Origin of the sequence: Facivitalis istanbulensis, assembly GCF_040560405.1 — a bacterium.
Classification (GTDB): Bacteria; Pseudomonadota; Alphaproteobacteria; order Sphingomonadales; family Sphingomonadaceae; genus Sphingomonas; species Sphingomonas istanbulensis.
Genome location: NZ_JAVSCQ010000012.1, coordinates 1 through 55,212 on the forward strand (window position 1 = coordinate 1; position 55,212 = coordinate 55,212).

Consider the following 55,212-nt stretch of genomic DNA (forward strand, 5'->3'; position numbering starts at 1 on the left):
CAGCGACATCGCTGCGCGACAACGCCTCTTGATCCAGGCCAACCTCGTGTGACACTATCCCCAACGTCACCGCTGACACATCACCATCAATGTCGCTGACCAGTCACCGACGATGTCGCGCTACAGCTGGTCGCCGATGGGGGAGGCCGGGATGGCCATGTGGCGGCGGATGTTCGAGGGGCAGAAGGGCTGACCCTGATGACCGACACGATCTTCGCGGTGTCGAGCGGCCAGCCACCGGCCGCGATCGCGGTGATCCGCGTCAGCGGCCGTGCAGCCTTTGCGGTCGCCGAGCGGCTGGCCGGGAACCTGCCGTCGATGCGCGAGGCGCGGGTTCGGCGGCTGCGCGCGGCGGATGGCGCGCTGCTCGATTCCGCCCTGGTCCTGCGCTTTCCCGGTCCTGCTACCGCGACGGGGGAGGATCTGGTCGAATTGCATTGTCATGGCGGGCGAGCGGTGGTGGCCGCCGTCGAGGCCGCGCTGGCGCAACAGCCCGGTGTCCGCCGTGCCGAACCGGGGGAGTTTACCCGCCGCGCGTTGCTCCATGGCCGGATCGATCTGGCCGAGGCAGAGGGGCTGGCCGATCTGCTCGAGGCGCAGACCGAGCGGCAGCGGCGGGCGGCGATCGGCGCGGTCGAAGGGCGGGTCAGCCAGGCGTTGCGGGGCTGGATGGAGCGCAGCGCGACCCTGTCCGCAGCGATCGAGGCGATGCTCGATTTCGCCGAAGAGGATGATGTGCCGTTGGATGAGGGCGCGGTGGCGCATGTCCGCGACGGGATTGATGCGCTGGCGCAGGAGATCCGTGCGGCGGTCGCACAGCCGCCGGTCGATCGCCTGCATGACGGCATCCGCGTCGTGCTGGCCGGACCGCCCAATAGCGGCAAGTCGACGCTGCTCAACCTGCTGGTCGAGCGGGAGGCGGCGATCGTCTCGCCCATTGCGGGGACGACGCGCGACCGGATCGAAGCGAGCGTGGTGCGGGCCGGCATCGCCTATATCCTGACCGACACTGCGGGCCTGGCCGAGGATACCGATGATGTGATCGAGGCGATCGGCATCACCCGCGCCCAGGAGGCGATGGCGCAAGCGGACATCCTGTTGTGGATGGCGGATGCGCCGCCGCCGCGTGCCGATGCGCTCTGGCTGCATGGTCGTGCCGATCTACCGGGGCGGGGGGCGATTCCGGCGGGGCGCAGGCTTGCGGTGCGACGGGATGATCCCGCGTCCGTCGAAGCGGTGTGGCGGCTGATCGCGGAGACCGCTGCGCGATTATTGCCGCGTGACGATGCCATCGGGTTTAAACGGCACCAGCAGGCGCGATGTCTGCGCGCGGCCGATGCGCTGGCCGCCGCGCCGAGGAGCGACCCGTTACTGATGGCGGAGGAGCTTCGCGTGGCGCGGTCGGCGCTGGCCGATCTTCTGGGCGTCAGTGCGACGGAAACCATGCTCGATGCGCTGTTCGGCCGCTTCTGTCTCGGCAAGTGATGTTCCACGTGGAACGTCGGGTTGGCGCGCTTCATCCTTGTTCCACGTGAAACATATCAGCGGCTTTGACCGCGCGAGGCCCTTCCGATAGGGGGAAGCCATGTTTGATGTCGTGGTGATCGGCGGTGGTCACGCGGGGACCGAAGCCGCAGCGGCGGCGGCGCGCCGGGGCGCGCGGACGGCCCTCCTTTCTTTTGACCGGCAGGGTCTGGGCGCCATGTCCTGCAATCCGGCGATTGGCGGATTGGGCAAAGGCCATATCGTGCGCGAGGTCGACGCCTTTGACGGGCTGATGGCGCGCGCGGCGGACGCGGCGGCGATTCACTATCGGATGCTCAACCGCAGCAAGGGCACGGCGGTGCAGGGGCCGCGCGTCCAGGCCGATCGGCGTCGCTATGCCGCCGCGATCCAGGCGATGCTGGCGGCGCAACCGAATCTGTCGATCGTTGAGGGCGAGGCGGAGTCGCTGATCCTCAATGGCGAGCGGGTCGCGGGAGTCCGGCTGGCCGATGGTCGGGCCCTGGCCTGCCGCGCGGTGGTATTGGCGACCGGCACATTTCTGGGTGGGCGCCTGTTCCGCGGGGAGGAGCGGCTTCTGGGTGGGCGAATCGGCGAGCGCGCCGCGACCCGGATGGCCGAGCAGTTGCGCGCGTTGAACCTCCCCATGGCGCGGATGAAGACCGGGACACCGCCCCGGATCGATGGTCGAACGATCGACTGGGCGATGCTGGACGAACAGGTTTCGGACCGTGATCCCTGGACCATGTCGCCGATGACGACCGTTCGGCCGCTGCCGCAGATCGCCTGCGCGATCACCCGGACGACCGATCAGACCCATGCGATCATTGCCGCGGCCTTTCACCGTTCGCCGCTGTTCACCGGCGCGATCGAGGCCAATGGCCCGCGCTACTGCCCGTCGATCGAGGACAAGATCAAGCGCTTCGCCGATCGCGACAGCCATCAGATATTTCTGGAGCCCGAGGGACTGGACGATCCCATCGTCTATCCCAATGGCCTGTCCACCTCGCTGCCGACTGATGTGCAGACCGCGATGATCGCCTCCATGCCGGGGCTGGAGCGGGCGGTCATCACCATGCCCGGCTATGCGGTCGAATATGACCATATCGATCCGCGCGCGCTCGACGCCCGGCTGGCGCTGGGCGCGATCGAGGGCGTGTTCTGTGCGGGGCAGATCAACGGCACGACGGGCTATGAGGAAGCGGGCGGGCAGGGCCTCATCGCCGGTCTCAATGCCGCAGCCCTCGCCTGCAATCTGTCGCCGGTCATCCTCGATCGCGCGTCCAGCTATCTGGGCGTGATGATCGACGATCTGGTGTTGCAGGGCGTGACCGAACCCTATCGGATGCTTACCGCGCGCGCCGAATATCGGCTGTCGCTGCGCGCCGACAATGCCGAGACGCGGCTGGGCGCGATTGCCGAGGCGGCGCAATGCCTGTCATCCGAGCGGATGGCGCATCGGGCGCGTCGACTGTCACAGCGCGCGACCTTGCACGAGCGCCTGACCGAGCAGCGAACCGCCACCGACCTTGCCAGGGCGGGTGCGGCGATCGCGCAGGATGGCGCGCGGCGTTCGGCGTATGAGTGGCTGCGCTTCGATGGGGTGGGCCTGATCCATGTCGCACCGGATGCGGCCCAGGGACTCGACCCTGCGATCGTCGCCGAGACGCTGGAGGATGCGCGTTACGCCCCCTATGTCGAGCGGCAGGCGGAGGAGGTGGCGCGGTTGCGTGCCGATGAGCAAATTCTGCTTCCCGCCGCGATCGACTATGCCGCCATTCCCGGCCTGTCGCAGGAGATGATCGACCGGCTGAGTCTTGCCCGCCCCGCGACGCTGGCGGCGGCCTCGCGCATTCGCGGCATCACCCCGGCCGCGCTGTCGGCGGTTCTCCTCCACGCACGAAAGATGGCTGCATGACCGAAGACCATGCCCGCGATTGGGTCGTCCAGCGCTATGGCGCGGAGGCAGCAGACCGGATCGACTGGTTCCTCAACCTGGTCGTGGTGGAGAATGACCAGCAGAATTTGATCGCACCGTCGACCATCCAGACAATCTGGGCGCGGCATGCGCTGGACTCGGCGCAGTTGATTCCGCTGGCGGACCGCAGCGACGGGCAATGGGTCGATATCGGCACCGGCGGTGGCTTTCCCGGCATGATCGTCGCGCTCGCCTGGCCGGGACAGGTGGCGTTGGTCGAACCGCGCAAGCGTCGCGCCGATTTCCTGCGCGATTGTGCCGAGACGTTGGGCATCGCCGATCGCGTCACCGTCCATGCCTCCAAGATCGAGAGCGTGGCGGTGAAGGCCGATATTATTTCGGCCCGTGCGGTGGCGAGCGTCGAAAATCTTTTGCGCGCGGCGGCCCACTGCGGCAAACAGGATACGCGGTGGCTGCTGCCGCGCGGCCGCCTCGACGAGCGCGAGATCAAGACCCTAAGCCGGCATTGGCGCTTCGTGTTTCACGTGGAACATAGCATCACCTCGGCGGATTCGTCGATCGTGATCCTCGACCGAGTAGGGGCCCGATGATCTGCGTTGCGATTGCGAACCAGAAGGGTGGGGTGGGCAAGACCACCAGCGCCATCAATATCGCCACCGCATTGGCGGCGACGGGGCTGAACGTCCTGCTGATCGATCTCGATCCGCAGGGTAACGCTTCGACCGGTCTGGGCATCGCCAACAGCCAGCGGGTTTTCTCCAGCTATCATGTGCTGCTGGGCGAAGCGGGGGTCGATGATGCCGTGCTGCATACCCAGGTCCCGCGCCTCGACATCGTGCCCGCGACGGTCGATCTGTCCGGGGCCGAGCTGGAACTCGTCGATTACGAGAACCGCACCCATCGGCTGGACCATGCATTGCGACGGTCGCGCGGGACCTGGGATATCGTCCTGATCGATTGTCCGCCGTCGCTGGGGCTGTTGACCATCAATGCGATGGTGGCGTCCGATTCGCTTTTCGTGCCGCTTCAGTGCGAGTTTTTCGCGCTGGAGGGCCTTTCGCAGCTTTTGACCACGGTCGAACGGATTCGGGCCCGGTTCAATCCGGGGCTGGCGATCCTGGGCGTGGCGTTGACGATGTATGACCGGCGCAACCGGCTGACCGATCAGGTGTCGGCCGATGTTCGCGCGGTTTTGGGAGGGGTTGTGTTCGATACGGTGATTCCGCGCAATGTCCGGCTGTCGGAGGCGCCGAGCCATGGCCTGCCCGCGCTGATCTATGATCATCGCTGCGTGGGGAGCCAGGCCTATATCGCGTTGGCGCGCGAGCTGATCGCGCGTCTGCCGCTCAATACCCAGCCAGGAGCGGCGGCAGCGTGAGCATGGAACCGGCCAAGCGTCCGCGTCCGGGTCTGGGACGCGGGTTGAATGCCCTGTTGGGCGACATGGCGCGGGAGGCGCCGATCGGTCAGGGTGAGCAATCCCCGTCCGGTGGCGTCAGGTTGCTGCCGGTGGGCGCGATGTCGCCGCACCCCGATCAGCCGCGCCGTCATTTCGATGAAGCCGCGCTGGACGAACTGGCCGCGTCGATCGCGGCACGCGGGCTGATCCAGCCGATCGTCGTGCGGCCGCATGGCAAGGATTATCAGATCGTCGCGGGTGAGCGGCGCTGGCGCGCGGCACAGCGCGCAAGGCTGCACGAAGTGCCGGTCGTCGTGCGCGAGTTCGACGATGCGCAGACGCTCGAAATCGCGCTGATCGAGAATATCCAGCGCCAGGATCTGAACGCGATCGAAGAGGCGCAGGCCTATCAGCGCCTGGCGGGCGAGTTCGGCCATACGCAGGAAGCGTTGGCCAAGATCGTCCACAAGTCGCGAAGCCATGTCGCCAATCTGCTGCGCCTGCTCGAATTGCCCGACACCGTGCAGCATCAGGTCGTTACCGGCGCATTGTCGATGGGTCATGCGCGCGCGCTGCTCGGCGCGGAGGAGGTCGAAGCGCTGGCGGATCAGGTGATCGCGCGCGGCCTGAGCGTCCGTGAGACGGAAAAACTGACGCGCGAGGCGAAGGGCGGCGGGCGCAAGCCGGGATCGGGCGATGGTGGCGGCGAAAAGGGCATGGGGCCGGGCGCGGGGGCCGATCCGGCCGATGCGGATATCGCGGCGCTCGAAAATCAGCTCGCCGACCTGCTCGGCCTGTCGGTGAAGATCGTTCACGGCGAAAAGGGCGGGACGCTGACCCTGAGCTACTCGACGCTCGATCAGCTCGACATGGTGTGCCAGCGCCTGACCGGTGAGGGCATTTGAAGGGGTAACGACCGCCCTAACGACAGGGGTACCCCGGCCCGCTTCGATGATGAGATCGATGCGGCGCAGTTTCTATTCGATTTCTGATGGACAAGGGCGTGGAGCGCGGTGCGTTTCAGGCCCTATTCCTCTCCTCGTCCAGGCTCGAAGGGCCGCGGGGGATCAGCTCCGCCGGGCAATGCCTTGCGCGATGACCGTCACCTCCGATTCGGCCAGCACCGCGCCCGCATTGCCCGGCGCCATCACCGCACGTTCCGCGGCACGGATTCGCGCCAGCGCCCGGGCCAGCATCGCCGGGGTCCAGCGGCGCAGCGCCCTGGCGGTCCGGGCCTCGTCGCGGAAAAAGACGCGGTGGCGTTTCATGACCGCATCGACGGGCTCGCCCTTGTCGATATCGGCGCGCATCTCGGCCAGCGCGATCAGCCGCCGGGCGAGCGCGCGCAACCAGGGAATGGGGGAGGCCCCGCCCTCGTCGAGCAGCGCCAGTTCGCCGCCCAGATCACCGACGCGCCCCTCGACCACGGCTTCCACCGCATCGCCCATCTCGGCCTCGCCCAGATCGGCACCGACAGCGTCCATTGCGGCGTGATCCAGCTCGCGCGGGCGATCGGGCGCGGAGTCGAGATAGAGGGACAGTTTTTCCAGTTCGCGGATCATCACCGCCCGGTCCGCGCCGGTCGCCTCGACCAGCCGTGTCGCGAGGCCGGGGCCCAGTCCCAATCCCATCTCACCGGCGATCGTCGCGGCCAGTCGTTCGGCATCCGCCGCGGTGGGCGCATAGCAGCCAAAGGCCATGGCCCGCGGCGAATCGATCGCCAGTTTGACGATCTTGGCGGTCGTCTTGACCGACGGGGCGATGGCGACGACGGGATTGCCCGCCGATTCGGCCTCCAGCAGCGCGGTGAAGGCCGCCAGACCTTCCTCGCCGACGCTGCCGATGCGGATATGGCGCGCACCGCCGAACAGCGAAAGCGAGGCGGCTTCGTCGGTCAGGCGCGCAGGATCGGTCTTCAGCGTCGCGGAATCGAGGTCGATCCGCTCGGCATCCGACCCCATGGCCTGGGCGAGGATCCGCGCCAGATCGGCTGCCCCGGCTTCATCGGGGCCGTGGAGCAGATAGAGGCGGATATCGGCCGAGGGACGCCCCAGCGCCTGGCGAATCTGATTGGCGCTGGCCTTCACGGCTGACGCCCGGTCACGGTCGGGCGGGGGCCATCGTCTCACCGGAGCGCGACCGCGCATAGGTGGCCAGCCGCGCGACGATCTCATCGGCGACGATCACCGACAGCCGCTCCAGCGCCGTGTTTTCCGCCGCGATGGTGGCATATTCGGAGCGGACGACGTCGATGCCGGCATCCGATCCGGCGGTCGAGTCGACCAGCACCGCGTTGCTCGTCTGGTCGACCAGTTGATAGCGCGCGCGGAGGATCCGCCGTTCGCGCACCACCGAATCGTCACGCCGGACGCCAAGGCCGCGAATCTGATCGTCCAGCTTCACGTCGAGGCGATAGCGCGCCCCGCTGGTCTGGCCATTGCCCAGCCGGTCCCGCAGCGCATTGGCCATCAGCCACCCGGCCTTCCCCTCGATCGGCGCGACCTCGATCCCCGACATGGCCTGTGCGACCGTACCCGAACTGCCCCCGGCATAAAGCGGGTGCAATCCGCAGCCTGACAAGGCCAGGGCCAGTCCCAGACCGGCGGCGAGGAGGGGAAGGGGGCGCGTCATGCGACGATGTTTACCAGACGATCGGGCACCACGATCACCTTTTTCGGCGTGGCTCCGTCCAGCGCACGGACGATCTTGTCCGACGCCAGCGCGGTCGCTTCTAATACATCTTTGGACAGCCCCTTGGCCACGGTCAGCGTGTCACGCAGCTTGCCATTGACCTGCACCGCGACGGTCACCTCGTCCTCGACCAACAGGCTTTCGTCCACCATCGGCCAGGCGGCGTCGGCGATCAGGCCCTCTTGCCCCATGCCGGCCCAGGCTTCTTCGGCGAGATGCGGGACCATCGGGGCGACCAGCACCATGGTGGTGCGGATCGCCTCGACGCGGGTCGCCGATGGCTTGGCCTTTTCGATGGCGTTGACCAGTTCGTACAGCTTGGCGACCGCCTTGTTGAAGGCCAGCGCCTCGATATCCGCCGCGACGCCCGCAATAGTCTGGTGCAGCTTACGCGCGAGCGGCTTGTCCTCGCCCTCGGCAGTCTCCGATCCGTCGAACAGACGCCACAGCCGCTGGACGAAGCGCCACGAACCCTCGATCCCCGATTCGGACCAGGGCAGGTCGCGCTCGGGCGGGCTGTCGGACAGCATGAACCAGCGCACCGCGTCCGCGCCGTACTGATCGACGATGGGTTCGGGATCGACGGTGTTCTTCTTGGACTTGGACATCTTCTCGACGCGGCCGACGGTGATTGGCTGACCCGTCGCGATCTCGATGCCGTCGCGGATCTCGCCGGGGGCGAGCCAGCGGCCGTCCGAGGACTTGTAGCTTTCGTGCGTGACCATCCCTTGCGTGAACAGCCCCGCAAACGGTTCGGCCACGTCGATCAGGCCGATATGCCTGAGCGCACGCGTCCAGAAGCGGGCATAGAGCAGGTGCAGGATCGCATGCTCGACGCCGCCGATATACTGGCCGACCGGCAGCCACTTCTTGACGACCTCAGGGTCGAAGGGACGATCCCTGGGCTGGCTGGCGAAGCGGATGAAGTACCAGGACGAATCGACGAAGGTGTCGAGCGTGTCGGTCTCGCGCCGGGCGGGCTTGCCGCAGGTCGGGCAGTCGACATGCTTCCATGTCGGATGCCGGTCGAGCGGGTTGCCCGGCACGTCGAACGTCACGTCCTCCGGCAGCGTGACCGGCAACTGGTCCTTGGGCACCGGCACCGCGCCGCAAGTCTCGCAATGGACGATCGGGATCGGCGTGCCCCAGTAACGCTGGCGGCTGACGCCCCAGTCGCGCAGGCGGTACACGGTCTGGCCCTGACCCCAGCCTTCGCCCTCGGCACGGGCGATGACGGTGGCCTTGGCGGCCTCTACCTCCAGCCCATCGAGCGGACCCGAATTCACCAAACGTCCCGCGCCGGTATAGGCGGTGTCGCCCTCGAACACGGGATCGACGCTATCGCCATCGGCGACGACGCGGGTGACGGTCAGGCCGTATTTGCGCGCGAAATCGAGGTCGCGCTGGTCATGCGCAGGCACGCCCATCACCGCGCCGGTGCCGTAATCCATCAGCACGAAGTTCGCGATATAGACGGGCAGGGTGATGCTGGCGTCCATCGGATGCAGCATCCGATAGCCGGTGTCGAAGCCCAGCTTTTCCTGCGTCTCCAGCTCGGCCGCGGTGGTGCCGCCCGCCTTGCAGCGTTCGATGAACGCGGCGGCGTCGGGGTTCGATTGGCCCAACTCGCGCGCGATCGGATGATCGGCCGCGATCGCGACGAAGCTGGCGCCGAAGATCGTGTCAGGGCGGGTCGAATAGACGTCGATCGGCGTCGCGAACGGCGCGACGGGCGCGAAGCGGAACTGGAGGCCCTGGCTGCGGCCGATCCAGTTTTCCTGCATCAGCTTCACCTTGTCGGGCCAATGCTCAAGGCTGGTCAGCCCCTCCAGCAGCTCGTCTGCAAAGTCGGTGATCTTGAGGAACCACTGGTTCAGCTTGCGCTTCTCGACCAGCGCGCCCGAGCGCCAGCCGCGCCCGTCGATCACCTGTTCATTGGCCAGCACGGTCATGTCGACCGGGTCCCAGTTGACCGCCGATTCTTTCCGGTAAACCAGCCCGCCGGCATACAGGTCTAGGAACAGCGCCTGCTCATGCCCGTAATAATCGGGCTCGCAGGTCGCGATCTCGCGCGTCCAGTCGAGCGCGAAGCCCAGCCGCTTCAACTGCGCCTTCATCGTCGCGATATTGTCGCGGGTCCAGCCGCCCGGATGGACGCCCTTTTCCATCGCGGCATTCTCGGCGGGCATGCCGAACGCGTCCCAGCCCATCGGGTGGAGCACCTCATGCCCGATCATCCGCCGATAGCGGGCCAGCACGTCGCCCATCGTATAGTTGCGGACATGCCCCATATGGATGCGCCCCGAAGGATAGGGAAACATCTCAAGGACATAGCTGCGTGGCTTGGTGCTATGATCGTCGGCGGCGAAGGTGCGCCGCTCCTCCCAGATCCGCTGCCAGGTCGAATCCGATTTCAGGGCGTTGAAACGCGAGGCCATTCTTCTCGTCTTTTTTACTTGGTGACCGAGGCACGGCGCAGGTCGCGCGCCTTGGTAAGGATGATGTCTTCCAGCTTCTGGATGGTCGCGGCCTCCACGGGTGCGGCGACCCACTGGCCACCGCGATTCACCTCGCGCAGGGCGGCGACGCGCAGGGCGTCGGCGCGCAGATCCTGGTCGAGAATGGCCACGGTGACCTTCATCCGCTCGGTCGGCACCTGCGGATTGATGTACCAGTCGGTGACGATCACGCCGCCGTTGGAATCGGTCTGCACCAGCGGCATGAAGCTGAGCGTGTCGAGGCTGGCGCGCCACAGATAGGAATTGACGCCGATCGTGGTGATCTTCGAGGCGGCCAGATCAGCCTGGGGGCGGTCCTTCTTGCCGGCACAGGCGCCGAGCGACAGGGCGGCGATTACCGCGAACGCGGTGGCGGAACGGCGAAGCATCGGCATTATCCTGACTGGGAATAAGGGTTGCCTATTGCCTCTACAGGCGCCCTGCCACCCCGGCAAGCGCATGTGCGTCCTGCCGATTCTGTGGACCATGGGCAACAGTCCGGCAAGATTCGCATCGGGGGCGGCAACAATGGGATCGCTCAGGTCCGATTCCATGTTAGGAGCGATCTTGAAAAGGGTCGCGGGAAAAAAGGGGCTGACCGTGTCGTTCGGGCGTGTGGTGATCGGGATTGCAATCGGGGCGCTGGCCGCCACGACGGCTCTGGTCGCGCCCGCCATCGGCGCGACCGACCAGGGCAGCCATGCCCCCCGGCGCTCGCTATTGCTGCGTGGTTTCGGCGGGTTCACGCCGGCGGCGGCCGATCCGCGACTCGCGGCGGTGTTCGCGCGCAGCGGATTGGACGCGGGCGATCTGCGCTTCACCCCGGCCGAAAGCCAGCGTGGCGTCAGCCGCGCGGTCACGGTGGCGGTCCGCGCGCGGAGCAGCCGCACCAATGACGAACGCATCGCCTCGGCCACCGCGCCGACCGTTGGACTGGCCCCGATCTCCTATAATCTGGGCGTCGCGGTCGGCTGGAAGCGTCTGGCGGTGTCGGGTGATGTCGCCCGGGTCGACATGGCGGGTCTGCCGGGCAGCCGCGAGAGCGCCGATGTGGCGGTCAGCTACACCGCCAACCGCTTTACCGGTCGCCTGAAGGCCTCGGCCGATCGCCCGATCGAGGGTGTGACCAAGCTGATCGATACGCCGTCCAGCTATTCGCTCGACATGGGCGGTTCCTATTCGCTGACGCGCAATCTCGATGTGACGGCGGGCGTCCGCTATCGCTCGGATCGCGAGCGCCTGTCGCGTCTCGACGATGATCGCCGCAACAGCCAGGCAGTGTATCTGGGGACGGCATTCCGCTTCTGATCCTGTTCGTCCGCGGGGGGCTGCGGATGGTTTATCGATGTCCTCGGATCATTTGCCCTGTGTCGCGATGACGATCGTGCCGCGAACCGGCTTCTTCAGGCGCCGGGCAGGCGGCATGCTGGGATTGGTGGGATAGCGCCTGCCATCGAACCGCAGCCGCGCATCATAGCCGCGAGCAATGCCACCGCCTGCCACCCCTACGCTCAGATCATGCCAGCCATGCGTAATGGTGGGCAGGACCCGGACGGGCAATTGGGTGATGCTGATGGCGGAAATCACGGTATAGTTTCTGGGCCTGAGCGACAGGACGTAGAGTTCGCATCCGCCCGAACCACAATAATTCGCTGCACCACCCCCCTCGGTCGAGGCGATCGCATAGACCAGCGCCTCCGCCCGACCATCGCCGTTCAGATCGGTCAGGGCATAGTCATAGCGGGATAGAGCTTTGTCGCGAATGAACGCCGCGAGCCCTGCGGGAAGCGGGGCTTGCGTCGCCATGGCCATTGTCAGGATCAGCGAAATCATGGTCGTGGCGGTCCTTCCTGCATGCGACGCCCTATAAGCGGGTGAGATGACCGGCGGTTGACGCGATCAGGACTCATGGTTCTCCTGCCACGCATCGATCGCCGCCCAGCCGTGAAATCGTCCGCGCAACCGGCGAAAGCGTCGGGCGTCCATTCCGCCCAGCGCGATCATCGGCAGGTTCAGCCCGCGCCCGATCCGCGCGGCGGCGGCCGGACCGATGCTGGGCGCCCCCGGATGCGAGCGCGTGGGGTAGAGCGGCGAGACGAAGAGCAGGTCGGCGTCCCGCTTCCATCCCGCCATCGCCTCGCACCGATCATGCGCGGGCCAACTGTGTAGTCCGCGCATGCGGCCGTCCTTGTGCACCTCGTCTCCGTGTACACCTTTTCCGGCCAAACCGCCACCCGCGACCAGCAGGACCAGCCGCCGCGCCTGTGCGATTCGCCGTACGCGTCGGTGAATCGCGCGCCGCGCCGCCGGGGGCGTGGCATGGTGGCGGAACACCACGCCCGACCCCGGCGGCAATCGCCGCAGCGCCGCCCAAAGCCCGTCGCCCAGCCGCTCGTCGGTCATCAGCCATGTCACGGGGTATCGGTCGGCCATTGCCGGGACTATAGCGCGGGGCATGACCGACGACAGCGTTTCCCGCCTTTCCACTGTCTCCACCCAGTTGCGGCGCGCCGCCAGGCTGGGCGATCACGCGACCCCGATCCTGATCGCGGTATCGAAGACGCATGACGCCGATACGATTCGCCCGCTGCTCGAGGCCGGGCACCGGGTCTTCGGTGAGAATCGCGTGCAGGAGGCGGCGGCGAAATGGCCCGCCCTGCGGGAGGCCTATCCGGGCGTCGAACTCCATCTGATCGGCCAGTTGCAGTCGAACAAGGCGGCCGATGCGGTGGTGGTGTTCGACGTGATCCACACGGTCGACCGCCCCTCGCTGATCGCCGCACTGGCCGAGGCGATGGAGAAGACCGGGCGGCGGCTCGATTGCTTCCTTCAGGTCAATATCGGTGCGGAGGAGCAGAAGGGCGGCTGCGCCATCGCCGATGCCCCCGCGATGCTGGCGGCGGCGCGCGCCGCGGGATTGCCGATCATCGGGTTGATGGCGATCCCGCCGCAGGGCGTCGATGCCGCGCCCTATTTCGCGCTCCTTGCCAAGATGGCGCGTGACATGGGGCTGGCAAAGCTCAGCATGGGCATGTCCGAGGATTATGAGGTCGCCGCGATGCTGGGCGCCAGCCATGTCCGCGTCGGCAGCGCGCTGTTCGGGGCCCGCACATGAGCCGCTTCGCCGCGCTGCTGTTCGATTTCGACGGGGTACTGATCGACAGCGAATATGAGGGCAACCGGCATCTCGCCCAATGGCTGACCGCGAACGGCCATCCGCATAGCCCGCAAGAGGCGATGCACCATTATATGGGGCTGGCTGGCAAGGATTTCCTGTCGGCGATCGAAAGCCGGATCGGCCGCGCGCTGCCCGACGATTTCCATGAGGCGCGTCGGCAGGAGGATCTCCGCGCGATGGAAGAGGGTGTCGCGGCGATCGCCGGGGCGGTCGATTTCGTCCGTTCGCTGCCCGCCGATTTTCCCAAGGCGGTGGTCTCGTCCAGCCCGACGCGGTGGATCGACCGCCACCTGCGCCATCTGGGCCTGCGCGAGGCGTTTGGCGATCATATCTATAGCGGCCGCGAGCATGTCGCGCGCGGCAAGCCCGCGCCCGACCTCTATCTCTACGCGGCCGACCGGCTGGGCGTGGCGATTGGGGATTGCGCGATCCTGGAGGACTCGCCCGTCGGTGCGACCGGCGCGGTGGCGAGCGGTGGCTATGTCATCGGCATGTGCATGGGCACGCATTGCGCGGCCGGGCATGACGAGCGGCTGCGCGCGATCGGCGTGGCGGCGATCGCCCCGGACTATGCAGCGGTGCAGCGCGAATTGGCGATCGGAGCGGGGTGACGACGAGGCCGGAGGATGGTCGCCCCCGCCTTCGTGCCGCTATAATTGATGCCCGGTCCGGTCGCGCTTGGTCGCCAGATAGCGTTCATTGTGCGGATTGGGCGGCAGGCTGTGGGCGACCCGCTCGACCACCTGGACGCCGGCGGCGTTCAGCCCCGCGACCTTGGCGGGGTTGTTGGTCAGCAGCCGAACCTTGTCCTGACCCAGCAGGGACAGCATCCGCGCCGCCACGCCGAAATCGCGCGCATCGATCGCGAAGCCCAGCCGGGTGTTGGCGTCGACCGTGTCGAAGCCCTGGTCCTGCAACTGATAGGCGCGCAGCTTGTTGACCAGCCCGATGCCGCGCCCCTCCTGTCGCAGATAGAGCAATATGCCCCAGCCCGATGTGGCGATCGCGGTGATCGCGGCATGAAGCTGCGGCCCGCAATCGCATTTCAGGCTGCCCAGCACATCGCCGGTCAGGCATTCGCTGTGCAGCCGGACCAGCGGGGGATGCCCGTCGGGCTGGCCGATCAGCAGCGCGACATGCTCGCCCGCCGCATGGGGGGAGCGAAAGGCGACGATCTCGGCCTGTTCCGCGCCCGCGACGGGCAGGCGCGCGCGGGTGGCGATGGCCAGCGCCCCGGCATTTTCATGCGCGGCGATGTCGGTGATCGACAGGCTGGCCTCCACGCCGGTCCCGCCGACGAAGAAGGCCGGCAAGATCCCCGCGATCCGGGCGAAGCGCACCGCCGCCGCCGCGATCGCCGGATCGGGCAGAGGGGAATTGGATCGGGCGGGGTCGGATAGCGGTAATGCGCGATAGGGCCCCTTGAGCGGCGTCGCGAGATCGAATTGCGGATCGGCCAGCGCGGTCGCGGCGGCGAAGTCGATCCAGGGCCCGCGTTCGACCAGCACCGGCGCATCCGGGTCGGCCGCCTCGGCCTGGTTGGCGAGCTTCAGCGTCACCGCGCGCCCGGACGAGATCAGGATCGGCGCCCGTGCTCCCGGATCGAAGGCGGCGAGCCGCAACGGATCCGCCGTCTCCACCGCGAGCAGCGCGACGCCGTCGATCGCGATCGGCCAGCCCCGCCGCAGCGCATCGACCGCGCGCGCCGCCGCGCGTGCATCAGGGGCGTTCGGATCGGCGCTCAAAAATCGAATTCCGTCATGATCGGGATATGGTCGGACGGCTTGAGCCAGCTGCGGCAGCCTTCGAACACCTGGTGCGCAACCGCCCTGGCGGCGATATCGGGCGTTGCCCACATATGGTCCAGCCGTCGTCCACGATCCGATGCGGCCCAGTCCTTCGCGCGGTAGCTCCACCAGGTATAGAGCCGCTGCGGCGTGGGAATGAAATGCCGGCCCAGATCGACCCAGTCGTTCGACGCCTGAAGCCTGGCCAGCGTCTCCACCTCGATCGGCGTATGGCTGACCACGTCGAGCAACTGCTTGTGGCTCCACACGTCCGATTCGAGCGGCGCGATGTTGAAATCGCCGGTCAGGATCGTCGGACAGTCGAGCGCGCCCGACCATTCGGTCATCCGGCCAAGAAAATCGAGCTTCTGCCCGAATTTCGGATTCACCGCGCGGTCGGGCACGTCACCGCCCGCCGGGATATAGACATTTTCGAGGCGCACGCCGTTCGGCAGCCGCACGCCGACATGCCGGGCCTCGGCATTGGCCTGCCAGTCGAAACGGTCATCCTCGACGATCGGCACGCGCGACGCGATGGCGACGCCGTGGTGCATCCGCTGGCCATGAATGACGATGTGCTCATAGCCCAGCGTGCGGAACAGATCGAAGGGGAAGTCGGTATCGACCACCTTCGTCTCCTGAAGGCACAGGATGTCGGGCGCGGCTTCCGTCAGGAATTGCTCGACGATGGCGGCGCGAAAGCGCACCGAATTGATGTTCCAGGAGGCGATTTTCACGGGGAGCGATGTAGCGGCGGGCCGGGGGGGAGACAAGGTTACCGGGGTCAACCGATCGGCGCCCGTCCCGCCGAACAGGAAAGGCCCTCACTCCGGGGGCATGGAGCGAGGGCCGACCTGGCGTTCGTCACGCAGGCGGGAAGAGGGTTGCTATCCGAGCAACAGGGGGGAATCTCGGATGCCCCTCGACCGCAAGGGATTGATACGGCAGGAAAGCTGTCGCGCGGATGAATGAAACGGCCCGCCCGCGTTCAGTTTCGGCTCGCCCCTCTCCGCGGGTCGTTGAATCGGAACGCCTTGTCGTCGACCGGCACGCCGAACCGCTGATTGGACAGGCGAATCGTCGTCCGGTTGTTCTGGCTGTCCAGCGCGACCCAGCCTTGCAGCATCAGGCCGCCCGGCGCGCCGGCGTCGCGGGCGAAGACCAGGGTGATCTTGCCATATTCGGGATGCTTGGGATCGTTCGCCTCGACCGAGAGCAGGCGCGAGTCGGCCGAAGGTACGATCCTGGCATAATGGCCGATATCCCGGCTGGGATCGAGCAGGACGCCGAGCGGCGAATTCTTGATTGGCCAGCGTTGCACCTGCCGCACCGAATAATCGATGAAGGTCAGCGCGCCGCCATCGGCGACGATCAGCAAGGGCACGCCCTTTTCATATTGAAAGCGGATGCGGCCCGGCTTCTTCATGGTCAGCGAGCCGGTCAGCACCTTGCCCGTGCGATCGGTCTGGGTGAAGTCGGCGGTCATCGTGGTCACGGATTGCAGATGACGCTGCACGTCGGCCAGGTCACCGCTCGCCTGTGCCATGGCGGGCACCGGCGCGGCGACGAGAGCCAGGGTGGTCGGCGCCGCCAGGGCGAGCGCCAGTGTCGAACGGATCATGCAAAACTCCTGTCGTGCGCGCTCGTCTCTGTGCGAAACGGATTGAACGGGTCGTGAATCGAAGCGGCTATAGCGGCAGGGTGGCCGTCAGGCCCAGCATGGCGGCATGGCGGCATGGCGGCATGGCGGCATGGCGGGGTTCGGCGAACGGCCGGTCGGGCATCCCGCTCGTCTCCCCCTTGAGCGGGGAGACAGGGAATCACGCCTCGTCCACGGTGCGTTCGACCTGGGCGATATAGTCGCCATATCCCTCGGCTTCCATCTGCTCCAGCGGCACGAAGCGGAGCGCGGCCGAGTTGATGCAATAGCGCAGGCCGCCACGATCGCGCGGGCCGTCGGGGAAGACATGGCCCAGATGGCTGTCGCCATGCGCCGAACGGACTTCGGTACGGATCATGCCGTGGGTGGTATCGCGCAACTCGCTGACATGGGCGGGCGCGATCGGCCGCGTGAAGCTGGGCCAGCCGCAATGCGAATCGAACTTGTCGGCCGAGGCGAAGAGCGGCTCGCCCGAGACGATATCGACATACAGGCCCGGTTCGCGAGTGTTCAGATATTCGCCGGTGCCGGGACGCTCGGTGCCGCTCTGCTGGGTCACATAATATTGTTCGGGAGTCAGCCGCGCGAGTGCTTCCTCGGTCTTGGCATAACGGCGGTCGGCCATGGGACGGGTTCCTTTCGGCGGCAGGGGATCAGGCGGTGGGGGCGGATTCGGGGGCCGGCTCGGCGGCCAGGATCTGGCGCAGCGCCTGCTCGAATGCCTCGGGGGGCTGGCCGCCCGAGAGGAGGTAACGCTGGTCGATCACGATCGCGGGTACCGACTGGATCCCGCGCCCCTGCCACAGCCGCTCCGCCTCGCGCACCTCGGCGGCATAGCGGTCGGACGACAGGATCGCGCGCGCCGCCTCCGTATCGAGCCCGGCCCGGGTGACGGCGGCGATCAGCACGTCATGGTCCGCGATATTCTCGCCGCGCGTGAAATAGCTGTCGAACAGCGCATGTTTCAGCGCGGATTGCCCGCCTTCGATTCCCGCCCAGTGGAGCAGGCGGTGCGCGTCGAAGCTGTTATAGATTCGCGAATCGTCGGTCATCGCCATGGTGAAGCCGACCGAGGCGGCACGGTCGCGGATATTGGCGCGGTTGGCCGCCGACTGTTCGGGCGTGGCGCCATATTTGCGGCCGATATGCGCGACGATATTCTCGCCCTCGGGCGGCATGGCGGGGTTCAGCTCGAAGGGTTGGAAATGCAGGTCCACCGCCACCGCGTCGCCCAGCCGTTCCAGCGCGATCTCCAGCCCGCGCAACCCGATGATGCACCAGGGACAGGAAATATCGGAGACGAAATCGATTCGGATGGGGCGGGGCATGGACGGTCCTGACTGGTGGAGCCGCCTATGTGGTGTCGCGCCCGGCGCGCGCAAAGGGGGTATCACCAGCGGACGCGCCGCCATCCTCCGGCATCGGTCTCGTCCGAGGCGGGAGCGGGGTACAGCACGCGGACCTGATCCGGGGCATCGGCCCCATCGACGGGCGGGATCGGGATCGGGCGGAATTCCGGCGCCTGTGCAACCGCGCGGGTGAAGGGGGACGGACAGGATGGCGCGGGAAGGGCTGGCGCCGCCGTATCTCCGGCCCCGATCATCCTGTTACGATCCATATGCGCGATGCTGCCCGATCGTGCGCGCGGACGCCATCCGGGAAAAGCCCGGAAGTGCGAAAGGCGCGATCGGACCGCATCCGCGACCAAGACCCTTTGCGCCCGATGCCCTCCCGCGCCTATGGCGCGGTCGATCATTCCAAGGAGCTATTCGGATGAGCAAGACGGCCCTAATCACCGGCGCGACCGCCGGAATCGGTGCGGCGGCGGCGCGGGCCTTCGTCGCCAGCGGCTGGCGCGTGATCGGCACGGGGCGGCGCGCCGACCGGCTGGACACGCTGGCGCGCGAACTGGGCGAGGTATTTCATCCGCTCGCCTTCGACATCACCGACGAAGCCGCGCTCGATGCCGCGCTGGCCGCGCTGCCGGGGGATTTCGGAGAGATCGACCTGCTCATCAACAATGCCGGGCTCGCCCTGGGCACCTGCCCCGCGCAGGACAGCGACCTGGCGCAGTGGCGCACCATGATCGCGACCAATATCGACGGGCTCATCACCATCACCCACCGGTTGTTGCCGCGCCTGATCGCGCGGCGCGGCGGCATCATCAACCTGTCCTCGGTGGCGGGAACCTATCCCTATACCGGCGGCAACGTCTATGGCGGGACCAAGGCGTTCGTGAAGCAATTCTCGCTCAACCTGCGCGCCGACCTGCACGGCACGGGCGTGCGCGTGACCTCGATCGAGCCGGGGATGGTCGAAACCGAGTTCACCACGGTGCGCACCGGCGGCAACCAGGCGGCGTCGGACGCCCTCTATCAGGGGTCGCACCCGATGACCGGCGAGGATATCGCCGCCACCTTGTTGTGGGTCGCCGAACTGCCCGAACATCTGAACATCAACCGCCTCGAACTGATGCCGGTCAGCCAGTCCTTTGCGGGCTTTCAGGTCGCACGCGCCGGATAATCGCTCATAGCGTCCGGTGCATCACCAGGACGTCGACCGGCCCCAGCGCCGGGAGTCGAAAGGCGCCCGGCACCCGGCCGACCGTGGCGAAGCCCAGCGCGTGCCACAGATGCACGGCGGCGGCGTTGCTGCTGACCACGAAGTTGAACTGCATCGCGGAAAAGCCGCGCGCCCGCGCTTCGTCGAAGGAATGCCGCGCCATCGCCCGCGCCACCCCGCGCCCACGTGCGGCGGGGCTGGTCATATAGCCGGCATTGGCGACATGATCCCCGCCGCCCGCCTGGTTGGCGCGCAGGAAATAGGTGCCCAGGATCGCGCCATCCTCTTCCATCACGAAGCCTGCCCGGTCCGCGCCCAGCCAATAGGAGAGCGCCGCCTCCTCCGGCATCGCCGGATCGAGCGCATAGGTCTCGCCCGCGCGGATCACCGGCATCAGGATCGCGGCGATGGCGGCGGCGTCCTGGGGAAGGGCGGGGCGAATCGGCATGGGGGCTCCTGGTCCGTGGCGTATGGGGCAATCCTGAATCTTCCCGGATATGGGGGACTCCGTCTGCGGTTTAGCGCCCGGGGCGGGAGGAACGATATGCCATTTGCCCATGATGATCGCAGGATTCTGCTGGCCCGCGCGGAACGCGATGTTCGCCGCTGGTGTTGCCCAAGGGCGCAAAGGGTCGATCGGAGATATCATCCCGATACGCATTGGTTGTGGCTGTTCCTGGGACAGGTCGAGGATCAAGATGTTCGCCTGTTCCTGTCTTCATTTCAATTGACCCGGTTCGTCGCCTGGGACCGGGTGGGTGTGGCGGGGGCGATCATGGCGACCCGCGCGGCCGCGATGTTCGACCCTCATGTCGATATTCCACGCCTTGCCCATAATCTGCCGATCCTGCGGGGACGGCGGCGGGAATATAGCTCGGCCGCCAGCAAGATCGCGATCTTCGCCCGACCGCAGGATCCCATCTATATCTGGGACCGATTGGCCAGAAAGGCTGCGCGCCATCGTGATTGGGTTCGGGGCGGTCGCACCGGGCCGAAATATCTGGGCCGGAATTATGGGAACGAAGACGGTCATGACTATCCCGCTTTCTGGCGCGTTTGCGATGCGGCGCGGCGAGAAGAGCGCGAGAAAGCCGATTTTCAGCAGGCATATGCTCGGCTCATCCTGGATTTTCGCAACGGGGCTGGCGGAGACGTGATGGCGGATCCGGCCACCACGCCCGATCATTTCATTGAACGCCGCCTGCTCGACAAACTGATGGTTTGGGAAGGCATGTTGCTGGAGGGGCAACCGATCTGAACGACGAAAGCCCCTGGTTGAGGGCCGGGGGTTCAATGCCGGGGCCTTTTTCGACGCAGCACAGCCTGTGTGATCGATGCTGGTCTGGCTCTACGGGATGATCAGTCGCCTGGCGACAAGAGCGACTTTCGATGAAGTCGCTGGAGCGGGCGAAGGGATTCGAACCCTCGACCCCAACCTTGGCAAGGTTGTGCTCTACCCCTGAGCTACGCCCGCTCTGGCGTTCCGGCCGGTAAGTCCCGGCGGGGTGAGGCGCGCTAATAGATGGGGGTTTTCGAACCGGCAAGTCTTTTTTTCGATTTTTTCGGACTGGCGACTCGATCGCTGGAACATTACAAGAACATATATGGAGGACCCCCTCGCCCTGATCGATCGATTGCGTCGCGCCGCCGTCCTGACCGCGCGGGCGGGGCAGGGCGACGGTTTTGGAGCGGGGGATCTGGGACAAGGGCTGGATCCTGCACAACTGCATGAAATCCATGTTCTTTCCGAGGGAGAGGTGGCCAGTGGCGCCGGATTTGCCATTGGTTGCGTGCTGGCCGCGGCCGCGCGACCGGTCCTGTGGCTGCGGACCGAAACGGCCGAGCGGCAGGGGGGGCGACTCCATGGGCCGGGGCTGATCGCGATGGGGCTCGACCCCGCCGATCTGGTCGTGGTGGTGGTCGCGGATGATCCGGCCCTGCTGCGCGCCGCCGCCGATGGCGCGCGTTGCCCGGGACTGGGCACCGTCATCGCCGAGGGGTGGGGGGCGATGGCCGGTTACGACCTGACCGCCTCGCGCCGGTTGATGCTGGCGGCCGAGGAGTCGGGCGTGGTGATGATCATGTTGCGCGTCGGCGGACGGGTGGTGCCCAGCGCGGCGGCCACCCGCTGGTCGGTCGCGTCCGCGCCGTCGCGCGCGTTGGCCGCCGGGGCACCGGGGGCACCCGCCTTCGATCTCGAATTGCTGCGCCGTCGGGGAGGGCCCGCGGGCACCCGGTGGCGCGTGGAGTGGAACCGTGACACGCAAAGCTTCGATTCCGCGCCGCTATCTGGCGCTGGCCTTCCCCTGGTTGCCGATCGAGCGGCTGCGGGCGCGCCGTCCGCACCTGTTCGTCGGCGGCGATGACGAACGGCCGATCGTCTTTGCCGAATCGGTGGGCGGCGCGATTCGCCTTGCCGCGCTCGATCGCCAGGCGGTGGCGGCGGGGCTGTCGGTCGGGCTGACCCTAGCCGATGCGCGCGCGCGGGTGCCCGACATCGCGGTCTTTCCGTACGATCCCGCCGCCGATGCCGACTGGCTGGAGCGGCTGGCCGAGGGCGCGCGCCGTTACAGCCCGGCGGTGGCGCTCGACCCGCCGCAGGGGCTGATCCTGGACAGCGCGGGTGTCGATCACCTCTTTGGCGGCGAACGCGGACTGGCCGAGGATATCGAGACGCGAATGGCGCGGCGCGGCATCACCGTGCGGCTGGCCTATGGCGACACGCCCGAGGCGGCGCGTGCGCTGGCGCGCCATGCCGGAGCGCCCGCGCCTGATGAGCTGGGAGCGATCCGTCGCCTGCCGGTCGCCGCGCTGGAACTGGACGAGGATGCGTGCGCGGCGCTGGTCGCGGCGGGGTTGAAGCTGGTCGGCGACGTGCTGGCGCGGCCGATGGCGACGGTGGCGGCGCGATTCGGGCGCGACGCGGCGACGGCGCTCCGGCGGCTGACCGGCGAGGAGGACAGCCCGCTGACCCCGCGCGTGGTTCTCGCGCCGATCGGGGTCGAGCGCCGCTTTGCCGAGCCGGTGGCGAGGACCGAGCATATGCTCGCCGTGCTGGAGGATCTGGCGGGGGAGGCGGCGCGGATGCTGGAGGAGCGGCATGAGGGCGGTCGCCGCTGGGACGCGCGGCTGTTCCGCGCCGATGGCGAGGTGCAGGGCCTGCGCGTCGAGACGGGGCAGCCGACCCGCGATCCGGCAGTCCTGCTGCGCCTGTTTCGCGAGCGGATCGAGGCGCTGGCCGATCCGCTGGACCCCGGATTCGGCTATGACCTGATCCGGCTGGACGTCGGGCTGGCCGAGAAGCTGGACGCGGTGCAGTTGCGGCTGGAGGGGGGCGAGGCGAAGGGGCAGGAGGTCGTCGCGCTGATCGACCGGCTGGGCACGCGACTGGGGCGCGATCGGGTACGGCGCATCCATCCGCGCGACAGCCATATGCCCGAACAGGCCGAATTGCTGCTGCCCGCGACCGAGACGCCCCCCAAGGCGGAATGGACCCGGCCCGAGGCGGGGGAGCCGCCGCTGCGCCCCATCCATTTGTTCGACCCGCCCCAGCCGATCGAGTCGCTCGCCGCCGAGACGCCCGATGGGCCGCCCGCGCGGTTTCGCTGGCGGCGCAGGATGCATGACGTGGCGCGGGCGGAGGGGCCGGAACGGATCGCGGGCGAATGGTGGCGGCGTGCCGACATGGCTCCGCCGACCCGCGACTATTACCGGGTGGAGGATGTGCGCGGGCGGCGCTTCTGGATTTTCCGCCACGGTCTGTACAGCGAGACCGAGCGGCCGCGCTGGTATGTCCATGGGCTGTTCGCGTGATGGAGCGTGGGCACCCGCAAGGATATGATGGCGACGGTCTGGCTGACCTTCCCCATACGCGCACCACCCCGGCGAAGGCCGGGGTCCAGTCACGCCACGATGGGAGCGACGTACCAGCGCCTGCCCCACTGGATCCCGGCCTTTGCCGGGATGGTCCGGGTGGTTTGGCAATGAACTCCTGCGATGGGAGGGGACAGCGCGTGGCGCAGCCGGAGGGGTGTCCCGGCTGGCGACGATCATTCTCACTGACGGCGACATCCCTCCTCCGTCAGCGTTTCACGCTGCCACCTCTTCTTGCAGGGAAAGGAGGGGGTAGATGACGGTCGGGCCTCGATTTGCCGAGCTGGTCGCGGCGACGCACTATTCCTTTCTGGATGGTGCGAGTCCGGCGGAGGATATGGTCGCCAAGGCCCATGAACTCGGGCTCGATGGCATCGGCATCGTCGATCGCAACACCGTGGCGGGGGTGGTGCGGGCGTTGCGGGCCTGGCGAAAGGCATGTGCCTCCGCGAACGAGATCGGTGGGCCGCCGCCGCCGACCCTGGTGGTCGGCGCGCGGCTGGTCTTTGCCGACGGGACGCCGGACATCGTCGCCTATCCGGTCAACCGCACCGGCTGGGGGCGGCTGACCCGGTTGCTGACGCTGGGCAACAAGCGCGCACGGAAAGGGGGCTGTATCCTCGGGCTGGGCGACCTGACCCGTCATGCCGAGGAAATGTTGCTGATCGCGCTGCCCGAATCCTCGGCGCGGCCCTGCGAGCCGATGCCCGACGCGATGCTGCCGCCCAGGCGCGCCGATCCGGGGCTGGCGGCGACGCTCGACCGGCTGGTGGCGGTGGCGCCGGGGCGGGTATGGCTGGGCGTGACCATGCCCCGCGGCGGCGCGGACCGGCGGCGGTTGATGGCGCGGGCGGCGCTGGCCGAAGCGCGGGGCGTGCCCTTGCTGGCCACCGCCGACGCGCTGTTCGCCGCGCCCGACGACCGCCCGGTACAGGATATACTGACCTGCATCCGCGAAGGGCTGACCATCCGCAATGGCGGGCGGCGGTTGGCGGCCAATGCCGAACGGCATTTGAAGCCCGCCGCCGAGATGGCGCGGCTGTTCGCCGACCGGCCCGATGCGGTGGCGGAGAGCGTGGCGATCCTCGACCGGATCGCGTTCCGGCTGGACCATATCGCCTATCAATATCCCGACGAGCCGGTTCCCGAAGGGTGGGAGGCGCAGGACTGGCTGGAGGACCTGGTCCGGCGCGGCGCGGCGGAGCGGTTTCCGCAAGGCGTTCCGGCCAAGTTGCAGGCCTCGCTCCAGGAGGAACTGGCGCTTATCCGCGAGTGCCGATACGCCCATTATTTCCTGACCGTGCACGATGTGGTGCGCCATGCGCGCAGCCTCGACCCGCCCATCCTCTGCCAGGGGCGGGGATCGGCGGCCAATTCGGCGGTCTGCTGGATCCTGGGCGTGACCTCGGTCGATCCGACCAAGCACGACCTGCTTTTCTCGCGCTTCGTCTCGACCGAGCGCAAGGAGCCGCCCGATATCGATATCGACTTCGAGCATGAGCGGCGCGAGGAGGTGATCGACTATATCTACAAACGCTATGGCCGCCATCGCGCCGCCATCGCCGCGACGGTGATCCATTATCGCCCGCGCAGCACGGTGCGCGAGGTGGGACGCGCGCTGGGGCTGAGCGAGGATGTGACGCAAAGGCTGACCAGCACCGTCTGGGGCAGCTTTTCGCAGCGGTTCGAGGAGAAACGCTTCCACGAAACCGGCTTTTCCCCCGACAATCCCGAGATCGCGCGGCTCCGCACGCTGGTCGACCGGCTGCTCGGCGCGCCGCGGCATTTGTCGCAGCATGTCGGCGGCTTCGTCCTGACGCAGGGACGGCTGGACGAAACGGTGCCGATCCACAACGGCGCGATGGCGGGGCGGACCTTCATCGAATGGGACAAGGATGACATTGACGAATTGAAGATCATGAAGGTCGATATCCTGGCGCTGGGGATGTTGACCTGCATCCGCAAGGCGTTCGACCTGATGGCGGCGAACGGGCTGCCGCGTCCCGACCTCACCGATCTGGCGCAGGACGAAGACCCGGCCGTCTACAAGATGCTGCAAAAGGGCGACAGCATCGGCGTATTCCAGGTGGAGAGCCGTGCGCAGATCAACATGCTGCCCCGGTTGAAGCCCAAGGAATTCTATGACCTGGTCGTGCAGGTGGCGATCGTCCGACCCGGGCCGATCGAGGGCGACATGGTCCACCCCTATCTGCGGCGGCGGGCGGAAAAGGAGAAGGTGACCTATCCTTCGCCCCACCCCGATCATGGCCCGGCAAATGAATTGGAAGCATTGCTCGGCAAGACCCATGGCGTGCCGCTGTTCCAGGAACAGGCGATGAAACTGGCGATCGTGGCCGCCCAATTCACCCCCGATGAAGCGAACCAGCTTCGTCGCGCGATGGCGACCTTCCGCAATGTCGGGACCATCCAGAATTTCCGGGAGAAGATGGTCGGCGGCATGGTCGCGCGCGGCTATGAGTCCGACTTCGCCGAACGTTGCTTCAAGCAGATCGAGGGGTTCGGCTCCTATGGCTTTCCCGAAAGCCATGCGCTGTCCTTCGCGCGGCTGGTCTATGTCTCGGCCTGGCTGAAATGCCATCAGCCGGCGATCTTCACCTGTGCGCTGCTCAATGCGCAGCCCATGGGGTTCTACGCCCCCGCGCAGTTGGTCCGCGACGCGCGCGAGAATGGCAAGGTCGAGGTGCGGCCGGTCGATGTGAATTGCAGCGGCTGGGACAATCGGCTGGAACGGCGCGAGGATGGTGCCTTCGCGCTGCGGCTGGGTTTCCGGCAGGTCGACGGGTTCCGCGAGGAATGGGGCAATGCCATTGCGACCCACGCGCCCTATGACGCCATCGAGTCGGTCGCGATCCGGGGGGGGCTCCCTCGCCGCGCGCTCGACCTGCTGGCGCAAGCCGACGCCTATCGTTCGCTGGGGCGCGGGCGACGCGAGGGGCAGTGGGAGGCGCGGCGGATGAAATCGGCGCAATTGCCGCTGTTCGCCGCGATGCAGGCCCCCGAAATGGCCGAGGAGCCCGATGCCGCGCTGCCGCCCATGGCGCTGTCCGAACAGGTGACGGCGGATTATCGCGCGACCCGCCTGTCGCTCAAAGGCCATCCCATGGCGTTCCTGCGCGCCGAACTGGCGGCCGAGGGCGTGTTGTCCGCCGCCGATCTCCACCATTTGCGTGACGGGCGGCGCGCCAAGGTGGCCGGGGTGGTGCTGGTCCGCCAGCGGCCGGGCAAGGGCAATGCGATCTTCGTGACGATCGAGGATGAGACGGGGATCGTCAACGCCTTGCTCTGGGCGCGGGATTTCGAGGTGAACCGGCGCGCGGTGATGGCCGCGCGGCTGATGCTGATCCACGGCGTCGTGCAGCGCAGCCAGGAGGGCGTCGTCCATCTGATGACGGCGGGGGTGGAGGATCGCAGCGCGATGCTGGCCCGGCTGGAGGATATCCCGGCGGCCACCACCCGCTCGCACGATCCGCGTGGGGACCCTGCGCCGCGCGGCGTCCATCCACGTGACGTACGCCTGCTTCCGCGTTCGCGCGACTTTCACTGAACCGTCCGGGCCCTGAACCGTTCGTGCTCTGCACCGCTGGGGCGCGCGGCGGAACCACGGGGGCGAGCGCGGGGATTTATCGTCCGTGGATCGCGCGGGGACTTGTGCCCACCCCCCGCCATGCCATATTTTGCAGCATCATGGCCCCGAACAGCGACATATTCACCCATCCCATGGGGATGGCCGACCCGTGGACGGGCAATGGGCCCGGCGGCGGCGCCGACCAGGGCGACGATGACGGTCATGGCCTGGGCGTTGCGACCCGGACGCGTTCGCGCACCAAGCAGCCGACCCCGTACCGCGTGCTGATGCTCAACGACGATTACACGCCGATGGAGTTCGTCGTCCTGTGCCTGCAACGCTTCTTCCGCATGAGCATGGACGAAGCGACGCGGGTGATGCTGCACGTGCATCAGCGTGGCGTGGGGGTCTGCGGCGTCTTTTCCTATGAGGTGGCCGAGACCAAGGTGGCGCAGGTGATCGACTTCGCCCGTGCCAACCAGCATCCGTTGCAATGCACGCTCGAAAAGGCGTGATATAGCCTCCTTGAAGGGCATGCCGCCGATCGCCGCCCGGAGGGGCTGCAAGGTCGCCATGTGCAATTTGCGGTTCCGCTGCACAGACAGGCAGCCTAGGACACCGTGATGCTGGACTTTCATCGCGCCGACCTGGCCCGGCTGGCCGCGCGGGACCGATGGCGGGCCCTGGCCCCGCGCAAGGGCCGCGACTTCGCCTCCAACGATTATCTGGGGCTCGCCGCCAGCCCGCGCCTCGCCGCCGCGCTTGCGCGGGCGGTGGACGAGGGCGTGCCGGTCGGATCGGGCGGATCGCGGCTGCTGCGTGGCAACCACCCCGAACATGAGGCGCTGGAGGCCGAAGCGGCGGCGTTCTTCGGCGCGGAGGCGAGCCTGTATTTTTCCTCCGGCTATGCCGCGAATGTCGCGATCCTGGCGACCCTGCCGCAACGGGGCGACCTGATCGTCCATGACGCGCTGGTTCATGCCAGCATGCATGAGGGGATGACCCTGTCGCGCGCCACGGCGCGGGCGGCGGCGCATAACGATCCGGCGGCATTCGATGCGGCGATCCGCGACTGGCGCGCCGAGGGGGGGCGGGGCACGCCCTGGATCGCAGTGGAAAGCCTGTACAGCATGGACGGCGACACCGCCCCGCTCGCCGAACTCCGGGCGGTGGCCGAGCGGCACGACGCGATGATCGTGGTGGACGAGGCGCATGCCACCGGCGTGTTCGGCGACCGGGGGCAGGGGCTGTCGCATCCCGGCGAACGGGTCGTCAGCCTGCACACCTGCGGCAAGGCGATGGGGTGCGAAGGCGCGCTGGTCGCCGGGCCGGCCATCGTCCGCGACTATCTGGTCAATCGCGGGCGTGGCTTCATCTTCTCCACCGCGCCGTCCCCCCTGATGGCGCGGGCGGTGCGCGAGGCGCTGCGCATGCTGGCCGACGAACCCGAACGGCGGGCGGCGCTGGCACGGCGGATCGCGCTGGCGGGCGATCGGCTGTCACGCCATGGCGCGCTGGCGCAGGGTACGCCGATCCTGCCGCTGATCCTGCACGACAATGGCCGGACGATGCGTGCGGCGGCGGCATTGCAGGAGCGCGGCTTCGATATCCGCGGCATTCGCCCGCCGACCGTGCCCGTCGGCGCGGCCCGGCTGCGGCTGTCCATCACCCTGAATGTCGAGGCGGCGGACATCGTCGCGCTCGATGAGGCATTGCGAGAGGTCCTGGCATGAGCGCCATCGTCGTCACCGGCACCGACACCGAAATCGGCAAGACCGTCTTCGCCGCCGCGCTGACTGGTGCGCTGGGCGCCAGCTATTGGAAGCCGGTTCAGGCCGGCACCGACGAACAGGGCCATGGCGATGCGGAGACGGTGGCGGGCCTTAGCGGCCGTCCGGTCCTGTCTTGCGCCTATCGGCTCAACACGCCCTGTTCGCCGCACCGCGCCGCCGAGATCGATGGGGTGGAGATCGGTCTCGACCGGCTGGCCCTGCCCCAGGTCGACGGGCCGTTGGTGGCGGAAGGGGCCGGGGGCGTGCTGGTGCCGGTCACCCGCGAGTTGCTGTTCGCCGACCTGTTCGCGCATTGGGGACGGCCGGTGGTGCTGGTCGCGCGCACCGGGTTGGGAACGATCAATCACAGCCTGTTGTCGATCGAGGCGCTGCGGTCGCGCGGCGTGGCCGTGCTGGGGGTCGCGTTCGTCGGGGATGCGGTCGAGGATAGCGAGGCGACCATCGCCGCGATCGGCGGGGTGAAGCGGCTCGGCCGCCTGCCGCGCCTGACCCGGCTGAATCGCGAGACGCTGGCCGAGGCCTTTGCCGCGAATTTCCGTATCGAGGATTTCCGATGACCTCGCCCGTCTGGCACCCCTTTACCCAACATGGCCTGGGCGAGCCGATCCCGATGGTCGCCTCCGCCGCCGGCGCGGTGCTGACCACGGTCGACGGGCGCGCGGTGGTGGATGCCATCTCCAGCTGGTGGGTGACGACGCACGGCCACAACCATCCCCGCATCGCCGCCGCCATCGCCGACCAGGCGGGCAGGCTGGACCAGATCATCTTTGCGGGCTGGACCCATCAGCCTGCCGAAGAGGTCGCCGCCGAGCTGGTGCGGATCACGCCGCCCGCGCTGACCCGGGTCTTCTATTCCGATTCGGGATCGACCGCGGTCGAGGTCGCGCTGAAAATGGCGCTGGGCTATTGGCTCAACCGGGGCGATCCGCGCCACCGCATCCTGGTCCTCGAACACAGCTATCATGGCGACACGATCGGCGCGATGTCGGTGGGCGCGCGCGGCGTGTTCAACCGGCCTTATGCGCCGTTGCTGTTCGATGTCGGGACCATTCCCTATCCCACCGACGTACAGGCGACGCTCGACGCGCTGGAGGCGGCGTGCCGGGCGGGCGCGGCGGCGTTCATCGTCGAGCCGCTGGTGCTGGGCGCGGGCGGGATGCTCTTCTATGCGCCCGAGACGCTGAGCGAGATGCGCGCGATTTGCGCCAGGCACGGCGTGCTGTTCATCGCCGACGAGGTGATGACCGGATGGGGCCGCACCGGTACGCTGCTGGCTTGCGAACAGGCCGGCGTGGTGCCCGATATCCTGTGCCTGTCCAAGGGGTTGACCGGCGGCGCGGTACCGCTGGCGGTGACGCTGTCGACCGAGGCGATCTTCCAGGCGCATTGGTCGGAGACGGACCGGGCGAGGCAGTTCTTCCACTCGTCCAGCTATACCGCCAATCCCATCGCCTGCGCGGCGGCGGCGGCCAATCTGGCCATCTGGCGCGAGGAGCCGGTCGGGCAGCGGATCGATACGCTGGCGGAGCGCCAGCGCGCGCATCTGGCGGCAATCGCGGGGCGGGCGGCGGTGCGCAACCCGCGCACCCTGGGCACCATCGCCGCGTTCGAGCTGGGCGCGGGGCAGGATTATCTGTCTGACCTCGGCCCCCGGCTTCAGGCGCATTTCCGCGAGCGGGATCTGCTCGTCCGGCCGCTGGGCAACACCATCTATGTCATGCCGCCCTATGCGATCACGCCCGAAGAGCTGGCGCGGGTGTGGGACGGGATCGGTGAGGCGATCGACCGTTTCGGGCGTTGAGGGCCGCCAGGGCCCGGCAAGCCGGGCTTTGACTTTACGGCTTTTGATTTGCTTTATCCGGCGACGATCGAAAAGGGAGCGGGCATGAGCGTGGCGGCGGCAAGGGCGATGGGGGCTCTGGCATCGATTCTGGCGCTGAGCTGGGGCTTGGCGGCCTCGGCCCAGACGACGCCGTCCGCTGAAACGGTGCCGCTGGGACCGATCAACGCAGACCTGCCGCAGGGGGGGGATGCCTATCGCCGGGCGATCACGACCACCCCCGTCCTGGCGCCTCACTGGACGCTGTCCGCCTGGGTCCAGCCGCGCAGCGTGACCGGCAAGGGGACGACGATGCTGGTCGGCGGCTTTGGCGACCCGACCGGCGGCCCGCGCCGCTATCTCGCGCTGGTCGATGGCCAGCCCGCGCTGGTGACCGAGGCGGGCGTGGTGCAGGGCGGCGATGCCGACCGCAACAAATGGACCCATATCGCGGCCAGCTATGACGGAAAGGTCGTCCGCCTGTTCGTGAACGGACGACAGGTGGTGCAGCGCGGCCTGTCGCTTGCCCCCGTGCAGGGTGTGGCGACGCTGGCGCCGCGCAGCTACCAGCCGGTCTTTGCGGGCAAGGTGATCGATTTCCGCATGGTGTCGCAGGTGGTCGATCCGCTGGCCATCCGCGTCGCCGCGCGGCGTGCGCCCGATCCCGCGCGGCTGGCGTTGCAGACCGGCAGCCCGAGCTGGCCCTATCAGACGCGTCAGATGCAGGGGCAGACCGTTCCCCAGGACGCCTGGACCCTGCCCCAGTCCAAGGCCCCCATTCCCACCAGCGGAACGCCCAGACCCGAACCGAAGGACCCCGCGCTCGTTTCCACCGCGACCGGCCAATGGGCGGTGAATGGCTGGCGCCTGATCGAAGCGGCGAAGATCGGCCCCGGCGGCGCGGACCTGTCGCAGGGCAATTACGACGCCAGCAAATGGTATGTGGCGACGGTGCCGGGCACGGTGCTGACCACCCTGGTCGATCGCGGCGTCTATCCCGATCCGGCGGTGGGGCTGAACAATCTGGCCATTCCGGAGACGCTGGCGCGGCAGGATTACTGGTACCGCACCGAGTTCGACACGCCCGCCGAGGCGGCGGGGCGGCAGATGTGGCTGACCTTCAACGGGGTGAACTATTCCGCCGAGGTCTGGGTCAATGGCCGGATGGCGGGGACGATGAAGGGCGCGTTCATTCGCGGCCGCTTCCCGGTGACGCTGGCGGCCGGACGCAACGCCATCGCCGTGCGCGTCGCGCCGCCGCCACATCCCGGTATCGCGCACGAAGAGTCGATGACGGCGGGGGTGGGCGAGAATGGCGGCGTCCAGATGCTCGACGGCCCGACCTTCGTCGCGAGCGAGGGCTGGGACTGGATTCCCAGCGTCCGCGATCGCAACACCGGCCTGTGGCAGGGGGTGACGCTGGCCGCCACCGGCCCGGCGGTGCTGGGCGACCCACAGGTGGTGACGACGCTGCCCAAGCCCGACAATTCGGTCGCCGATGTCGAGATCGCGGTGCCCGTGACCAATAATGGCCAGGCGGCGGTGACGGCGACGGTGCGCGCGGTGTTCGACGATGTGGTGGTCGAAAAGCCGGTGACGGTGGCGCCGGGCCAGACGATCCGCGCCGTCCTGTCGCCCGCCGAATTCCCGCAGCTGTCGGTCAAGAATCCGAAGCTGTGGTGGCCCAATGGCTATGGCGACCCCGCGCTGCACGCTCTGGCCCTGACGGCGGCGGTCGATGGCGCGCTGTCCGATTCGAAGGCGCTGCGCTTCGGGATGCGGCAGGTGACCTATGACCTGTCGCTGTTCGACGGCGAGGGCGATCTGGAGCGGGTGACGCTCGACCTCAACCGGGTGCGCGGGCAGGGGCAGAAGGTGATCGACACCAGCCATGCGGGTATCCGCAAGGCGGGCAATGGCTGGGCGATGAGCTTCACGCCGGGCGGCGACCAGTCGGCGGCGGTGACCAGGGTGCAGGATGATCCGCGCCTCGCCCCTTATCTGACCCTGCGTATCAACGGCGTACGGATCGCGGCGCGCGGCGGCAATATCGGCATGGACGACTTCATGAAGCGCGTCGATCGCGCGCATCTGGAGCCCTATTTCAAGCTGCACCGCGACGCGCATCTGAACATCGTGCGCAACTGGGTCGGCCAGAATACCGAGGAGAGCTTCTTCGACCTGGCCGACGAATATGGCCTGATGGTCCTGTCAGACTTCTGGGAGTCGACCCAGGACTATAATATGGAGGCGGAGGACCCGCAGCTGTTCCTGGCCAATGCGACCGATGTGGTGCGCCATTTCCGCAACCATCCCTCGATCGTCGCCTGGTTCGGCCGCAACGAAGGCGTGCCGCAGCCGATCCTCAATACCGGGCTCGATACGATGTTGCGCGCCGAGGACGGGACGCGGCTCTATATGCCGTCCTCCAACGCGGTGAACCTGCAAGGGTCGGGGCCGTATAACTGGCGGCCGCCGGTCGAATATTTCACCACCCATGCCAAGGGCTTTTCGGTCGAGGTCGGCACCCCGTCGCTCCCCACGCTTGAATCGTGGAAGCGGACCATCCCGGCCGAGGCGGATCGCTGGCCGATCGGCGATGTCTGGGCCTATCACGACTGGCACCAGACCGGGAACGGCGCGGTGAAGTCCTATATGGATGCGCTGGAAAGCCGGTTCGGCGCGGCGACCGGGCTCGAGGATTTCGAGCGCAAGGCGCAGATGATGGAATATGACTCCTATCGCGCGATCTTCGAGGGGATGAATGCCGGCCTGTGGACTGAGAATTCGGGCCGGATGCTGTGGATGACGCAACCCGCCTGGCCGTCCTCCGCCTGGCAGATCTTCTCGTCGGACTATGACACGCACGCCGCCTTTTACGGCGTGAAGAAGGCCGCCGAGCCGATCCATGTCCAGATGAACCTGCCCGATTACCGGGTCGTGCTGGTCAACAACACGCGCGACGCGCTGAAGGGGGTGCAGGTGCGGGCCCGGATCGTCGCGCTCGACGGCCATGGTCTGGGCGATCAGGAGGCCAAGATCGTCGCCAATGCCGAGGGGGTGACACCCGTCTTCCAGCTCGATCTCGCCAATATCCTGAAACGCGGGCCCGCGCTGGTGCGGCTGGAGGCGATGGATGCGGGTGGCCAATTGCTGTCGACCAACAGCTATTGGCAGGCGCAGGACGATGCGGGCTACCGCGCGATGACCGCCATGCCGCCCGCGACGGTGACAGCCAGCGCCACGGTCCAGGCCCAGGGCGATGACAGTGTGGCGAGCGTGACGCTGAGCAATGGCGGCACCGTCCCGGCGGTGGAGACCAAGCTGACCGTGATGAACGCGGATGGCGAACAGGTGCTGCCCGCCTATTTCAGCGACAATTACGTCACGCTGCTGCCGGGTGAAACGCGGGTGATCGAGATACGCTATCCCACCGCCACGGCGGACCGGGCGAGCGTGATGCTGCGCGGATGGAACGTGACCAGGACCCAGGCCGAGCTGCGCCCCTGATCTATCCTCTCCTTGGCGCGCCACCCCGGCCTGCGCCGGGATGGTTCGGGGGCACGCCAAGATCGTCTTCCAGGGAGGGCGGGACAGCCTAGCCCCGCAGAATCCGGTAGTTCAGCCGGGCGGTCGCGATCGGCCGGTCGCGATCCTCCTGCCAGGCGGTCGCCTCGACATTGGCGACCCGCTGGCCGAGGCGCAGGATGGTGCCGACCGCCCGGGTCGGGTGGTCGCGCCCGCTGCGCAGATAATCGGTCGTCACCGTCACCGGCTTGATCCGTGCGGCCCCCTCCTGCGACAGGCGATGGGTGAGGGCGGCGATCCCGGCGACTTCGAGCAGGCCGGCGATCGCCCCGCCCTGGAGCAGGCCGGGCCAGCCCATCACATGGTCGCCGAACGGCATGACCAGTTCGGGCAGGCCGTCGACCCATTGGATCGAACAGCCCAGCATCTCGGCATAAGGGGGCAGCACCATGTCCATGCCGATCGCGGTGCGGGGCGCGCTCATGCGCTTGCTTCCGCGTTCAGGCGCATGAAGGTGCCCGCGACATGCGCGACCGGATCATCCGCATCGCCGTCATGCGCGATTCCCCGGACAAAGGCGATGCTGCGCGTCAGGCGATAGCATTCGCCGCGCCCGATCACCGTCCGTCCGGGCATTGCGGGGCGCAGATAGTCGACGCGCAGGTCGACCGTCACATGCGGCTCGAAGCTCCCCCGCTTCAGCCAGACCGCCAGGCTGGTCGCCATGTCCATCATCGCGACGATCGGACCGGAGGCGACGACCCCGCTTGCCGGATCGCCGATCAGCCGCGGGTCATAGGGCAGCGCCAGCTCCGCCCAGTCTTCGCCATGCGTCCGGTACTGCATCCCCAGATGCCGCCCATGGCCGCCAAAGCCGCCCATCGCGGCGAAGCGTTCAATGTCGAACCCCATGGGCCGATGGTCTACACGATGGGAAAGCGTGTGCAAAAGGAGAGCGGGATGGAAGATCGGGTGACGATCGCGGTCGCGGAGGGGGTCGCCGATGTCCGGCTGGCTCGCGGTGGAAAGCTGAACGCCATTGACGGGCGGATGTTCGATGCGCTGGCGCAGGCCATCGAGACGCTGGCGGCCCGGCGCGATCTGCGCGCGGTGGTGCTGTCGGGGGAGGGGGACGGGTTTTGCTCGGGCCTCGACATGGCGGCGATGGCGGGGGGCGAACTGGCCGGGCTGGACCTGGCGGCGCGGGACGTCGGGCCCGCCAATCGGGTGCAGCAGGTGACCTGGGGCTGGCGCACCCTGGCGGTGCCGGTGATCGCGGCGGTCCACGGCGTGGCGTTTGGCGGCGGCACGCAGATCATGGCCGGTGCGGACATCCGGCTCGCCCATCCCGCGACGCGGTTCGCGATCCGCGAGGTGCATTGGGGGATCGTGCCCGACATGGGCGGCTTCGCGCTGTGGCGCGGCGTGCGCGAGGATAGCCTGCGCGAATGGATCTACACCGCGCGCGAATTCGACGCGGCCGAGGCGCTGGCGGCGGGGTTCGTCACCCGGCTGGTCGAAAATCCGCGGGACGAGGCGCTGGCGCTGGCCCGGATGATCGCGGGGCGCAGCCCCGATGCGGTGCGCAGTGCCAAGCGGCTGTTCGCCGCCATGGCGACGACCCCGCCCGACGCCATGCTGGCGTTGGAAAGCGCCGAGCAGGTCGCCTTGATGGCGGGGAGCAACCACCATGAGGCGGTGCGCGCCAATATGGAACGGCGGCGCCCCGCCTTCCGCGACGCCTGACGCATGAAAAAGGGGAGAGCCTCTATCCGAGACTCCCCCCTTTTTGTCCGGCTGGCGGAGATTATTCCGCGCGGGCCTTCAGGATCTTGCCCGGGTTGCGGGGCGGCTCGCCCTTGGGGAGCGCATCGACATGCTCCATGCCGCTCTCGACCTTGCCCCAGACGGTGTACTGGCGGTCCAGGAAGCGCGCATCGTCGAAGCAGATGAAGAACTGCGAATTGGCCGAGTTCGGATCGTTGGTTCGCGCCATCGAGCAGGTGCCGCGCACGTGCGGCTCGGCGTTGAACTCCTGCTTCAGGTTGGGCTTGTCCGAACCCGAGGTGCCGGTGCCGGTCGGATCGCCGCCCTGCGCCATGAAGCCCGGGATCACGCGGTGGAACACGACGCCGTCGTAAAAGCCGTCATTGGCGAGGCCGCCGATGCGCGCGACATGCTCGGGCGCCAGATCGGGGCGCAGGGTGATGACGACATCGCCGTCCTCCAGCGTCAGGGTCAGCTTGGAAAAAGTCTCGGCCATAAGGGTCTTCCTTGGTTGATGTCCCGCAGGTAGGGATTCCCATGCCCGCTGGCAAATCCAACAGCCTCGCGATAGAGGCGTGATGCCGCGTTCATGTTCCAATTCCGGCATGGTCCATCTGGGGAGGCCAAGATCAGCGACACCGAACGCCCCGGACTCGAAGCCGAGACCCTGTTGCCCGAAACGCAGCTGGACGAGGATGACCGGCTGAAACCCGAATATGTGCGCAGCGTGCTGGAGGCGCTGGAAGCGGGCGACGACGAGGGCGTGCGCGCGCTGGTCGAACCGCTCCACCCCGCCGATATCGCCGATCTGTTCGAGCTGGTGCCCGACGACGACCGCGTCAGCCTGGCGCGGGCGGCGGCCGACCTGCTGAACGGCGACGTCTTCGCCGAGATGAACGACTATGTGCGCGAGCAGCTGATCCAGGCGCTCGAACCGCATGAAGTCGCCGACATCGCTTCCGAACTCGACACCGACGACGCGGTGGCGATCATCGAGGATATGGACGAGGATGAGCAGCGCGCGGTGCTGCGTGCGCTCGACCCCGACGACCGCGCCGCGATCGAGGAGGCTTTGTCCTTTCCCGAGGAATCCGCCGGCCGCCTGATGCAGCGCGAGCTGATCGCGGTGCCCGAGCATTGGACGGTGGCCGAGACGATCGAGTTCCTGCGCGACGATGACGAGCTGACCACCGATTTCTGGGAAATCTTTGTCGTCGACCCCGCGCACCGGCCGATCGGGACCTGCCAGCTATCCTGGATTCTGCGCGCGCCGGGGCAGATCGCCATCGGCGACGTCATGAAGCGCGAACAGACGCTGATCCCGGTCGACATGGATCAGGAAGAGGTCGCGCTGCGCTTCCAGAAATATGCGCTGATCTCCGCCGCCGTCATCGATGCCAGCGGGCGGCTGGTCGGCATGATCACCGTCGACGATATCGTCCACATCATCCAGCAGGAGGCGGGCGAGGACGTGCTGCGCCTGTCGGGTGCGGGCGAGGGCGATATCAACGAGCCGATCCTCGACAGCTACAAGAGCCGCGTCCGCTGGCTGATCGCCAATCTCGTGACCGCGCTGGTCGCCTCCTCGGTGATCGCGGCGTTCGAGGGGACGATCGCGCGGATGGTGGCGCTGGCGACGCTCATGCCGATCGTCGCGGGCGTGGGCGGCAATGCGGGGACGCAGACGCTGGCGGTGACGGTGCGCGCGCTGGCGACCAACCAGCTCACCCGGTCCAACACGACCCGCGCGATCATCCGCGAGATTCGTGTCGCGTTGATGAACGGCGCGACGGTGGCGGTGGTGATCGGCATGGGGGTCAGCCTGGTCTTCCGCAACCCCGCGCTGGGCGGGGTGATCGCGGCGGCGATGATGACCAATATCCTGGTAGCGGGGCTGGCCGGCGTCCTGGTGCCCGTCACGCTGGAGCGGTTCGACGCCGATCCGGCGGTGGCGTCGTCGGTCTTCGTGACGATGACCACCGACTCGATCGGCTTCCTGGCCTTTCTGGGCCTCGCCACGGCGGCGGGCCTGACCGGCTAGGCCGCCGTCACCGGGCAGGGCAGGACAGGACAGGGCGGTAATTTCCCCCGCGATCAAAACTATAGCGGTCCGCCACGGCCTTGCCTATGATGCGACCCCGCGCAGCCGGGGGGCCGCGTCACGGTCCATCGCCCCAAGCGGGATAATTAAGCAGCGCGCATGAAGCATTTTGCCATCGGTATCGCCGGTATCTGTGTCATTCTGGCGATCGCCGTCGCCCTGTCCACCGATCGCCGGGCGATTCGCCTGCGCGTCGTCGGCGCGGCCTTCGCGCTTCAGGCCGGGATCGCGGTGCTCATCCTCTATGTGCCGTTGGGCAAACGGGTGTTGCAGACCCTGTCCGGCGGGGTCGCACGGCTGCTCGGCTATGCCAATGAAGGGACCAAGTTCCTGTTCGGCCCGCTGGCGTCCGATCCGCTGGGCCATAATTTCGCGATCCAGGCGCTTCCCGTCATCATCTTCTTCGCCGCGCTCGTCTCGATCCTCTATTATCTGGGGATCATGCAACTGGTCGTGCGCTGGCTGGGCGGGGCGATCGAGAAGGTGATCGGCGTGTCCAAGGTCGAATCGCTCTGCGCGGCGGCCAATGTCTTTGTCGGCCAGTCCGAATCGCCGCTGGTCATCCGCCCCTATCTGGCGGGACTCTCGCCCGCGCAGCTGTTCACGGTGATGACCAGCGGGATGGCGGGCGTCGCGGGAACGATCCTGGCTGCCTATGCCTCGATGGGGATTTCGATCGAGTATCTCCTCGCGGCCAGCTTCATGGCGGCGCCGGGCGGCATCCTGATGGCCAAGATCATCATGCCCGACCGGCGCGAGCCGCCGGCGGGGGAGTTGCCGCTGGAGGACATGCCGGCGGAGGAGCGCGACATCCGGCTGGCGGCCAGCCGTCGGATCGGGCCCGGCCTGGGCCTTGCCGCGCTGCCCAGCGAGGGGGCGGCGGGCGAGCCCCTGCCCGAGGCGTCCCATGACGAGGAAAAGCCCGCCAACATCATCATGGCGGCGGCGCAAGGGGCGCAGACCGGGGTGAAGCTGGCCGTCGCGGTCGGCGCGATGGTGCTGGCCTTTGTTGCGCTGGTCGCGCTCGCCAACGGATTGCTCGGCGGCCTAGGCGACATGGTCGGGATATCGGGGCTGAGCTTCCAGGCGCTGCTCGGCTATGTGTTCCAGCCGATCATGCTGCTGCTCAACGTGCCGTGGAACGAGGCGGGGATCGCGGGCGGCCTGTTCGGCGAGAAGATCGTCCTGAACGAGTTCGTCGCCTATATCGACTTGGGCAAACAGGCGGCGCAGCTGTCGCCGCGCACCGTGGCGATCATCACCTTCGCGCTCTGTGGTTTCGCCAATTTCTCGTCGATCGCGATCCAGATGGCGGTGACGGGCAGCCTGGCGCCCAATCAGCGTCCGACCATTGCCCGGCTGGGCATTCGCGCGCTGATCGCGGGCAGCCTGGCCAACCTGATGTCGGCGGCGCTGGCGGGACTGCTGATCGCCTGAGGCGATCTTTTCGGGGTTGATCCAGGCAGCAGGGGCGCTATGGGCGCCCCGTCGGCCGCATTCGTGGCCGATTCGCAAACAGGATCACAATGCCCCGATCTAGTCCCTTGTCCGGCGACGAGGACAGTAGACGCTCCGGCGTCGACTATCCCCCTTGCCATTGGATGGGCCTGACGGGGTCGACGGAGTCGGCCCGCTAAACGCCGTTCGCCATCGACCTTCCGCCGGGCCCGCACGCAAAACCCGATGGAGGTCGATCATGACCCGCATGATGTTCCGCGCCCATGGGCGCGCCCATAGCCTCGCCACGGTGATGTCCGCCGTGCCCCTTGAACGTGCGCGCCTGTTGCGCGCGATCGCGTCCACCCGTCCCCAGGCGGTTCGCCGGATCGGTGACGCCCCGCCGGAAGGCCGGCCGCTCGCCTGACCGGCCGCCAGGACGCCGACGCCCACGTTTCAAGGATAGCATCAATGACCCGTTTCGTTTCGCGGGCCGCGCTGTGCGGCCTGTTCTTCTTCGCGCGCGCCGTGTCGGCGCAGACCCTGCCGCAGGACGGCCAGCGCGACCAGGATTTCGCATTGCATGGCCAGGCCACGCTGGTGGTGCAGGGGGTGGGGGGCCTCGCCTCGCCCTATCGCGGCGGCAACAGCCTGACCCCGCGACAGGTCAAGGAGACCGCCGACCTGACCGCCTATATCGGTGCCCGCCCCTGGAAGGGCGCGGAAATCTGGGTGAACCCGGAGATCGATCAGGGGTTCGGCCTGTCCAACACGCTGGGCGTGGCGGGCTTTCCCAGCGCCGAGGCGTATAAGGTGGGCAAGTCCGAACCCTATTTCCGGCTGCAACGCGCGTTCATCGGGCAGACGATCGGACTGGGCGGCGCGCGGGAGACTGTGGCGGCCCTGGCCAATCAGCTCGGCGGATCGCGCAGCGTCGACCGGATCGTGCTGACCATCGGCAAGTTCGGGGTGGCGGATGTGTTCGACACCAATGCCTATGCGCATGATCCGCGCGCCGACTTCCTGAACTGGACGGCGATCGACGCGGGAACCTTCGATTATGCCGCCGATGCCTGGGGCTATACGACCGGCATCGCGGCCGAAGTCTATCGCGGCGACTGGACGGTGCGCGCCGGGCTGTTCAACCTGTCGACCATCCCCAATGGCGAGCGGCTGGAACGTGGTTTCCAGCAATATCAGCTGGATGGCGAGGTTGAGCATCGGCACCTGATCGCCGGGCGGCCGGGATCGGTGCGCTTCGGCGTGTTCCGCAACCGGGGCCGGTTTAGCCGGTTCGACGACGCGCTGGCCTATGCCGCGGCCACCGGCGCGGCGGTCGATCCGGCCCCGACCCGGCGGCGGATGACGCGGATGGGCGCCTATATGAACATGGACCAGGCGTTGACCGACACGCTGGGCCTGTTCGCCCGTGCCGGAATCAGCGACGGCGATATCGAGCCCTATGACTTCACCGATATCGACCGGACGGCGCAGATCGGTGCGGTGCTGAACGGCAAGGGCTGGGGGCGTGCGCAGGACCGGGTCGGGCTGGTGCTGATCGCCAACGGCATTTCGGCCGTGCATCGCCGCTATCTGGCGGCGGGGGGCCTGGGCGTGCTGGTCGGCGATGGCAAGCTGCCCAACGCCGGGGCCGAAGAGATTGTCGAGGCCTTTTACGACGTGCCGTTGTTCCAGCGGTTCGCGGTGACGCTGGACGCCCAGCATGTTCAGAATCCCGGTTATAACCGGGATCGCGGCCCGGCCGAGATCCTCGCGCTGCGCCTTCACGGCGCCTTCTGACCGATCCTTTTCCGGCACGGCGAGATGGCAGCCCGCAGGGCTGAGGTCGCGCCGTGCCGGGGGACTTTTCCTTACCGCGTCGGCACGGGCTCCGCGCCGCTATAGTCGTAGAAGCCGCGCCTGGTCTTGCGGCCGTACCAGCCCGCCTCGACATATTTGATCAGCAGCGGGGCCGGGCGGAATTTGGGGTCGCCGGTGCCTTCGAACAGGACGCGCGTGATCTCCAGGCACGTGTCGAGCCCGATGAAATCGGCCAATGTCAGCGGGCCCATCGGGTGATTCAGGCCCAACTGGCAGGCCGCATCGATATCGGGAATCGTCGCCACGCCTTCGCCCAGCGCGAAGATCGCCTCGTTGATCATCGGCATCAGCACGCGGTTGACGATGAAGCCCGGCGCATCATTGGCATGGACGACCCGCTTGCCCAGTTCCTGCGCGAACGCCTCGACCCTGGCCACCGTCTCGTCCGAGGTGGCGAGCCCGCGGATCAGCTCTATCAGGCCCATGACCGGCACGGGATTGAAGAAATGCACCCCGACGAAGCGCCCCGCATCGGGGGCCGCCTGTGCAAGCCGGGTGATCGGGATGGAGGAGGTGTTGGTCGCCAGGATGGCGGTGTCGGACATCCCCTTGCCGACCTCCTCGAAAATCGTGCGCTTGATGCCCTCGCGCTCGGTCGCCGCCTCGATCACCAGTTCGCATCCGGCCATGGCGGACAGGCTGCCCACCGGTTCGATCCGCGCCAGCAGCGCGTCGGCGTCGGCGCGGGTCATCTTCTCCTTGGTCACCAGCCGGTCGAGCGCCCTGGCGATTCCCGCCTTGCCCGCTTCGGCCCGCTCGGCCGAGACATCGGCCAGCTTCACGGCATAGCCTGCCGCCGCCGACACCTGCGCAATGCCCGCGCCCATCTGGCCGGCCCCGATCACACCCACGGACTTCATCGCAAAACTCTCCTTATTCTTTGGCGCATGCCCTATCCTGATCGGAACGCCACCGCCAGCAATGGGGTTGATCCCGTATGATTCGCACCGCTCTCCTCGTCTTATCGACGGGTTTCGTCGCACCGGTCGTGGCGGCGACGGCCGCCGTCCCGGGCGACCCGGTGCCCGCCAAGCCCAGGCTGTTCCGCGACTGGATGGTCGCATGCGACAATGGCGGGCGATGCGAGGCGGCATCCTTGTCCTCCCGCGATTCGATGCCGCAGGATGCCGGGCTGCTGATCCGGCGGGACAGCGACGGGCAGGTGACGGTCCGGGTGAAGGACCAGACCGGCCAGGGCCAGCGGGCGGTGGTGCGGATCGATGGCCGGGTGGCCGCGACGATCCCGCTGATCCGCGGGTCCGACGGCGAATGGCGGGGGCGCACCGCCCTTGCGCTGGCATCTGCCCTCGCGCGGGGGCGCAAGGCGGTGATCCTGACTCCGGCGGCCAATGCCTTGTCGCTGAACGGCGCGGGGGCGGCCTTGCGCTACATGGACGAGCGGCAGAAGCGCGCGGGCACCCGCACCGCGCTGGTCGCCCGGGGCGCCGCTGCCTATCGCGCCACGCCGCCCGCCTTGCCGGTCGTGCGAGTCGTCACCCCGCCGCCCGGCGCGGCCCCGGCGGTGCCGGGCGGCCGGATCGTCGCGGCGCGGCGGCTATATCAATGTCCCGCCGATGCCGGAGGGCCGGTCAGCGCCGAGACCTATCGGCTCGACGGCCGATCGACGCTGGTCCTGCTGTCCTGCGGCGCGGGAGCCTATAACTTCATGGTGAAGCCGCTGATCTGGCGCGACTCGCGGCTGAGCCCGGCACGATTCGACTTCGCGTTCGACTTTGCCGAGGAGCCGGCACCCGGCAGCGCGCGGACCCTGGTCAATGGCGACTGGTCGCGCGACGGACGGCTGTCGAGCTGGGCCAAGGGGCGGGGGCTGGGCGATTGCGGCGATGCGCAGAGCTTTGGCTGGGACGGGACTCGCTTTCGCCTGCTGGATGCGGCGCGGATGACCGAATGTCGCGGGGCGATCGACACGCTGACCGTCTGGCGGGCCCGCCCGGTGCCCGTCGGGCCGCGATAGGGAGAGGATCATGCTGGAGCATCTTCCCGCCTGGCTGGGCAGGGCGATGAGCGGTTGGCGTGCCGGGATCGAATCGATCGCGGTCCTTCGTCCCGAACTGACCCCGGCCGCCGCCCTGTCGCTCGGCAGTCCGGCCTTTGGCGATATGGGGCGCTTGCCCGTGCGATTCACCGCCGATGGCGAGGGCGTGTCGCCGCCGCTGACATGGGGCGATCCGCCCGAAGGCACGCATATGCTGGCGCTGCTGGTCGAGGATGCCGATGCGCCGGCGCTCCAGCCTTTGGTCCATGCGATCGTCTGGAACCTGCCGCCGCGGGCCGGCGATCTGGGGGAAGGGGCAATCGTCGCCGATGGCGCGCTCGGGCCCGAGGGGGGCGCAGTCGGGCGTAATTCCTATCTCGCCGGGGGCTGGCTGCCGCCCGATCCGCCGCGCGGGCATGGCGCGCATCATTATGTGTTTCAGTTGTTCGCGCTGGGGGCGGTGGTCGATGTCGCTGGCGAGGTGCCGGGGCGCGGCGCGCTGCTGGAGGCGATGGCGGGGCATGTGCTGGCCGCCGGGGTGCTGACGGGGATCTATTCGCGCGAGGAGGATGCGCCGGTGGGGCCGATCGGCGCCGTGAGCCTCGCCTGACGGGGCCGCCGGTGGCCCGCTCCCGTCACGCCAGCGGGAGGATTCCGCCGAGCAAGTGGGATTTTCCGCCAGCTCCTGTTCGCGCACCGCGTCAGGCGTGGGCGTCCTCGCTCACTCCGTGCAGGTGCGGTCCCGCCCGTCATTCTTCGCGCGGTACAACAGGGCGTCGGCGCGCGCGAAAATGGTCTCGTGCGTGTCGTCCTGGGTCAGGCTGGCGATGCCGGCGGAGAAGGTGATCTGCCCGATCGATTCGCCGGTTTCGCGTACCTTCAGCCGGCGATCGCGGACCGTCGCCCGCGCGCGTTCGATGATCGCGGTGGCCTTGTCCCGATCAAGCCCCGACAGCAGGATCGCAAATTCCTCACCGCCATGGCGACAGACCAGATGTCCCTTGCTTTCTTCCGCGAGGATCTGGCCGATGGCGCTCAGCACGCGGTCACCCACGGCATGGCCGAAATCGTCGTTGATCCGCTTGAACCGATCAATGTCGCACAGCGCCAGATGACAGGGCCCGTCCGATTGCAGATACTGGCCGACCGCTTCGTTGAACGCCAGGCGGTTGGCGAGCCCGGTCAGCGTGTCGCGGCGGGCGGTGGCGCGCGCCTCGATCAGCTTTTCGCGCAGGACGTCCGCCTCCGCATTGGCCTGTTCCAGCCGCCTTTCGGTGACATGGATGCGCTCCAGCATCTCGCCGGTCAGCTTGGCGAGCGTTGCCAGTCCGATCGATTCGCCCCGCCCGATCTCGGCCGCGCTCTGCGCCAGATTGCGGCTGAACGCCGATGTGTCGGCCTGCATCGACCGGATGATCGCGCCGAACGCCTCGACATGCCCCTGGGTCTGTTCGGCCAGGGCGTCGCTCTGTGATTCGGCCTCCGGGACCGCATGGTCGCGCTGGTCGCGGACCGGGGTTTCGGAACTGGCGATGGGCGGCAGCGGCGCGGGGGACGCCTCGGTAGGCCCGCCCAGCCGTCGGATATCGTCCTGATGCAGGCGCAGGCCGCCATCGATCAGGTCGTTCACCGCCCGCGCGAGCGCACTTTTCGGTTCGGTCAGAATCGCATGGACGAACGCATAATGCGCGGGGTCGGGCGCCAGACGATGATCGTCCAGGAACCGACCGATCCGGCTGTACAACGTCTCGGGCATGCGACTCATCGCGCCCATCCCTTCGAACAAGCGCCCCATATCCTGTTCGTCATGGCGCATGGATTGTGCGCGACCCCCATTGTCATCCTTGCATTCCCTGCCGGATGGACGTCAGGGTCTGTTCGTCAGTGATCGAACCGCCGCCAGCGTCGTGGCGACATGTTCGGCCGGATTCATGTCGTCGTGCACGAAGGCGATGCGCCCGTCGCGCCCGATGACATAGCTGGTCCGCGTCGTCACATCGCGCCCCTGCACCTGCCGACCCAGGGCTACATCATAATCCTTAACAATCCGGGCTCCGGCGCTGGCGACCGGGAATTTCCCGGCGCACTCCGCCTTGGAGAAAGCGGCAAGCTTGTCGACGGGATCGGCCGACATGCCGATCACCCGGGCACCGGCGGCGCGAAAGGCGTCGATCTTCTCGGCAAAGGCGCGCGCTTCGGCGCTGCATCCGCTGGTAAAGGCGGCCGGGAAGAAATACAGCACGACCGGGCCGTGCCGCAGTTCTTCCTTCAGGTGCAAGGTGAAGACCTTGCCCGCCACCGCGCCGCGGGTGGTGAAATCGGGAGCGGGGGCGCCGGGGCGCAGCGCGGCGCTGGCCGGAACGGCGGCAAGGGCAAGAAGAACACCTAACAACCTACGCATCGTGGTCCCCCAGTAGAACAAGGTTAACGCGTATCCTCTCGCAAGGATGCCGTCCATTGCTGATCGCGCGTTGCTATCCTATCGCGGGTCATGGCCGTACATCATTCCGACATCGAATTGGCATTGAAACTGGCGGATGCCGCCGGGGCCGCCATCCGCCCCTATTTCCGCCGCGACATGGGTCTGGAGATGAAGGCGGACAAGTCGCCGGTCACGCTGGCCGATCGCGAGGCCGAGGCGGCGATGCGCCGGATCCTGGAGGCCGAACGTTCGGGCGACGGCATCCATGGCGAGGAATATGGCGTGAAGGACGGCGTGACCGGCCGCCAATGGGTGCTGGACCCGATCGACGGTACGCGCAGCTTCACCGTGGGACGGCCGATCTTCGGCACGCTGATCGCGCTGGTCGAGAATGGCTGGCCGGTGCTGGGGATCATCGACCAGCCGATCGGCCGGGAACGCTGGCTGGGCGTGACGGGGCGTCCGACGCTGTTCAACGGCCAGCCCGCCCGGACCCGCGCCTGCGCCGCGCTGGAGGGCGCGACGATCGCGACGACCAGCCCGCATCTGTTCGATGACGACGACGTGCCGCATTATATGGCGCTGGTCGCGGCGATCAGCGGCAACAGCCCGCGACAGGGGCCGGTCTATGGCGGCGACTGTTATAATTACGGGCTGCTGGCGAGTGGCCATATCGACATGGTGTGCGAAGCCGGGTTGCAGTTGCACGACTTCGCCGCGCTGGTGCCGGTGGTCGAGGGGGCCGGGGGGCGCATGTGCGACTGGAACGGCGATCCGTTGACCGCCGACAGTGCGGGCCATGTGCTGGCGATCGGCGACCCGGCCCGCACCGAAGAGGTGCTGGAGGCGTTGCGCAACGTGCCGCACCAGCATGATCACGATCACGGCCACCACGACCACGGATGACGCCGCAGCGGGATCGACCGCGATCGCATCGTCGACGCAACCGGCGCTCGGCCATGATCGCCCGTCCCATGTCGGGCGGGAATTCAGAAAATTCCCAGGAATTTCTTGCGTTGCGACCGGGCCTCGCCTTCGGTCTGATGGCCGTCCTTCGACTTGGCGGTGGTGCCGTTGCCGACATCGCTGCGCGCCTCGCCCTTGGTCGTCCGCTGGGCCCCGGCGCGGGCCCCGGCCAGCACGGGCCCGCATGCGGTCGCCTTGGCATCGCCGACATCGACAAAGGCGAGGACGCCCGCCAGCGGTGTCGCGACCACCGCCAGCCCCAGCCCGGCCCCGGCGCGGGCGATCAGCTTGCCGCTGATCGGATTGATTCCGGGTTGCGCGAAATGGCCGGTCAGGCCGACCGGCGACTGGCCCGAGAACAGGCTGAAGTTCTTGGCATCGGCCCGGATCGCCATGTCGATCGCCTCGTTGCGAAAGCTGAATCCGCCGCGCCCGACGATCACATTCTTGCTGGTGTCGATCAGGATCGGGTCCGCCGCCGCCACGCCGTCGCGCACGGTGAAGGCGATCAGTCCGCAATTGATGCGCACCGGTTCCTTCAACCGTTCTTCGAACATCTTCTGGACGAAGGTGCCGACATCCAGCTCGGCGAGTTGCGCATTGCGCGTCCACAGCGATCCGGCGGGCAGGATGAAGGCGATGCGGCCATGGGCGCTGGCCAGCGAATCGTGAATGGTGTCGCCGCGTCCCTCCAACTGGATGCGGCCCTTCATCGTGCCGCTGGTCCCGGCCTCCGCCACGCCCCACCCGGCGAGCAGTCGTCCGAGCGGCGTCGGGGACAGGCGGATGTCATAGCGGACCAGGCTGGGGCGTGGCCGCGTGTCGAAGACCAGGTCGGACGCCACGTCGCCGCGCGCCATGGCGAAGCGCAACGGCGACAGGGTCAGCTTGCCGCGATCCAGCGCCAGCGTCAGGTCGACATTCGAGATCGGCACCCGCCGCGATCGCACCGTTCCGATCGTCCATTTCAGGGTGGCGTCGAACCGCTGCATCGTCGCCACGGGCAGCGCGGCGTCGGGCAACAGCCGCGCTGCTCCCGCACCCGTCGCGGCGGCGGCGGCCTCCGCCCCTTTGGCGGCGACGATATCGGGATTATAACCGATGAAGGGCGCGGCATCGATGATGTCCAGCCGCCGGGTCGTCAGCGCCGAATCGAGATGCAGCCGCTCGCCATTGGTGATGGTCAGCATGCCCGCCAGATCGCTGTCCCCGAACGTCCCCGCCATCCGCGTGAAGCGATAGACGTCGCGCGATTTCACCAGCTGCGCATGAAGGTCGTAGGTGCGGGTGCGCGGGATGGCGACGCCGATCACCTCGAGCAGGGTGGACAGGTCCCTGCCGCGCGCACGGGTGCGCAGCGGCACATTCTCGACATCGGCGATCGAGGGCAGGGTGCCCGCAACATCGACCACATTGCCCGCCGCGCGCAGCCGCGCGACCAGTTCGTTCCTGCCGCGATTGGCGGTGGCGTCGGGCGAGAGCAGTTGCGCGGTCAGGGTAAAGGGCGTGGCACGGATCACGCCCTTGCCACGCACCCCGACCGCATGACCGATCCGCGCATCCTGCGACCCGAAATCCGCCAGCGCCAGGTCGGCGGTCACCCGCATGCGGGGATCGCGATAGCGCACCGTCGTGCCGACGATCTCCGCCGTGTCGATCCGCGGAAATGCCAGCGGCTTGCCACCCTTCTTCGCGCCGAACGTCCATGTGTTGCTATGGTGATCCGGCGTCCATTCCAGGTCGACCGCGCCGTTCGTCAGGGCCAGCCAGGTGAAGCGCCGCTTGCCGAACAGCAGCGATAGCGGGGCGATTCGCGAATCGATCCGGTCGGCGGTGAACAGATTGGGCCGGGTCGCCCAATCGGGATTGGAGATCGCGATCTTCTCGGCCACGAACCGGATCCGCCACGGCGCGAAATAGAGCTGGAAATCGCCGCCGATGCTCACCGTGCGGTGGGTCAGGCGTCCGACGACCGATTCAAAGGGGTGGCGCAGGAAACGCCCCTTTGTGACGAACAGCACCAGCCAGATCGCGGCGACGGCGATCAGCAACCCGGCGAGACCCCGCAACAGCCATCGCCGCCACCCCGGGCGGGCGGTGGTCGGACGGGCATTCGTGTCGGCCGCTGGCGCCTGCTCCATGACAGCCCCAAGCGCGCGACGGGAGCGCGGGTTCCCTTCGCGGCCCTGTAGCGGCTCCGCCGACCCACGGTTGCAATCCATGCCCGCTTCGTCTAAGTGGCCCGCTTCCCGAGCGAGGTGTCACGAACGGCCCGGCCATCAGGGCTGCCGCGGCCGTTTCTGCCTTGCTCACAGCGAAAGGACCAAAATGCCCAAGCTCAAGACCAAGAGCGGCGTCAAGAAGCGCTTCAAGCTCACCGCCACCGGCAAGCTCAAGCACGGCGTCGCCGGCAAGCGCCACCGCCTGATCAGCCACAATGGCAAGTATATCCGCCAGAACCGCGGCACCTCGGTCCTGTCCGATGCCGACACCAAGACCGTGAAGGCCTGGGCGCCTTACGGCCTGAACTGATTTCTGGAAGGATAGAGAGATATGGCACGCGTCAAGCGGGGCACGACCACCAAGGCGAAGCATAAGCGGATTCTGGAACAGGCGAAGGGCTATTATGGCCGTCGCAAGAACACCATCCGCATCGCGCGCCAGGCCGTCGAAAAGGCCGGTCAATATGCGTATCGCGACCGCAAGGTTAAGAAGCGGACCTTCCGTGGCCTGTGGATCCAGCGCATCAACGCCGGCGTCCGGGCCGAGGGCCTGACCTATTCGCAGTTCATGCACGGCCTGAAGCTGGCGGGCGTCGAACTGGACCGGAAGGTCCTGGCCGACATCGCGATGCACGAGGGTGAAGCCTTCTCGGCGATCATCGCGCAGGCGAAGGCCGCTCTGCCGCAGGCCGCGTAATCCGCGACTGACGGTTAGCGCCGGAAATCAGGAAGGGCGTCGGTGGGGTTCCACCGGCGCCCTTTTCGTGTCTGAAGGAAAGCGTGCGCCCTCCTTTCATCCACCCGTCATCGCGGGGTCATCGGCCAGGGTATGGAGTGGGCGAATGTCCTTTCCCTGGCCTTGCTGCCCGGCCTCGATGGAGAGTCGCTCATGATCGTTCTGGCATGGTTTGCGATGATGTCGGGCGAGGCGGGAACCGCTCCGGCCCCGCGTGCCTTCGACGATATGGCGCGCCGTGCCGAGGCCATGTGCCCGGCACGTCATGCGGCGACGATCACCCCCGGCGATCTGGACAGCGTGCAGAGCGCGTTTCGGCAATCCCTGTCACCTGCCCTGCGCCATCGACTGGGTGCGGTGAATCGCGCCGGGCCGCGTTGCACGCATCAGAACGGGCTGAGCTGTCCGACCAACGAGACCCTGCTGGCCTATCAGCGCCTGCAATGGATGCCGCGCTTCGTCGCCTATCTCTGTACCCATCCCAATCCCGTGACCGTGAGCCACCCCGTGTCGCATCTCTAGCTATCCCGGACGTCTGCCCCCACATGGGGCGGCGACATGGCGCTTCATCTGACCAAGGTCGCATTCGGGGCGGCCAGTATCGATCATCTTTCCGAACGACTGGCGATGCGGGCCGAGGAAGGCCCGGTGTTCCTCACCACCCGCTATCTGCCCAAGCGGCATGAGGAGGTGGCGGGGCAGGGGTCGTTGTTCTGGATATTGAAGCATCAACTGGTCGCGCGCTCGCCGATCCTGTTGTTCGGCGAGGCGGAGGGCGGGCGCTGCGCCATCCATATCGATCCGAAGCTGGTGCTGGTCCAGGCGCTGCCCCGCCGCGCGCATCAGGGCTGGCGCTATCTGGAGGCGGCGGACGCGCCCCCGGATCTCAGCGGTGCGGCGACGGGGATCGAGACCATGCCGCCGGTGTTGGTGGGCAAGCTGGTGGAGCTGGGCCTGATCTGATCCCCCCTTCCGGCATCGGGCGGGGAAGGTCGGCGGAAGGGGGCGTGCCAAGCCCCCTTGGTCAGGCCTTGCCCCTGCCGCCCCGTGCGGGGACGGACCGGGGCATGGCCGTCGTCAGAATTTCGGACCCGCGACCGCCGCCCGGGTCTTCTTGGGCGTTTCGGCGAATAGCTTGGCGATGGCGGTGTTGCGCGTGTCCTGCGTCGCATATTCGCGCGCGGACAGCCCGGCGATATTGTCCGCCTGATCCGGATCGCCCCCGGCGGCGAGCAATTCGCGGACCATCACGATGTCGTGGCGCTGCACCGCGCGGATCAGCGGCGTCTCGCCGGCGGCATTGGCGAGGTTGGGATTGGCCTTGGCCGCCGCCAGGATGCGGATCAGCTCGGGCTGGCCCGCCGCTACGGCCAGCAGCAGCGGCGTGTTGCCGCGCCCGTCGCGCATATTGGGGTCGGCCCCCTTTTGCAGCAGATAGCGCAGATAGGTTTCGTCGCCGCGCTTGATGACGATGTGCAGCGCCCCTTCGCCGGTCGTCACGTCGCGGGTGTTGATGATGTTGCTGCCCGGGCGTCCGAGCATGTCGGTCACCTCATTGCCCTTGGCGTCCTTCACCGCCTGAAGGAATTTGTAGCTTTCCGACTGCATCATCTGGGCACCCGCGGGCATGGCGAGGCCAGCCAGAAGCATGGCGGCGAACAGGGGGCGAAGGGACATTCGGATCGTTCCTGAGCAATGGGGCATGGCTTGCAACCGGCGATTTATCACAGCAAGGCTATCGGCGTCATGACCCGATTATCCTTGTCTTTCCTGATGGGGCTGAGCCTGATGCTCGGCGCCTGTGGCTCCTCCGATCCGGTGGCCCGGCCGCCGCTGGCGGGGGCGAAGATCGGCGGGCCGTTCCGCCTGACCGCGGGGGATGGGCGCAGCGTCACCGATCGCGATTTTGCGGGCCGCTACCGGGTCGTCTATTTCGGCTATACTTTCTGTCCCGATGTCTGCCCCACCGACATGCAGGCGATCGGCGCGGGGTTGAGGCTGCTCGAACGGCGCGCGCCGGCGAAGGCGGCCAAGGTCGCCGCGCTGTTCATCACCGTCGACCCCGCCCGCGACACGCCCGCCGTGGTGCGCCAGTTCGCCGCGACCTTTTCCCCGCGCATCATCGGCCTGACCGGCACGCCGAAGCAGATCGCGGCGGTGAAGACCGCCTATGGCGTCTGGTCGCAAAAGGGCGAGGCGTCGCCGGGGGGCGGCTATCTCGTCAACCATACGCGCCAGGTCTATCTGATGGACCCCGACGGCAAGCCGCTGGCGCTGATCCCTGCCGATCAGGGGCCGGAGGCGGTTGCCGCGTCGCTCGAGCAATGGGTCCGATAATGGAGCGATTCTGGGAAAAGCCGATCGAGCGGCTCGACCGCGCGCAATGGGAGGCGCTGTGCGATGGGTGCGGCAAATGCTGTATCCACAAGCTGGAGGATGAGGAGACCGGCGAGCTGGTGCCGACCAATGTCGCCTGCCGCCTGCTCGACCGGCGGTCGGGGCAATGCTCCAATTATCGCCATCGGCGCGCCTTCGTGTCCGAATGCGTGCGGCTGACCATGGGCAATGTCCGGGCGATCGACTGGTTGCCCACCACCTGCGCCTATCGGCTGCGCGCGGCGGGCGAGGCCCTGCCCGAATGGCATTATCTGATCTGCGGCGACCGCGAGGCGGTGCATCGCGCGGGGCAATCGGTGCGTGGCTGGACGATCAGCGAGGATGATGCGGGCGATTTCGAGAATCACATCGTGGATCGCGAATTGTGATCGACGAGATTGTCCGTCACCCGACGGCCAAGCGCATCCGTCTCAGCGTCGATCCCGCCACCGGCACCGCCAGGTTGATCCTGCCGCGCCGCGCCGTGTTGAAGACCGCGCTCGCCTGGGCCGAGGACAAGAAGGACTGGCTCGCCGAGCAACGCGCGCGCCTGCCCCGGGCGCGGCCCTTCGTGCCGGGCGCGGTCATCCCCTTTGGCGACCGGATGCTGACGCTGCACTGGGAAGAGGGCCGCCGACGGGTCATCCAGCTGGATGGTGAAATCCTGTCCGCCTCCGGTCCGGTCGACACGCTGGGCCGGCGGGTCGAGATGTGGCTGAAGCGCCAGGCGCTGGAGGTGCTGGCGCGCGAGACGGCGGAGTTCGCGCGCCTCGCCGATGTCACCGTGTCCAGGGTCAGTGTCGCCGACCCCAAGGCGCGCTGGGGAAGCTGCGCCTCCTCAGGCGCGATCCGCTATAGCTGGCGGTTGATCCTCGCGCCCGGCTTCGTGCGGCGCGCCACCGTCGCGCATGAGGTCGCGCACCGCGTGCACATGAATCACGCGCCGGCCTTCCACGCGCTGGTCGCCGAATTGCTGGGCAAGGACCCGGCGCCCGCCATCGCCTGGTTGCGACAGCATGGCGCGGAGCTTCACTGGTTCGGGCGTTCGTCCTGACGATCGCGCGGCGGCGCGGGGCGTGCCGGAGCAGTGCCCCGCGCATCGCCGCCACGCTGCGCTGACCCCGATCCGCGGCCCGTCACCCGGTCGATCCAGGCCTGGTCCAGCCGCTGCTGCGGCTGGGGCGGCGTGGCCGGGGTCGCGGGGGTGTCGGGCTGCGTGGGTTGTCCCGGTTGCTGGATCGGCGCGGGCGCGGCGGGATCGCGGCGGGTCGGGATCTCCATCGTCTCGCCGCCGTCCTGCCCATCGCCCGCCGTCGGGGGTAGCGGGTTGCCGTTGGCATCGACGCCCGCCACGCCATTGTCGGGCTGGCCGAAATAGCTCTCCTCATCGGGTTCGAGCTGCCATTCGGGCAGCGTTACCTGCGTGTCGAACTGCTCGATCGGGCGGTTGGCGACCGCGACGCGCATATAGTCGGCAAAGGCCCGCGCGGGCGCGGCGCCGCCGTGTAGTCCGGCGACCGGCTTGCCATTGTCGCGGCCCATCCACACGCCGGTGGTGATCCCGCTCGAAAAGCCGAGGAACCAGCCATCCTTGGAACTGCTGGTCGTGCCGGTCTTGCCCGCCACCGGGCGGCCGATCTGCGCGGCGCGGCCGGTGCCGGTGTTGACCGTGGTCTGGAGCAGGTCGGTCATCTCCGCCGCGACATAGGGCGCCACCAGCACATGGCTGCGATCCACCTCATGGGTATAAATGGTCTGGCCGTTCGCCGTCACCTTGGTGATGCCATAGGGGGTGACCTTCACCCCCTTGTTCGCGACGCTGGCAAAGGCGCTGGTCATGTCGATCACCCGCACCTCCGACGTACCCAGCACCATCGACGGGTGGGTGTTGACCGGGGTGGTGATGCCGAAGCGGCGGGCCATGTCGGCGACCGTCTGGAACCCGACCTCCTGGCCCAGCTTCGCCGCGATCGTGTTCAGCGAATAGGCGAAGGCGGTGCGCAGGGACACGCTGCCCGAATTGCGCCGCGAATCGTTGCGCGGGGACCAGCCGTCGATCGTGACGGGTTCGTCGACGATCTGGTCCTCTGGCTTGTGCCCGGCCTCCAGCGCGGCGAGATAGACGAACAGCTTGAACGACGACCCCGGCTGGCGCACCGCGGTCACCGCCCGGTTATAGTTGGTCGCGACATAATCCTTGCCGCCCACCATGGCGCGGACCGCGCCGTCGCGGTCCAGGCTGACCAGCGCGCCTTGCGTCCCCTCGGGCGCATCGGTGCGGATCGCGGTGTCGGCGGCCCGCTGCATGCCCAGGTCCAGCGTCGTCCACACGTCGAGCGGCGCGGTCTGCTCGTCGATCAGCGTGTCGAGCTGGGGCAGCGCCCAGTCGGTGAAATAGCGGACCGAGTTCTGCCTGGGCTCGGGGGCGAGTTTCAATCCTTGCGGATCGGCGTTGGCGGCCTGGTCGGCGGAGATGAACCCGTTGCGCTGCATCTGCGCGATGACCACGCCCGCGCGGCCCACGGCGGCGGCGGCATCGGCGGTCGGGGAATAGTTGGACGGGGCCTTGACCAGCCCGGCGATCACCGCGGCTTCGGGCAGGCTCAGATGATCCGCGCCATGGCCGAAGAATTTGCGACTCGCGGCATCGATGCCGTACGCGCCGCCGCCATAATAGACCTTGTTGAGATAGAGCTCGAGGATCTGGTCCTTGGAGAATTTCAGCTCCATCGCCAGCGCCAGGATCGCCTCGCGGAACTTGCGCGCGAATTTCTTCTGGTTGTTCAGGAAGATGGTGCGCGTGATCTGCTGGGTGATGGTCGAGCCGCCCTGTCGCCAGTGGCCCTTTTCGAAGCGGACCTCGATCGACCGGGCGATGCCGATCGGATCGACGCCGGGATGTTCGCGGAACCGGCGATCCTCGACCGCGACGGTCGCGTCGCGCATCACCTGCGGAATCCGGTCATAGGGCAGCCATTCGCCATAGCTGGGCCCGAGCGACACGATCACCGTGCCGTCGGCGGCATGGACGCGGATCATCTGGCCGTTGGGCGAGGATTTCAGCTCGTCGAAGCTGGGCAGTTGCGACTTGGCGACGAAGACCGCGATGGCGAGCGCGCCGGCGGACAGGACGCCCAGTCCGATCAGGACCTGCAGGGTTACGACGATCCGGCGCCGCCAGGGGGAGCGGGGCTTGGACGAACGAGGCCGGGGAGACCGGGAAGACGACGCGCGAGGCATGAGAGGCCGTGCGAAATACTAGGCTTTGGGAGCGACGACAAGCGGCGGTGGCGCCCCATTTGCACAAGCGGTGGCCCGTGATGCCCCGCTTCGCCGCAGGATACGGCTTTTCCGTCATTTCGATGGGAGGGTCTGTTAATTTTTTATAGGGGATGGATTAGTAGTGGAACAACACCACGGGCGAGCCGGAGCCATGCCGTGCCCGGTCGCCGGGGTGGGAGTTAAGGGAAACGGATGGAACAGGTCGAGCAG

The 55,212-nt window shown here is 67.7% G+C and carries 56 protein-coding genes and 1 tRNA gene (1 of these 57 only partly in view); 34 read left to right on the plus strand and 23 right to left on the minus strand.

Translation table 11 applies throughout. The features are described from left to right. Window positions 1-198: 198 nt before the first annotated feature. The 5 genes from mnmE to RN629_RS09135 all read left to right on the plus strand — a co-directional run bounded on the left by mnmE (window position 199) and on the right by RN629_RS09135 (window position 5,746). The gene (mnmE, locus tag RN629_RS09115) at window positions 199-1,485 is read left to right on the plus strand and encodes a tRNA uridine-5-carboxymethylaminomethyl(34) synthesis GTPase MnmE (protein WP_407034940.1); all 1,287 of its coding nucleotides are present in this window, start codon (window positions 199-201) and stop codon (window positions 1,483-1,485) included. A gap of 100 nt (window positions 1,486-1,585) precedes the next feature. Further along, window positions 1,586-3,421, plus strand: a complete 1,836-nt coding sequence (mnmG, locus tag RN629_RS09120) for a tRNA uridine-5-carboxymethylaminomethyl(34) synthesis enzyme MnmG (RefSeq protein WP_407034941.1) — start codon at window positions 1,586-1,588, stop codon at window positions 3,419-3,421. Then, window positions 3,418-4,032 carry a 16S rRNA (guanine(527)-N(7))-methyltransferase RsmG gene (rsmG, locus tag RN629_RS09125; RefSeq protein WP_407034942.1) on the plus strand — a complete coding sequence of 205 codons (615 nt, stop codon included), beginning with the start codon at window positions 3,418-3,420 and terminating at the stop codon, window positions 4,030-4,032. The genes mnmG and rsmG overlap by 4 nt, the downstream gene beginning before the upstream one ends. After that, window positions 4,029-4,820: a ParA family protein gene (locus RN629_RS09130; protein WP_407034943.1), complete on the plus strand. Its 792-nt coding sequence runs from the start codon at window positions 4,029-4,031 to the stop codon at window positions 4,818-4,820. Before rsmG ends, RN629_RS09130 begins: the two co-directional genes overlap by 4 nt. A gap of 2 nt (window positions 4,821-4,822) precedes the next feature. Beyond that, the gene (locus RN629_RS09135) at window positions 4,823-5,746 is read left to right on the plus strand and encodes a ParB/RepB/Spo0J family partition protein (protein ID WP_407035028.1); all 924 of its coding nucleotides are present in this window, start codon (window positions 4,823-4,825) and stop codon (window positions 5,744-5,746) included. A gap of 162 nt (window positions 5,747-5,908) precedes the next feature. Here the strand turns inward: RN629_RS09135 and holA are convergent, their stop codons facing one another. From holA to RN629_RS09155, 4 genes are read right to left on the minus strand one after another with little or no spacing between them, the layout of a single operon-like run. After that, a complete protein-coding gene (holA, locus tag RN629_RS09140) occupies window positions 5,909-6,928 on the minus strand; it encodes a DNA polymerase III subunit delta (RefSeq protein ID WP_407034944.1) in 1,020 nt (339 codons plus the stop codon). Between the two features lie 13 nt (window positions 6,929-6,941). Continuing rightward, window positions 6,942-7,472 (minus strand): LPS assembly lipoprotein LptE, encoded by a 531-nt coding sequence (gene lptE / locus RN629_RS09145; RefSeq protein WP_407034945.1) that lies wholly within the window; start codon window positions 7,470-7,472, stop codon window positions 6,942-6,944. Beyond that, the gene (gene leuS, locus RN629_RS09150; RefSeq protein ID WP_407034946.1) at window positions 7,469-9,970 is read right to left on the minus strand and encodes a leucine--tRNA ligase; all 2,502 of its coding nucleotides are present in this window, start codon (window positions 9,968-9,970) and stop codon (window positions 7,469-7,471) included. The genes lptE and leuS overlap by 4 nt, the downstream gene beginning before the upstream one ends. Window positions 9,971-9,984: 14 nt before the next feature. Further along, the gene (locus RN629_RS09155) at window positions 9,985-10,419 is read right to left on the minus strand and encodes a DUF3576 domain-containing protein (RefSeq protein WP_407034947.1); all 435 of its coding nucleotides are present in this window, start codon (window positions 10,417-10,419) and stop codon (window positions 9,985-9,987) included. A gap of 178 nt (window positions 10,420-10,597) precedes the next feature. Here RN629_RS09155 and RN629_RS09160 point away from each other — a divergent pair, with 178 nt between their 5' ends. Next, window positions 10,598-11,338, plus strand: a complete 741-nt coding sequence (locus RN629_RS09160; RefSeq protein WP_407034948.1) for a hypothetical protein — start codon at window positions 10,598-10,600, stop codon at window positions 11,336-11,338. Window positions 11,339-11,386: 48 nt separating this feature from the next. Here the strand turns inward: RN629_RS09160 and RN629_RS09165 are convergent, their stop codons facing one another. Both RN629_RS09165 and RN629_RS09170 read right to left on the minus strand, forming a co-directional pair. Continuing rightward, on the minus strand, window positions 11,387-11,863 hold the full coding sequence (locus RN629_RS09165) for a hypothetical protein (protein WP_407034949.1): 477 nt from the start codon (window positions 11,861-11,863) through the stop codon (window positions 11,387-11,389). Window positions 11,864-11,929: 66 nt separating this feature from the next. Then, window positions 11,930-12,445 carry a thiamine phosphate synthase gene (locus RN629_RS09170; RefSeq protein ID WP_407034950.1) on the minus strand — a complete coding sequence of 172 codons (516 nt, stop codon included), beginning with the start codon at window positions 12,443-12,445 and terminating at the stop codon, window positions 11,930-11,932. A gap of 40 nt (window positions 12,446-12,485) precedes the next feature. Between RN629_RS09170 and RN629_RS09175 the strand changes: the two genes are divergently transcribed. Next, window positions 12,486-13,145 (plus strand): YggS family pyridoxal phosphate-dependent enzyme, encoded by a 660-nt coding sequence (locus RN629_RS09175; protein WP_407034951.1) that lies wholly within the window; start codon window positions 12,486-12,488, stop codon window positions 13,143-13,145. Next, complete coding sequence (locus tag RN629_RS09180) at window positions 13,142-13,819, plus strand: HAD family hydrolase (protein ID WP_407034952.1); 678 nt, start codon at window positions 13,142-13,144, stop codon at window positions 13,817-13,819. Before RN629_RS09175 ends, RN629_RS09180 begins: the two co-directional genes overlap by 4 nt. 39 nt (window positions 13,820-13,858) lie before the next feature. Here the strand turns inward: RN629_RS09180 and ribA are convergent, their stop codons facing one another. From ribA to RN629_RS09210, 6 genes are all read right to left on the minus strand, one after another. Then, window positions 13,859-14,953 (minus strand): GTP cyclohydrolase II, encoded by a 1,095-nt coding sequence (ribA, locus tag RN629_RS09185; protein ID WP_407034953.1) that lies wholly within the window; start codon window positions 14,951-14,953, stop codon window positions 13,859-13,861. Continuing rightward, a complete protein-coding gene (locus RN629_RS09190; RefSeq protein ID WP_407034954.1) occupies window positions 14,950-15,732 on the minus strand; it encodes an exodeoxyribonuclease III in 783 nt (260 codons plus the stop codon). The genes ribA and RN629_RS09190 overlap by 4 nt, the downstream gene beginning before the upstream one ends. A 251-nt stretch (window positions 15,733-15,983) precedes the next feature. Further along, window positions 15,984-16,616 (minus strand): LolA family protein, encoded by a 633-nt coding sequence (locus tag RN629_RS09195; RefSeq protein ID WP_407034955.1) that lies wholly within the window; start codon window positions 16,614-16,616, stop codon window positions 15,984-15,986. A 199-nt stretch (window positions 16,617-16,815) separates the two neighbouring features. Next, window positions 16,816-17,280 (minus strand): peptide-methionine (R)-S-oxide reductase MsrB, encoded by a 465-nt coding sequence (gene msrB, locus RN629_RS09200; RefSeq protein WP_407034956.1) that lies wholly within the window; start codon window positions 17,278-17,280, stop codon window positions 16,816-16,818. A 28-nt stretch (window positions 17,281-17,308) separates the two neighbouring features. After that, a complete protein-coding gene (locus RN629_RS09205) occupies window positions 17,309-17,983 on the minus strand; it encodes a DsbA family oxidoreductase (protein ID WP_407034957.1) in 675 nt (224 codons plus the stop codon). A gap of 62 nt (window positions 17,984-18,045) precedes the next feature. Next, window positions 18,046-18,258: a hypothetical protein gene (locus tag RN629_RS09210; RefSeq protein WP_407034958.1), complete on the minus strand. Its 213-nt coding sequence runs from the start codon at window positions 18,256-18,258 to the stop codon at window positions 18,046-18,048. Between the two features lie 170 nt (window positions 18,259-18,428). On the opposite strand from RN629_RS09210, the gene RN629_RS09215 reads away from it, so the two are divergent. After that, entirely contained in the window at window positions 18,429-19,178 is a 750-nt protein-coding gene (locus tag RN629_RS09215; protein ID WP_407034959.1) for an SDR family NAD(P)-dependent oxidoreductase, read from the plus strand. A gap of 4 nt (window positions 19,179-19,182) precedes the next feature. Here RN629_RS09215 and RN629_RS09220 read toward each other — a convergent pair whose 3' ends face one another. Continuing rightward, window positions 19,183-19,665: a GNAT family N-acetyltransferase gene (locus tag RN629_RS09220; protein WP_407034960.1), complete on the minus strand. Its 483-nt coding sequence runs from the start codon at window positions 19,663-19,665 to the stop codon at window positions 19,183-19,185. Window positions 19,666-19,881: 216 nt separating this feature from the next. Here RN629_RS09220 and RN629_RS09225 point away from each other — a divergent pair, with 216 nt between their 5' ends. After that, entirely contained in the window at window positions 19,882-20,475 is a 594-nt protein-coding gene (locus tag RN629_RS09225) for a hypothetical protein (protein ID WP_407034961.1), read from the plus strand. A gap of 141 nt (window positions 20,476-20,616) precedes the next feature. Here the strand turns inward: RN629_RS09225 and RN629_RS09230 are convergent. Continuing rightward, window positions 20,617-20,691: transfer RNA gene (locus RN629_RS09230), tRNA-Gly, on the minus strand. A 130-nt stretch (window positions 20,692-20,821) separates the two neighbouring features. Between RN629_RS09230 and RN629_RS09235 the strand changes: the two genes are divergently transcribed. From RN629_RS09235 to RN629_RS09270, 8 genes are all read left to right on the plus strand, one after another. Further along, window positions 20,822-21,583 carry an ImuA family protein gene (locus tag RN629_RS09235; RefSeq protein ID WP_407034962.1) on the plus strand — a complete coding sequence of 254 codons (762 nt, stop codon included), beginning with the start codon at window positions 20,822-20,824 and terminating at the stop codon, window positions 21,581-21,583. Continuing rightward, complete coding sequence (locus RN629_RS09240) at window positions 21,474-23,030, plus strand: Y-family DNA polymerase (RefSeq protein WP_407034963.1); 1,557 nt, start codon at window positions 21,474-21,476, stop codon at window positions 23,028-23,030. The genes RN629_RS09235 and RN629_RS09240 overlap by 110 nt, the downstream gene beginning before the upstream one ends. A 316-nt stretch (window positions 23,031-23,346) precedes the next feature. Beyond that, a complete protein-coding gene (locus RN629_RS09245) occupies window positions 23,347-26,655 on the plus strand; it encodes an error-prone DNA polymerase (RefSeq protein ID WP_407034964.1) in 3,309 nt (1,102 codons plus the stop codon). Between the two features lie 179 nt (window positions 26,656-26,834). Continuing rightward, a complete protein-coding gene (gene clpS / locus RN629_RS09250) occupies window positions 26,835-27,191 on the plus strand; it encodes an ATP-dependent Clp protease adapter ClpS (protein ID WP_407035029.1) in 357 nt (118 codons plus the stop codon). Window positions 27,192-27,299: 108 nt separating this feature from the next. Continuing rightward, the gene (locus tag RN629_RS09255) at window positions 27,300-28,409 is read left to right on the plus strand and encodes an 8-amino-7-oxononanoate synthase (protein WP_407034965.1); all 1,110 of its coding nucleotides are present in this window, start codon (window positions 27,300-27,302) and stop codon (window positions 28,407-28,409) included. Then, complete coding sequence (gene bioD, locus RN629_RS09260; RefSeq protein WP_407034966.1) at window positions 28,406-29,026, plus strand: dethiobiotin synthase; 621 nt, start codon at window positions 28,406-28,408, stop codon at window positions 29,024-29,026. The genes RN629_RS09255 and bioD overlap by 4 nt, the downstream gene beginning before the upstream one ends. Next, a complete protein-coding gene (locus tag RN629_RS09265; RefSeq protein WP_407034967.1) occupies window positions 29,023-30,270 on the plus strand; it encodes an adenosylmethionine--8-amino-7-oxononanoate transaminase in 1,248 nt (415 codons plus the stop codon). Before bioD ends, RN629_RS09265 begins: the two co-directional genes overlap by 4 nt. A gap of 84 nt (window positions 30,271-30,354) precedes the next feature. After that, complete coding sequence (locus tag RN629_RS09270; RefSeq protein ID WP_407034968.1) at window positions 30,355-33,798, plus strand: glycosyl hydrolase 2 galactose-binding domain-containing protein; 3,444 nt, start codon at window positions 30,355-30,357, stop codon at window positions 33,796-33,798. Between the two features lie 88 nt (window positions 33,799-33,886). Here the strand turns inward: RN629_RS09270 and RN629_RS09275 are convergent, their stop codons facing one another. Together RN629_RS09275 and RN629_RS09280 are read right to left on the minus strand one after the other, a co-directional pair. Next, the gene (locus tag RN629_RS09275) at window positions 33,887-34,300 is read right to left on the minus strand and encodes a PaaI family thioesterase (protein ID WP_407034969.1); all 414 of its coding nucleotides are present in this window, start codon (window positions 34,298-34,300) and stop codon (window positions 33,887-33,889) included. Then, the gene (locus RN629_RS09280) at window positions 34,297-34,728 is read right to left on the minus strand and encodes a PaaI family thioesterase (RefSeq protein ID WP_407034970.1); all 432 of its coding nucleotides are present in this window, start codon (window positions 34,726-34,728) and stop codon (window positions 34,297-34,299) included. The genes RN629_RS09275 and RN629_RS09280 overlap by 4 nt, the downstream gene beginning before the upstream one ends. 48 nt (window positions 34,729-34,776) lie before the next feature. Here RN629_RS09280 and RN629_RS09285 point away from each other — a divergent pair, with 48 nt between their 5' ends. Next, window positions 34,777-35,562, plus strand: coding sequence for a crotonase/enoyl-CoA hydratase family protein (locus RN629_RS09285; RefSeq protein WP_407034971.1), 786 nt, complete (start codon window positions 34,777-34,779; stop codon window positions 35,560-35,562). 61 nt (window positions 35,563-35,623) lie between these two features. Here the strand turns inward: RN629_RS09285 and RN629_RS09290 are convergent, their stop codons facing one another. After that, window positions 35,624-36,079 carry a peptidylprolyl isomerase gene (locus RN629_RS09290; protein ID WP_407034972.1) on the minus strand — a complete coding sequence of 152 codons (456 nt, stop codon included), beginning with the start codon at window positions 36,077-36,079 and terminating at the stop codon, window positions 35,624-35,626. Window positions 36,080-36,172: 93 nt separating this feature from the next. Between RN629_RS09290 and mgtE the strand changes: the two genes are divergently transcribed. The 4 genes from mgtE (at window position 36,173) to RN629_RS09310 (ending at window position 40,921) form a co-directional block, all read left to right on the plus strand. Beyond that, entirely contained in the window at window positions 36,173-37,624 is a 1,452-nt protein-coding gene (mgtE, locus tag RN629_RS09295; protein ID WP_407034973.1) for a magnesium transporter, read from the plus strand. A gap of 159 nt (window positions 37,625-37,783) precedes the next feature. After that, window positions 37,784-39,121 (plus strand): NupC/NupG family nucleoside CNT transporter, encoded by a 1,338-nt coding sequence (locus RN629_RS09300; protein WP_407034974.1) that lies wholly within the window; start codon window positions 37,784-37,786, stop codon window positions 39,119-39,121. Window positions 39,122-39,380: 259 nt separating this feature from the next. Next, window positions 39,381-39,548, plus strand: a complete 168-nt coding sequence (locus tag RN629_RS09305; protein WP_407034975.1) for a hypothetical protein — start codon at window positions 39,381-39,383, stop codon at window positions 39,546-39,548. 44 nt (window positions 39,549-39,592) lie between these two features. Then, window positions 39,593-40,921, plus strand: coding sequence for a carbohydrate porin (locus tag RN629_RS09310; protein WP_407034976.1), 1,329 nt, complete (start codon window positions 39,593-39,595; stop codon window positions 40,919-40,921). Window positions 40,922-40,992: 71 nt separating this feature from the next. On the opposite strand, the gene RN629_RS09315 is transcribed toward RN629_RS09310, so the two are convergent. Continuing rightward, complete coding sequence (locus RN629_RS09315) at window positions 40,993-41,862, minus strand: 3-hydroxyacyl-CoA dehydrogenase NAD-binding domain-containing protein (RefSeq protein WP_407034977.1); 870 nt, start codon at window positions 41,860-41,862, stop codon at window positions 40,993-40,995. Window positions 41,863-41,939: 77 nt separating this feature from the next. Between RN629_RS09315 and RN629_RS09320 the strand changes: the two genes are divergently transcribed. After that, window positions 41,940-42,977: a DUF1176 domain-containing protein gene (locus RN629_RS09320; protein WP_407034978.1), complete on the plus strand. Its 1,038-nt coding sequence runs from the start codon at window positions 41,940-41,942 to the stop codon at window positions 42,975-42,977. 10 nt (window positions 42,978-42,987) lie between these two features. Next, window positions 42,988-43,608, plus strand: coding sequence for a YbhB/YbcL family Raf kinase inhibitor-like protein (locus RN629_RS09325; protein WP_407034979.1), 621 nt, complete (start codon window positions 42,988-42,990; stop codon window positions 43,606-43,608). Between the two features lie 111 nt (window positions 43,609-43,719). On the opposite strand, the gene RN629_RS09330 is transcribed toward RN629_RS09325, so the two are convergent. Next, the gene (locus tag RN629_RS09330; protein ID WP_407034980.1) at window positions 43,720-44,763 is read right to left on the minus strand and encodes a GGDEF domain-containing protein; all 1,044 of its coding nucleotides are present in this window, start codon (window positions 44,761-44,763) and stop codon (window positions 43,720-43,722) included. 102 nt (window positions 44,764-44,865) lie between these two features. Continuing rightward, the gene (locus RN629_RS09335) at window positions 44,866-45,399 is read right to left on the minus strand and encodes a peroxiredoxin (protein WP_407034981.1); all 534 of its coding nucleotides are present in this window, start codon (window positions 45,397-45,399) and stop codon (window positions 44,866-44,868) included. A gap of 90 nt (window positions 45,400-45,489) precedes the next feature. On the opposite strand from RN629_RS09335, the gene RN629_RS09340 reads away from it, so the two are divergent. Beyond that, complete coding sequence (locus tag RN629_RS09340) at window positions 45,490-46,326, plus strand: inositol monophosphatase family protein (RefSeq protein ID WP_407034982.1); 837 nt, start codon at window positions 45,490-45,492, stop codon at window positions 46,324-46,326. An 83-nt stretch (window positions 46,327-46,409) separates the two neighbouring features. On the opposite strand, the gene RN629_RS09345 is transcribed toward RN629_RS09340, so the two are convergent. Further along, on the minus strand, window positions 46,410-48,527 hold the full coding sequence (locus tag RN629_RS09345) for an AsmA family protein (RefSeq protein ID WP_407034983.1): 2,118 nt from the start codon (window positions 48,525-48,527) through the stop codon (window positions 46,410-46,412). Between the two features lie 187 nt (window positions 48,528-48,714). Here RN629_RS09345 and rpmI point away from each other — a divergent pair, with 187 nt between their 5' ends. The 4 genes from rpmI (at window position 48,715) to RN629_RS09365 (ending at window position 50,307) form a co-directional block, all read left to right on the plus strand. After that, on the plus strand, window positions 48,715-48,918 hold the full coding sequence (gene rpmI / locus RN629_RS09350; protein WP_007406658.1) for a 50S ribosomal protein L35: 204 nt from the start codon (window positions 48,715-48,717) through the stop codon (window positions 48,916-48,918). A 21-nt stretch (window positions 48,919-48,939) separates the two neighbouring features. Continuing rightward, complete coding sequence (rplT, locus tag RN629_RS09355; protein WP_261268354.1) at window positions 48,940-49,305, plus strand: 50S ribosomal protein L20; 366 nt, start codon at window positions 48,940-48,942, stop codon at window positions 49,303-49,305. A 192-nt stretch (window positions 49,306-49,497) separates the two neighbouring features. After that, window positions 49,498-49,866 carry a hypothetical protein gene (locus RN629_RS09360; protein ID WP_407034984.1) on the plus strand — a complete coding sequence of 123 codons (369 nt, stop codon included), beginning with the start codon at window positions 49,498-49,500 and terminating at the stop codon, window positions 49,864-49,866. A gap of 36 nt (window positions 49,867-49,902) precedes the next feature. Continuing rightward, window positions 49,903-50,307, plus strand: a complete 405-nt coding sequence (locus tag RN629_RS09365; protein ID WP_407034985.1) for a DUF1489 family protein — start codon at window positions 49,903-49,905, stop codon at window positions 50,305-50,307. Between the two features lie 114 nt (window positions 50,308-50,421). Here RN629_RS09365 and RN629_RS09370 read toward each other — a convergent pair whose 3' ends face one another. Beyond that, entirely contained in the window at window positions 50,422-51,021 is a 600-nt protein-coding gene (locus tag RN629_RS09370; protein ID WP_407034986.1) for an ankyrin repeat domain-containing protein, read from the minus strand. Window positions 51,022-51,090: 69 nt separating this feature from the next. On the opposite strand from RN629_RS09370, the gene RN629_RS09375 reads away from it, so the two are divergent. Genes RN629_RS09375 through RN629_RS09385 form a run of 3 tightly spaced genes read left to right on the plus strand, consistent with a single transcriptional unit; the run spans window position 51,091 to window position 52,774 of the window. Continuing rightward, a complete protein-coding gene (locus RN629_RS09375; protein ID WP_407034987.1) occupies window positions 51,091-51,681 on the plus strand; it encodes an SCO family protein in 591 nt (196 codons plus the stop codon). Further along, window positions 51,681-52,109, plus strand: coding sequence for a YcgN family cysteine cluster protein (locus RN629_RS09380; RefSeq protein WP_407034988.1), 429 nt, complete (start codon window positions 51,681-51,683; stop codon window positions 52,107-52,109). The genes RN629_RS09375 and RN629_RS09380 overlap by 1 nt, the downstream gene beginning before the upstream one ends. Next, window positions 52,106-52,774 (plus strand): M48 family metallopeptidase, encoded by a 669-nt coding sequence (locus tag RN629_RS09385; protein ID WP_407034989.1) that lies wholly within the window; start codon window positions 52,106-52,108, stop codon window positions 52,772-52,774. Before RN629_RS09380 ends, RN629_RS09385 begins: the two co-directional genes overlap by 4 nt. On the opposite strand, the gene RN629_RS09390 is transcribed toward RN629_RS09385, so the two are convergent. Beyond that, complete coding sequence (locus tag RN629_RS09390) at window positions 52,750-54,960, minus strand: transglycosylase domain-containing protein (RefSeq protein WP_407034990.1); 2,211 nt, start codon at window positions 54,958-54,960, stop codon at window positions 52,750-52,752. The two genes, RN629_RS09385 and RN629_RS09390, sit on opposite strands and share 25 nt — an antisense overlap. A gap of 234 nt (window positions 54,961-55,194) precedes the next feature. On the opposite strand from RN629_RS09390, the gene RN629_RS09395 reads away from it, so the two are divergent. Then, window positions 55,195-55,212, plus strand: partial view of a PilZ domain-containing protein gene (locus tag RN629_RS09395; RefSeq protein WP_407034991.1) — the 5' end (the start) only. 576 nt of this gene lie beyond the right edge of the window; 18 of the gene's 594 nt are visible here — the first part of the coding sequence; the start codon lies at window positions 55,195-55,197; the stop codon falls past the right edge of the window.

Excerpts from the sequence above, each read along its gene's own strand:
- RN629_RS09340 (WP_407034982.1), top strand. The coding sequence starts at position 45,490 with ATGGCCGTACATCATTCCGACATCGAATTGGCATTGAAACTGGCGGAT.
- RN629_RS09360 (WP_407034984.1), top strand. The coding sequence starts at position 49,498 with ATGATCGTTCTGGCATGGTTTGCGATGATGTCGGGCGAGGCGGGAACC.
- RN629_RS09275 (WP_407034969.1), bottom strand. The coding sequence starts at position 34,300 with ATGAGCGCGCCCCGCACCGCGATCGGCATGGACATGGTGCTGCCCCCT.
- RN629_RS09330 (WP_407034980.1), bottom strand. The coding sequence starts at position 44,763 with ATGAGTCGCATGCCCGAGACGTTGTACAGCCGGATCGGTCGGTTCCTG.
- RN629_RS09235 (WP_407034962.1), top strand. The coding sequence starts at position 20,822 with ATGGAGGACCCCCTCGCCCTGATCGATCGATTGCGTCGCGCCGCCGTC.
- bioD (WP_407034966.1), top strand. The coding sequence starts at position 28,406 with ATGAGCGCCATCGTCGTCACCGGCACCGACACCGAAATCGGCAAGACC.
- RN629_RS09155 (WP_407034947.1), bottom strand. The coding sequence starts at position 10,419 with ATGCTTCGCCGTTCCGCCACCGCGTTCGCGGTAATCGCCGCCCTGTCG.
- mnmE (WP_407034940.1), top strand. The coding sequence starts at position 199 with ATGACCGACACGATCTTCGCGGTGTCGAGCGGCCAGCCACCGGCCGCG.
- RN629_RS09175 (WP_407034951.1), top strand. The coding sequence starts at position 12,486 with ATGACCGACGACAGCGTTTCCCGCCTTTCCACTGTCTCCACCCAGTTG.
- RN629_RS09255 (WP_407034965.1), top strand. The coding sequence starts at position 27,300 with ATGCTGGACTTTCATCGCGCCGACCTGGCCCGGCTGGCCGCGCGGGAC.
- msrB (WP_407034956.1), bottom strand. The coding sequence starts at position 17,280 with ATGGCCGACCGCCGTTATGCCAAGACCGAGGAAGCACTCGCGCGGCTG.
- rsmG (WP_407034942.1), top strand. The coding sequence starts at position 3,418 with ATGACCGAAGACCATGCCCGCGATTGGGTCGTCCAGCGCTATGGCGCG.
- RN629_RS09335 (WP_407034981.1), bottom strand. The coding sequence starts at position 45,399 with ATGCGTAGGTTGTTAGGTGTTCTTCTTGCCCTTGCCGCCGTTCCGGCC.
- RN629_RS09375 (WP_407034987.1), top strand. The coding sequence starts at position 51,091 with ATGACCCGATTATCCTTGTCTTTCCTGATGGGGCTGAGCCTGATGCTC.
- RN629_RS09315 (WP_407034977.1), bottom strand. The coding sequence starts at position 41,862 with ATGAAGTCCGTGGGTGTGATCGGGGCCGGCCAGATGGGCGCGGGCATT.
- rplT (WP_261268354.1), top strand. The coding sequence starts at position 48,940 with ATGGCACGCGTCAAGCGGGGCACGACCACCAAGGCGAAGCATAAGCGG.
- clpS (WP_407035029.1), top strand. The coding sequence starts at position 26,835 with ATGGCCGACCCGTGGACGGGCAATGGGCCCGGCGGCGGCGCCGACCAG.
- RN629_RS09280 (WP_407034970.1), bottom strand. The coding sequence starts at position 34,728 with ATGGGGTTCGACATTGAACGCTTCGCCGCGATGGGCGGCTTTGGCGGC.
- RN629_RS09265 (WP_407034967.1), top strand. The coding sequence starts at position 29,023 with ATGACCTCGCCCGTCTGGCACCCCTTTACCCAACATGGCCTGGGCGAG.
- leuS (WP_407034946.1), bottom strand. The coding sequence starts at position 9,970 with ATGGCCTCGCGTTTCAACGCCCTGAAATCGGATTCGACCTGGCAGCGG.
- RN629_RS09380 (WP_407034988.1), top strand. The coding sequence starts at position 51,681 with ATGGAGCGATTCTGGGAAAAGCCGATCGAGCGGCTCGACCGCGCGCAA.
- RN629_RS09180 (WP_407034952.1), top strand. The coding sequence starts at position 13,142 with ATGAGCCGCTTCGCCGCGCTGCTGTTCGATTTCGACGGGGTACTGATC.
- RN629_RS09220 (WP_407034960.1), bottom strand. The coding sequence starts at position 19,665 with ATGCCGATTCGCCCCGCCCTTCCCCAGGACGCCGCCGCCATCGCCGCG.
- rpmI (WP_007406658.1), top strand. The coding sequence starts at position 48,715 with ATGCCCAAGCTCAAGACCAAGAGCGGCGTCAAGAAGCGCTTCAAGCTC.
- RN629_RS09365 (WP_407034985.1), top strand. The coding sequence starts at position 49,903 with ATGGCGCTTCATCTGACCAAGGTCGCATTCGGGGCGGCCAGTATCGAT.
- RN629_RS09345 (WP_407034983.1), bottom strand. The coding sequence starts at position 48,527 with ATGGAGCAGGCGCCAGCGGCCGACACGAATGCCCGTCCGACCACCGCC.
- mnmG (WP_407034941.1), top strand. The coding sequence starts at position 1,586 with ATGTTTGATGTCGTGGTGATCGGCGGTGGTCACGCGGGGACCGAAGCC.
- RN629_RS09215 (WP_407034959.1), top strand. The coding sequence starts at position 18,429 with ATGAGCAAGACGGCCCTAATCACCGGCGCGACCGCCGGAATCGGTGCG.
- RN629_RS09130 (WP_407034943.1), top strand. The coding sequence starts at position 4,029 with ATGATCTGCGTTGCGATTGCGAACCAGAAGGGTGGGGTGGGCAAGACC.
- RN629_RS09325 (WP_407034979.1), top strand. The coding sequence starts at position 42,988 with ATGCTGGAGCATCTTCCCGCCTGGCTGGGCAGGGCGATGAGCGGTTGG.
- RN629_RS09310 (WP_407034976.1), top strand. The coding sequence starts at position 39,593 with ATGACCCGTTTCGTTTCGCGGGCCGCGCTGTGCGGCCTGTTCTTCTTC.
- RN629_RS09210 (WP_407034958.1), bottom strand. The coding sequence starts at position 18,258 with ATGATCGGGGCCGGAGATACGGCGGCGCCAGCCCTTCCCGCGCCATCC.
- RN629_RS09370 (WP_407034986.1), bottom strand. The coding sequence starts at position 51,021 with ATGTCCCTTCGCCCCCTGTTCGCCGCCATGCTTCTGGCTGGCCTCGCC.
- mgtE (WP_407034973.1), top strand. The coding sequence starts at position 36,173 with ATGTTCCAATTCCGGCATGGTCCATCTGGGGAGGCCAAGATCAGCGAC.
- RN629_RS09195 (WP_407034955.1), bottom strand. The coding sequence starts at position 16,616 with ATGATCCGTTCGACACTGGCGCTCGCCCTGGCGGCGCCGACCACCCTG.
- lptE (WP_407034945.1), bottom strand. The coding sequence starts at position 7,472 with ATGACGCGCCCCCTTCCCCTCCTCGCCGCCGGTCTGGGACTGGCCCTG.
- RN629_RS09135 (WP_407035028.1), top strand. The coding sequence starts at position 4,823 with ATGGAACCGGCCAAGCGTCCGCGTCCGGGTCTGGGACGCGGGTTGAAT.
- RN629_RS09270 (WP_407034968.1), top strand. The coding sequence starts at position 30,355 with ATGAGCGTGGCGGCGGCAAGGGCGATGGGGGCTCTGGCATCGATTCTG.
- RN629_RS09305 (WP_407034975.1), top strand. The coding sequence starts at position 39,381 with ATGACCCGCATGATGTTCCGCGCCCATGGGCGCGCCCATAGCCTCGCC.
- RN629_RS09300 (WP_407034974.1), top strand. The coding sequence starts at position 37,784 with ATGAAGCATTTTGCCATCGGTATCGCCGGTATCTGTGTCATTCTGGCG.
- RN629_RS09390 (WP_407034990.1), bottom strand. The coding sequence starts at position 54,960 with ATGCCTCGCGCGTCGTCTTCCCGGTCTCCCCGGCCTCGTTCGTCCAAG.
- RN629_RS09165 (WP_407034949.1), bottom strand. The coding sequence starts at position 11,863 with ATGATTTCGCTGATCCTGACAATGGCCATGGCGACGCAAGCCCCGCTT.
- RN629_RS09290 (WP_407034972.1), bottom strand. The coding sequence starts at position 36,079 with ATGGCCGAGACTTTTTCCAAGCTGACCCTGACGCTGGAGGACGGCGAT.
- RN629_RS09205 (WP_407034957.1), bottom strand. The coding sequence starts at position 17,983 with ATGCCCCGCCCCATCCGAATCGATTTCGTCTCCGATATTTCCTGTCCC.
- RN629_RS09245 (WP_407034964.1), top strand. The coding sequence starts at position 23,347 with ATGACGGTCGGGCCTCGATTTGCCGAGCTGGTCGCGGCGACGCACTAT.
- RN629_RS09285 (WP_407034971.1), top strand. The coding sequence starts at position 34,777 with ATGGAAGATCGGGTGACGATCGCGGTCGCGGAGGGGGTCGCCGATGTC.
- RN629_RS09320 (WP_407034978.1), top strand. The coding sequence starts at position 41,940 with ATGATTCGCACCGCTCTCCTCGTCTTATCGACGGGTTTCGTCGCACCG.